58 protein-coding genes (2 of these 58 cut by a window edge) are annotated in these 55,879 nt (G+C 58.1%); 23 read left to right on the forward strand and 35 right to left on the reverse strand.

All coding sequences use genetic code 11. From position 1 onward, the window contains the following. Window positions 1–354: the end of a LysR family transcriptional regulator gene (locus tag GS632_RS11410; protein WP_171721856.1), read on the forward strand. Its footprint begins 600 nt before the window's first position; only the last 354 of its 954 coding nucleotides appear in the window; its start codon lies beyond the left edge, outside the window; it ends in the stop codon at window positions 352–354. Here the strand turns inward: GS632_RS11410 and GS632_RS11415 are convergent. Beyond that, window positions 351–794 (reverse strand): low molecular weight protein-tyrosine-phosphatase, encoded by a 444-nt coding sequence (locus tag GS632_RS11415; RefSeq protein ID WP_171177747.1) that lies wholly within the window; start codon window positions 792–794, stop codon window positions 351–353. The two genes, GS632_RS11410 and GS632_RS11415, sit on opposite strands and share 4 nt — an antisense overlap. Before the next feature lie 27 nt (window positions 795–821). Here GS632_RS11415 and GS632_RS11420 point away from each other — a divergent pair, with 27 nt between their 5' ends. Next, on the forward strand, window positions 822–1,520 hold the full coding sequence (locus tag GS632_RS11420; protein WP_171238184.1) for an NAD-dependent deacylase: 699 nt from the start codon (window positions 822–824) through the stop codon (window positions 1,518–1,520). Between the two features lie 60 nt (window positions 1,521–1,580). Further along, complete coding sequence (locus tag GS632_RS11425) at window positions 1,581–2,189, forward strand: HdeD family acid-resistance protein (RefSeq protein WP_171235247.1); 609 nt, start codon at window positions 1,581–1,583, stop codon at window positions 2,187–2,189. Window positions 2,190–2,280: 91 nt separating this feature from the next. Here GS632_RS11425 and GS632_RS11430 read toward each other — a convergent pair whose 3' ends face one another. From GS632_RS11430 to meaB, 5 genes are all read right to left on the reverse strand, one after another. Then, a complete protein-coding gene (locus GS632_RS11430; RefSeq protein WP_171238183.1) occupies window positions 2,281–2,772 on the reverse strand; it encodes a copper chaperone PCu(A)C in 492 nt (163 codons plus the stop codon). Window positions 2,773–2,815: 43 nt separating this feature from the next. After that, on the reverse strand, window positions 2,816–3,166 hold the full coding sequence (locus GS632_RS11435) for a hypothetical protein (protein WP_171238182.1): 351 nt from the start codon (window positions 3,164–3,166) through the stop codon (window positions 2,816–2,818). A 68-nt stretch (window positions 3,167–3,234) separates the two neighbouring features. Then, window positions 3,235–3,384 (reverse strand): hypothetical protein, encoded by a 150-nt coding sequence (locus GS632_RS11440; protein ID WP_171235250.1) that lies wholly within the window; start codon window positions 3,382–3,384, stop codon window positions 3,235–3,237. Between the two features lie 190 nt (window positions 3,385–3,574). Continuing rightward, the gene (gene rpmB / locus GS632_RS11445; protein ID WP_171094054.1) at window positions 3,575–3,862 is read right to left on the reverse strand and encodes a 50S ribosomal protein L28; all 288 of its coding nucleotides are present in this window, start codon (window positions 3,860–3,862) and stop codon (window positions 3,575–3,577) included. A 185-nt stretch (window positions 3,863–4,047) separates the two neighbouring features. Continuing rightward, window positions 4,048–5,019: a methylmalonyl Co-A mutase-associated GTPase MeaB gene (meaB, locus tag GS632_RS11450; RefSeq protein WP_171238181.1), complete on the reverse strand. Its 972-nt coding sequence runs from the start codon at window positions 5,017–5,019 to the stop codon at window positions 4,048–4,050. A gap of 173 nt (window positions 5,020–5,192) precedes the next feature. On the opposite strand from meaB, the gene hrpB reads away from it, so the two are divergent. The 3 genes from hrpB to GS632_RS11465 all read left to right on the forward strand — a co-directional run bounded on the left by hrpB (window position 5,193) and on the right by GS632_RS11465 (window position 9,824). Beyond that, window positions 5,193–7,646, forward strand: a complete 2,454-nt coding sequence (hrpB, locus tag GS632_RS11455; RefSeq protein ID WP_171721873.1) for an ATP-dependent helicase HrpB — start codon at window positions 5,193–5,195, stop codon at window positions 7,644–7,646. 151 nt (window positions 7,647–7,797) lie between these two features. Then, the gene (locus GS632_RS11460) at window positions 7,798–8,256 is read left to right on the forward strand and encodes an NUDIX hydrolase (RefSeq protein WP_171238270.1); all 459 of its coding nucleotides are present in this window, start codon (window positions 7,798–7,800) and stop codon (window positions 8,254–8,256) included. 89 nt (window positions 8,257–8,345) lie between these two features. Then, window positions 8,346–9,824 carry an inorganic phosphate transporter gene (locus GS632_RS11465; protein ID WP_171721855.1) on the forward strand — a complete coding sequence of 493 codons (1,479 nt, stop codon included), beginning with the start codon at window positions 8,346–8,348 and terminating at the stop codon, window positions 9,822–9,824. 6 nt (window positions 9,825–9,830) lie between these two features. Here the strand turns inward: GS632_RS11465 and GS632_RS11470 are convergent, their stop codons facing one another. The 3 genes from GS632_RS11470 to GS632_RS11480 all read right to left on the reverse strand — a co-directional run bounded on the left by GS632_RS11470 (window position 9,831) and on the right by GS632_RS11480 (window position 12,800). After that, window positions 9,831–10,805 (reverse strand): 2-dehydropantoate 2-reductase, encoded by a 975-nt coding sequence (locus GS632_RS11470; RefSeq protein ID WP_171238179.1) that lies wholly within the window; start codon window positions 10,803–10,805, stop codon window positions 9,831–9,833. Window positions 10,806–10,882: 77 nt separating this feature from the next. Continuing rightward, window positions 10,883–11,845, reverse strand: a complete 963-nt coding sequence (locus GS632_RS11475) for a pirin family protein (RefSeq protein WP_171177764.1) — start codon at window positions 11,843–11,845, stop codon at window positions 10,883–10,885. A 121-nt stretch (window positions 11,846–11,966) separates the two neighbouring features. After that, a complete protein-coding gene (locus GS632_RS11480) occupies window positions 11,967–12,800 on the reverse strand; it encodes a phytanoyl-CoA dioxygenase family protein (RefSeq protein WP_171721854.1) in 834 nt (277 codons plus the stop codon). Window positions 12,801–13,010: 210 nt separating this feature from the next. On the opposite strand from GS632_RS11480, the gene GS632_RS11485 reads away from it, so the two are divergent. Next, entirely contained in the window at window positions 13,011–13,499 is a 489-nt protein-coding gene (locus tag GS632_RS11485; protein WP_171721853.1) for a twin-arginine translocation pathway signal, read from the forward strand. Between the two features lie 18 nt (window positions 13,500–13,517). Continuing rightward, a complete protein-coding gene (locus GS632_RS11490; RefSeq protein WP_253284456.1) occupies window positions 13,518–14,102 on the forward strand; it encodes a ferric reductase-like transmembrane domain-containing protein in 585 nt (194 codons plus the stop codon). Here GS632_RS11490 and argF read toward each other — a convergent pair. Together argF and GS632_RS11500 are read right to left on the reverse strand one after the other, a co-directional pair. Continuing rightward, complete coding sequence (argF, locus tag GS632_RS11495; protein ID WP_171177780.1) at window positions 14,099–15,025, reverse strand: ornithine carbamoyltransferase; 927 nt, start codon at window positions 15,023–15,025, stop codon at window positions 14,099–14,101. The two genes, GS632_RS11490 and argF, sit on opposite strands and share 4 nt — an antisense overlap. A gap of 76 nt (window positions 15,026–15,101) precedes the next feature. Continuing rightward, entirely contained in the window at window positions 15,102–16,289 is a 1,188-nt protein-coding gene (locus tag GS632_RS11500; RefSeq protein ID WP_171721851.1) for an aspartate aminotransferase family protein, read from the reverse strand. Between the two features lie 300 nt (window positions 16,290–16,589). Between GS632_RS11500 and GS632_RS11505 the strand changes: the two genes are divergently transcribed. Next, complete coding sequence (locus GS632_RS11505) at window positions 16,590–17,471, forward strand: DMT family transporter (RefSeq protein WP_171721850.1); 882 nt, start codon at window positions 16,590–16,592, stop codon at window positions 17,469–17,471. Window positions 17,472–17,506: 35 nt separating this feature from the next. Here GS632_RS11505 and GS632_RS11510 read toward each other — a convergent pair whose 3' ends face one another. Beyond that, window positions 17,507–18,310 carry an ABC transporter permease gene (locus GS632_RS11510; RefSeq protein WP_171238175.1) on the reverse strand — a complete coding sequence of 268 codons (804 nt, stop codon included), beginning with the start codon at window positions 18,308–18,310 and terminating at the stop codon, window positions 17,507–17,509. Between the two features lie 126 nt (window positions 18,311–18,436). Between GS632_RS11510 and GS632_RS11515 the strand changes: the two genes are divergently transcribed. Both GS632_RS11515 and GS632_RS11520 read left to right on the forward strand, forming a co-directional pair. Continuing rightward, window positions 18,437–19,012 carry a GcrA family cell cycle regulator gene (locus GS632_RS11515; RefSeq protein WP_171238174.1) on the forward strand — a complete coding sequence of 192 codons (576 nt, stop codon included), beginning with the start codon at window positions 18,437–18,439 and terminating at the stop codon, window positions 19,010–19,012. A 5-nt stretch (window positions 19,013–19,017) separates the two neighbouring features. Next, a complete protein-coding gene (locus tag GS632_RS11520; RefSeq protein ID WP_216601759.1) occupies window positions 19,018–19,662 on the forward strand; it encodes an NUDIX hydrolase in 645 nt (214 codons plus the stop codon). Between the two features lie 3 nt (window positions 19,663–19,665). On the opposite strand, the gene GS632_RS11525 is transcribed toward GS632_RS11520, so the two are convergent. Both GS632_RS11525 and GS632_RS11530 read right to left on the reverse strand, forming a co-directional pair. After that, complete coding sequence (locus GS632_RS11525) at window positions 19,666–20,742, reverse strand: DUF2235 domain-containing protein (RefSeq protein WP_171238173.1); 1,077 nt, start codon at window positions 20,740–20,742, stop codon at window positions 19,666–19,668. Next, window positions 20,720–23,011 carry a xanthine dehydrogenase family protein molybdopterin-binding subunit gene (locus GS632_RS11530; RefSeq protein ID WP_171238172.1) on the reverse strand — a complete coding sequence of 764 codons (2,292 nt, stop codon included), beginning with the start codon at window positions 23,009–23,011 and terminating at the stop codon, window positions 20,720–20,722. Before GS632_RS11530 ends, GS632_RS11525 begins: the two co-directional genes overlap by 23 nt. Before the next feature lie 112 nt (window positions 23,012–23,123). Here GS632_RS11530 and GS632_RS11535 point away from each other — a divergent pair, with 112 nt between their 5' ends. The 4 genes from GS632_RS11535 (at window position 23,124) to GS632_RS11550 (ending at window position 28,765) form a co-directional block, all read left to right on the forward strand. Next, window positions 23,124–23,852: a dienelactone hydrolase family protein gene (locus tag GS632_RS11535; RefSeq protein ID WP_171177795.1), complete on the forward strand. Its 729-nt coding sequence runs from the start codon at window positions 23,124–23,126 to the stop codon at window positions 23,850–23,852. Window positions 23,853–23,931: 79 nt separating this feature from the next. Then, entirely contained in the window at window positions 23,932–27,087 is a 3,156-nt protein-coding gene (locus GS632_RS11540; protein WP_171238171.1) for a valine--tRNA ligase, read from the forward strand. 142 nt (window positions 27,088–27,229) lie between these two features. Then, entirely contained in the window at window positions 27,230–28,393 is a 1,164-nt protein-coding gene (locus GS632_RS11545) for a benzoate/H(+) symporter BenE family transporter (protein WP_171238170.1), read from the forward strand. 39 nt (window positions 28,394–28,432) lie between these two features. Further along, complete coding sequence (locus GS632_RS11550) at window positions 28,433–28,765, forward strand: DUF1992 domain-containing protein (RefSeq protein ID WP_171238169.1); 333 nt, start codon at window positions 28,433–28,435, stop codon at window positions 28,763–28,765. Here GS632_RS11550 and GS632_RS11555 read toward each other — a convergent pair whose 3' ends face one another. Both GS632_RS11555 and GS632_RS11560 read right to left on the reverse strand, forming a co-directional pair. Next, window positions 28,766–29,548, reverse strand: coding sequence for a crotonase/enoyl-CoA hydratase family protein (locus tag GS632_RS11555; RefSeq protein ID WP_171238168.1), 783 nt, complete (start codon window positions 29,546–29,548; stop codon window positions 28,766–28,768). It lies immediately after the preceding gene. A 66-nt stretch (window positions 29,549–29,614) separates the two neighbouring features. Further along, window positions 29,615–30,685, reverse strand: a complete 1,071-nt coding sequence (locus tag GS632_RS11560) for an SMP-30/gluconolactonase/LRE family protein (protein WP_171238167.1) — start codon at window positions 30,683–30,685, stop codon at window positions 29,615–29,617. Between the two features lie 84 nt (window positions 30,686–30,769). Between GS632_RS11560 and GS632_RS11565 the strand changes: the two genes are divergently transcribed. Next, window positions 30,770–31,885 carry a pyridoxal phosphate-dependent aminotransferase gene (locus tag GS632_RS11565; RefSeq protein ID WP_171721849.1) on the forward strand — a complete coding sequence of 372 codons (1,116 nt, stop codon included), beginning with the start codon at window positions 30,770–30,772 and terminating at the stop codon, window positions 31,883–31,885. A 12-nt stretch (window positions 31,886–31,897) separates the two neighbouring features. Here the strand turns inward: GS632_RS11565 and GS632_RS11570 are convergent, their stop codons facing one another. The 6 genes from GS632_RS11570 to GS632_RS11595 form a co-directional block, all read right to left on the reverse strand. Beyond that, window positions 31,898–33,088, reverse strand: coding sequence for an alanine--glyoxylate aminotransferase family protein (locus GS632_RS11570; protein ID WP_171238165.1), 1,191 nt, complete (start codon window positions 33,086–33,088; stop codon window positions 31,898–31,900). Between the two features lie 51 nt (window positions 33,089–33,139). Then, window positions 33,140–33,772 (reverse strand): bifunctional 4-hydroxy-2-oxoglutarate aldolase/2-dehydro-3-deoxy-phosphogluconate aldolase, encoded by a 633-nt coding sequence (locus GS632_RS11575; protein WP_171177827.1) that lies wholly within the window; start codon window positions 33,770–33,772, stop codon window positions 33,140–33,142. Between the two features lie 3 nt (window positions 33,773–33,775). Beyond that, the gene (edd, locus tag GS632_RS11580; protein ID WP_216601761.1) at window positions 33,776–35,581 is read right to left on the reverse strand and encodes a phosphogluconate dehydratase; all 1,806 of its coding nucleotides are present in this window, start codon (window positions 35,579–35,581) and stop codon (window positions 33,776–33,778) included. A 2-nt stretch (window positions 35,582–35,583) separates the two neighbouring features. Continuing rightward, window positions 35,584–37,029, reverse strand: coding sequence for a glucose-6-phosphate dehydrogenase (zwf, locus tag GS632_RS11585; protein WP_171177829.1), 1,446 nt, complete (start codon window positions 37,027–37,029; stop codon window positions 35,584–35,586). Between the two features lie 149 nt (window positions 37,030–37,178). Continuing rightward, window positions 37,179–39,422, reverse strand: coding sequence for a phosphoenolpyruvate--protein phosphotransferase (ptsP, locus tag GS632_RS11590; RefSeq protein ID WP_171721848.1), 2,244 nt, complete (start codon window positions 39,420–39,422; stop codon window positions 37,179–37,181). A 46-nt stretch (window positions 39,423–39,468) separates the two neighbouring features. Then, window positions 39,469–40,707 carry an aspartate kinase gene (locus tag GS632_RS11595; RefSeq protein ID WP_171177834.1) on the reverse strand — a complete coding sequence of 413 codons (1,239 nt, stop codon included), beginning with the start codon at window positions 40,705–40,707 and terminating at the stop codon, window positions 39,469–39,471. Window positions 40,708–40,872: 165 nt separating this feature from the next. Here GS632_RS11595 and GS632_RS11600 point away from each other — a divergent pair, with 165 nt between their 5' ends. After that, a complete protein-coding gene (locus tag GS632_RS11600) occupies window positions 40,873–41,229 on the forward strand; it encodes a hypothetical protein (protein WP_171177836.1) in 357 nt (118 codons plus the stop codon). Here GS632_RS11600 and GS632_RS11605 read toward each other — a convergent pair. From GS632_RS11605 to GS632_RS11625, 5 genes are all read right to left on the reverse strand, one after another. Beyond that, on the reverse strand, window positions 41,223–41,861 hold the full coding sequence (locus tag GS632_RS11605; RefSeq protein ID WP_171238161.1) for an SDR family oxidoreductase: 639 nt from the start codon (window positions 41,859–41,861) through the stop codon (window positions 41,223–41,225). The genes GS632_RS11600 and GS632_RS11605 overlap by 7 nt on opposite strands. Before the next feature lie 3 nt (window positions 41,862–41,864). After that, complete coding sequence (locus GS632_RS11610) at window positions 41,865–42,320, reverse strand: DUF1178 family protein (RefSeq protein WP_171177840.1); 456 nt, start codon at window positions 42,318–42,320, stop codon at window positions 41,865–41,867. A gap of 72 nt (window positions 42,321–42,392) precedes the next feature. After that, window positions 42,393–42,854: an NUDIX hydrolase gene (locus GS632_RS11615; RefSeq protein ID WP_171238160.1), complete on the reverse strand. Its 462-nt coding sequence runs from the start codon at window positions 42,852–42,854 to the stop codon at window positions 42,393–42,395. Window positions 42,855–42,990: 136 nt separating this feature from the next. Further along, on the reverse strand, window positions 42,991–43,734 hold the full coding sequence (locus GS632_RS11620) for an EcsC family protein (protein ID WP_171238159.1): 744 nt from the start codon (window positions 43,732–43,734) through the stop codon (window positions 42,991–42,993). 52 nt (window positions 43,735–43,786) lie between these two features. Then, window positions 43,787–44,281 (reverse strand): GNAT family N-acetyltransferase, encoded by a 495-nt coding sequence (locus tag GS632_RS11625; protein WP_171177846.1) that lies wholly within the window; start codon window positions 44,279–44,281, stop codon window positions 43,787–43,789. Between the two features lie 71 nt (window positions 44,282–44,352). Between GS632_RS11625 and GS632_RS11630 the strand changes: the two genes are divergently transcribed. Continuing rightward, a complete protein-coding gene (locus GS632_RS11630) occupies window positions 44,353–44,958 on the forward strand; it encodes a flavin reductase family protein (RefSeq protein ID WP_171238158.1) in 606 nt (201 codons plus the stop codon). Window positions 44,959–45,094: 136 nt separating this feature from the next. Here GS632_RS11630 and GS632_RS11635 read toward each other — a convergent pair whose 3' ends face one another. Then, on the reverse strand, window positions 45,095–46,729 hold the full coding sequence (locus tag GS632_RS11635; RefSeq protein WP_171238157.1) for a SulP family inorganic anion transporter: 1,635 nt from the start codon (window positions 46,727–46,729) through the stop codon (window positions 45,095–45,097). A 91-nt stretch (window positions 46,730–46,820) separates the two neighbouring features. On the opposite strand from GS632_RS11635, the gene GS632_RS11640 reads away from it, so the two are divergent. Continuing rightward, entirely contained in the window at window positions 46,821–47,456 is a 636-nt protein-coding gene (locus GS632_RS11640; protein WP_253284457.1) for a hypothetical protein, read from the forward strand. A gap of 66 nt (window positions 47,457–47,522) precedes the next feature. Next, a complete protein-coding gene (locus GS632_RS11645; protein ID WP_171235282.1) occupies window positions 47,523–48,395 on the forward strand; it encodes an S-methyl-5'-thioadenosine phosphorylase in 873 nt (290 codons plus the stop codon). 2 nt (window positions 48,396–48,397) lie between these two features. Here GS632_RS11645 and GS632_RS11650 read toward each other — a convergent pair whose 3' ends face one another. The 3 genes from GS632_RS11650 to GS632_RS22265 all read right to left on the reverse strand — a co-directional run bounded on the left by GS632_RS11650 (window position 48,398) and on the right by GS632_RS22265 (window position 50,487). Continuing rightward, a complete protein-coding gene (locus GS632_RS11650; protein ID WP_253284458.1) occupies window positions 48,398–49,210 on the reverse strand; it encodes an alpha/beta hydrolase in 813 nt (270 codons plus the stop codon). A gap of 473 nt (window positions 49,211–49,683) precedes the next feature. Further along, window positions 49,684–50,349 (reverse strand): hypothetical protein, encoded by a 666-nt coding sequence (locus GS632_RS11655; protein ID WP_171177857.1) that lies wholly within the window; start codon window positions 50,347–50,349, stop codon window positions 49,684–49,686. Between the two features lie 15 nt (window positions 50,350–50,364). Beyond that, window positions 50,365–50,487: a hypothetical protein gene (locus GS632_RS22265; protein ID WP_256368547.1), complete on the reverse strand. Its 123-nt coding sequence runs from the start codon at window positions 50,485–50,487 to the stop codon at window positions 50,365–50,367. Window positions 50,488–50,707: 220 nt separating this feature from the next. Here GS632_RS22265 and GS632_RS11660 point away from each other — a divergent pair, with 220 nt between their 5' ends. Then, the gene (locus GS632_RS11660) at window positions 50,708–51,337 is read left to right on the forward strand and encodes a LysE family translocator (RefSeq protein WP_171238155.1); all 630 of its coding nucleotides are present in this window, start codon (window positions 50,708–50,710) and stop codon (window positions 51,335–51,337) included. A 7-nt stretch (window positions 51,338–51,344) separates the two neighbouring features. Here the strand turns inward: GS632_RS11660 and GS632_RS11665 are convergent, their stop codons facing one another. After that, complete coding sequence (locus tag GS632_RS11665; RefSeq protein WP_171177861.1) at window positions 51,345–51,518, reverse strand: hypothetical protein; 174 nt, start codon at window positions 51,516–51,518, stop codon at window positions 51,345–51,347. Between the two features lie 326 nt (window positions 51,519–51,844). On the opposite strand from GS632_RS11665, the gene GS632_RS11670 reads away from it, so the two are divergent. Continuing rightward, window positions 51,845–52,384: an adenine phosphoribosyltransferase gene (locus tag GS632_RS11670; RefSeq protein WP_171177863.1), complete on the forward strand. Its 540-nt coding sequence runs from the start codon at window positions 51,845–51,847 to the stop codon at window positions 52,382–52,384. Between the two features lie 170 nt (window positions 52,385–52,554). Further along, window positions 52,555–53,037, forward strand: a complete 483-nt coding sequence (locus tag GS632_RS11675; protein ID WP_171177866.1) for a fasciclin domain-containing protein — start codon at window positions 52,555–52,557, stop codon at window positions 53,035–53,037. Between the two features lie 37 nt (window positions 53,038–53,074). Here the strand turns inward: GS632_RS11675 and GS632_RS11680 are convergent, their stop codons facing one another. The 3 genes from GS632_RS11680 to GS632_RS11690 all read right to left on the reverse strand — a co-directional run. Beyond that, window positions 53,075–54,490: an FAD-binding oxidoreductase gene (locus tag GS632_RS11680; RefSeq protein ID WP_171238154.1), complete on the reverse strand. Its 1,416-nt coding sequence runs from the start codon at window positions 54,488–54,490 to the stop codon at window positions 53,075–53,077. A 38-nt stretch (window positions 54,491–54,528) separates the two neighbouring features. Next, window positions 54,529–55,347, reverse strand: coding sequence for an MBL fold metallo-hydrolase (locus tag GS632_RS11685; RefSeq protein ID WP_171238153.1), 819 nt, complete (start codon window positions 55,345–55,347; stop codon window positions 54,529–54,531). Window positions 55,348–55,449: 102 nt separating this feature from the next. Next, window positions 55,450–55,879, reverse strand: partial view of a GNAT family N-acetyltransferase gene (locus GS632_RS11690; RefSeq protein WP_171177874.1) — the 3' portion only. It continues 155 nt past the right edge of the window; the window shows 430 of its 585 coding nt (coding positions 156–585); its start codon lies off the right edge, out of view; the stop codon is at window positions 55,450–55,452.

Below are 55,879 nucleotides of genomic sequence, written 5' to 3' on the forward strand. Positions count from 1 at the left end.
AGCCGCCAGATCGAAGCGCATATGGCGCGCGACGGGAAAGAGTTCGAGGAACGGTTCGAGATCGGCTCACACATGGCTTTGATGGCCATGGTCGCGCGGGGTTTGGGTTGGGCAATCACGACGCCGCTGGGCTTCATGCGCGCGGCACGCTTCCATGACGGGTTGGAGGCGCACCCTGCCCCGTTTGGAGATTTCTCTCGCACGATCTCGCTTTTGGCCCGCACCGATTGGTCGGATCAGGTCCCGCAGGAGGTCGCAGGTATGACACGTCGGCTGATGCAAAACCAGATCATCGAACCGGCCCTTAACAAACTGCCCTGGCTGAACGGTCAGTTGAAGGTGATCGGCGGCTAGCGCTCCAGATGAGCGGCCAAGCCGGCTACTGCTGTTTCGATCAGATCCAGCGCACCATCGAAATCCCGCGTATAATAGGGGTCAGGCACATGATCAGACTGGGTTTCATGGGCAAAGTCGGTCAGCAGGCGCACAGGCGTGGCGTTGCCCGTAGGACGCAGATCCTCAATATCCGCGATGTTGTTGGCATCCATGCCAATGATCAGATCGAACCGATCAAAGTCGGCGGCTGTAAACTGTCGGGCACGCAGGTCGCTAAGGTCAAATCCTCTGGCTTTTGCGGCGGCCTGCATGGGGCCGTAAGGCGGGTTGCCTGCGTGCCAACCCATGGTTCCGGCACTGTCGGTTGCGTGATGCGGCGCGCGATCGCGAAAGACGCCTTCGGCCGCAGGGGACCGGCAGATGTTGCCCAAACAGACAAAGAGGATACGGTGTGACATATGCAAGCTGTACCGTGTGGAGAGGACATGGAAAAGATTGTCATTCTGACCGGAGCCGGAATTTCCGCTGAAAGTGGGCTAGGTACCTTTCGCGATGAGGGCGGATTGTGGGCCAAGCACCGGATCGAGGATGTGGCCACGCCCGAAGGCTTTGCCCGCAATCCGGCCTTGGTTCAGGGATTTTACAATGCCCGTCGCGTTCAGGCGGCTGGCGTGAAACCCAATGCCGCCCACAAAGCACTGGCCCGGCTACAATGCGACTGGCCCGGTGAAGTGGTGATTGTCACTCAGAACGTCGACAGCCTGCACGAAGCCGGTGGTGCACGGAATGTCATTCACATGCACGGCACCTTGGCCGGCGCGTTGTGTTCGAACTGTGGGCACCGCTGGACTGCCCCGCCCGAGATGGCGGTCGCAGAACCCTGCCCCTCCTGCAACCGGCCAACAGCCCGTCCTGATGTAGTCTGGTTCGGAGAAATGCCTTACCACATGAATGAGATTTACGACCATCTGGCCAGCGCGTCGCTCTTTGCAGCCATTGGCACATCGAGTCAGGTCTATCCAGCAGCGACCTTTGTGCACGAGGCACAAGCGGCAGGCGCGCAAACTGTCGAGATTAATCTGGAGCCAACGCTTGGGGCCTCGGGGTTTGACACATATATCCTTGGCAAGGCGTCAGAAACGGTGCCTCACTGGGTAGAGCAATTGCTGGCACGACCCTCATAAGATGCAGACAACACTATATTTTTTGCTTAGATTGCGCCCGAAACGATTGGAGGATCAGCCATGGCCGACCAAGAACCCAAAACCGGCGAAATCCTGGAGGATGGCAGCATGGCCCAGCGCGACTTGCTGGGCGAGCAGCTATCCAATCTCTGGTGGACCTTTTTACTGCGTGGAGCATTGGCGGGGATTGTTGGCATAGCTGCGCTGTTCTGGCCCTCTGGCAGCATCGCCGTGCTGTTGCAACTGGTCGGAGTACTGTTGATCCTGGATGGCGGCCTGACTCTTTTTGGGGTTGGACGCCGTGGTGTTTTAGGAGGTGCCGCGATCGGCGCGCTAGTGATCGGTCTGATCCTGCTGATCTGGCCGGAAGGCACGGTCAAGCTTGCCTTTTTCCTGTTGGGTGCATGGGCGCTTATCATCGGGATCGGTTCACTGGCCGCCGCTCAGCAGATGCACCAGCGAGACCCGCAACGCGGATCAATGCGGGTTTCGGGCTTTGTTGCCTTGGTTGTCGGGCTGGTTCTGATGATCTGGCCAGCGGTGGCATTGGTGGCGCTTGGGTGGGGTATCGCATTTTCGGCGCTTGCAATTGCTGCTGTCATGTTCTGGCTGGCCTCCCGGTTCCGAAAAGCGGGTGATCGGGTCGGACTAAAAACCGTGAATAAATAAAAGCCACCCCCCTGAACAAACGCACTCAGGCCGGGCAATGCCCGGCCTGATGCATGGAAAAGGTGCAACGTGGCGCAAAGACAGGCGCGCTTTAATCCGTGCTCTCTCCGTGAGATCCGTGACCGCCATGACCACCTTTGTCTTGACGTTCCAGATCAACGGGTATCTCGATCTCGACCTCACCGGCATTCTCGAAAATCAGAGTGACGGGCACCATTGCGTCTTGCTCGAACGGCACTGTCAGGCCCATGAACATCACATGAGCCCCGCCGCGTTTCAGCATGTAGGTTTCGCCAGCGGGAATGACAAAGCCTTCTTCCACATGCACCATCTTGGCCACGCCGTTATCGCCGACCTCGTGTGTATGCAGCTCAACACGGGCCGCGGCGTCCGAAGTTGCGCCGATCAGACGGTCATCTGCGACGCCCTGATTCTCGATCATCATGAAAGCGGCACCAGCCTTGGCCGTTTTGCCCGAAGAGCGGGCATAAGCGTCATCCACCTTGATGGTGCCATCGGCCAGAGCGGGAACGGCCAGCGTGACTGCAGCCAAGGTTGCAAGCAGTTTGGATTTGAGGGACATCGCGCCTCTCCTTGTTGTTCAAAACTTTAGAAAAGATGGGTTTTTAAACAATAGAAGGCGGCGCGCGGGCCGGAGCGCGCGGCACCGGCAATGCGATCTGGTTGCCCACATCTCGCAATGGCGCGGGTTGCGCAAGTTCCGGCGCTGCGGGCAATGTGGGATGGGTCGCGGCAATTGCCCCCATGAGGGACAGCGCGTAATCCGGGCAATAGTGCGGTGGCGCAGTAGGTTGCCCACTTTCATCCATGTAGACAGCGACCGGGCCATTTCCGGTGCACAATACCATCTGGCCAACAGCACTATTCATGCCGCGCGACATGGCAAGACCCTGCCCGGTCAGCACCAGAAGCAGGGATAAAACAAACGGCAGAATACTGGCGGTCTTAGGTCTCATCCTGACCTTGGTATAGGTCAGCGTGCAAAGGCGCTTCAAGCGCTAAAGGGTCGCGCTTGAAGCGGTTTTCAGTAGTCCACCCCAGGTCGTTTCACTTCGCTTGCAGTAAAGCTGGTGTGCGACCGGTTCACTTTGCGCTGCATCTGCGCACAGGCTGCAATTGCCTTGCGGAGCACAGCGGCCAGAAACAGAAAAATGTAGAAACTTTTTAACGACATATTCGGGCCCCCGCCTGATGAATGACCTAACGTTAAGTCAGATTCGAATCTCTGTATGTGAAGAAATTCACCAATCGAAAAAATTATTTCGAATTCGGGAACAATGCGAATTGCCGCCATATAGCCACAGAACAAAAAAGCCCCGCACCAAAAGGGTACGGGGCCTTGAATTACGTAAGAGAATAAAGGCTTAGGCCGAGGCTTGCGCCTTGGCGATTTCCTTTTTCACTTTCAGAGCGTTTGCCGACAGCTCTTCGTCCTTGGCTTTAGCCAGGAACGCGTCCAGACCACCGCGGTGGTCGACCGAGCGCAGCGCAGCTGCCGAGATGCGCAGTTTAACACCGCGACCCAGGGTCTCGGACTGCAGGGTGACGTCGTTCAGGTTCGGCAGGAAACGACGTTTGGTTTTGTTGTTGGCGTGGCTGACATTGTTGCCAGTCATCGGGCCTTTTCCGGTCAGTTCGCAACGGCGCGACATGGTTTCTTCCTTTGTTTCTGGAGGCCGGGCTTCAGACCCTTGGCCAAATCACAAGGGGCGCAACCCGAAGTCGCGCCCGAAAACTGGTTGGATGCGTGTAGTGGGAATCGCCGGGAGGGTCAAGACAGGCCGCGCGAAATCTTTTATTTTGCACAGCCCGTAGGCTCCCCGACCAAACCCGACCATCAGGTCAGCGCACCGAGCAGTTCCTCTGCCGCTTTTGCCGGGTTCAAATGCCCTGCTGAGACTTCGGCGTTCAGACGCTCCATCTCGGCCTTGGCCTGCGGTGTGTCGAGGCGCGCAAGAAGAGCATGACGCACCTCTTGGTCGAACCAATACCGTGCTTGCGCCGCGCGATTGGCTTCCCAAATGCCATTGTCCCGACGCCATTGGGTCAAGGATTGCATTTCGTCCCACGCCTGCTCCAGCCCATGTTCTTCAACCGCTGATACGGTCATGGCCTTGGGAAAACCCTCGGGATCTTGCGGACGTTTACGCAGCAGTCGCAACGCTCCTGCATAGTCCGCGCAGGTGCGTGTGGCGGTGGCCTTCAGGTCGCCATCAGCCTTATTGATCAGGATGATGTCGGCCATCTCCATTATGCCGCGTTTCACACCCTGCAATTCGTCTCCGCCCGCAGGGGCCAACAACAGCAGGAACAGATCCGACAGCTCGGAAACAACCGTCTCCGACTGCCCCACACCAACCGTTTCGATGAGCACCACATCATAACCCGCCGCCTCGCACAGGGCGATGGCCTCACGGGTGCGACGGGCTACGCCGCCAAGGTGGCTTTGGCTGGGAGAAGGCCGGATAAAGGCATTTTTTTCCCGACTCAGGCGTTCCATCCGGGTTTTGTCGCCCAGAATCGAACCACCCGAACGTGCCGAGCTCGGATCGACCGCCAAAACAGCCACACGCATTCCTTGCCCAGTCAGCATCATGCCGAAGCTTTCAATAAAGGTGGACTTGCCAACCCCGGGTGTCCCCGACAAACCGATCCGCAACGCCTGACGTCCCGATCCCGCAAGCTGAGTTAAAAGCTCGCTGGCTTGCGCCCGATGATCAGCACGATTGCTTTCGACAAGAGTGATGGCACGCGCCAGCGCACGACGCTCGCCGTTCAATATCCTGTCACTTAAACTGTCTGTCTGCATGCTTGTTCCGTTCCCAGAGGCAGGAATAGTTGCCGTGGTCGGGGGGTATTTGTCCAGACCGAAGAGCACGGGAATTGCGCGCAACACAAATCCTGCGGCATTTCGTTCATGGCCTGCTGCTTGTGCAAGTGCGGGAACTGGACGCCGCCAGCACGATGGCGGATAAGGTGCGCATGACCAATCGCCTGCCCATAGATGACGCCGTTCCCGCCTTGCGGAATGCCTTGCGTGCCCGTGGACGCGCTGTGCTGCAGGCACCGCCAGGCGCAGGCAAGACCACGCGGGTGCCGTTGGCGATGCTCGAGGCCGATCTGTGCGACGGCAAGATCGTGATGCTGGAACCCCGAAGGCTGGCAGCGCGGGCAGCGGCAGAGCGGATGGCGGAGACTTTGGGAGAGCGCGCGGGGCAGACCGTGGGCTACCGTGTACGCGGCGATGCGAAAGTGTCCAAGGACACGCGGATCGAGGTCGTCACCGAAGGCATCCTGACCCGAATGCTGCAATCAGACCCTGACCTGCCCGGTATCAGCGCGGTGATTTTCGACGAATTCCACGAACGCTCTTTGAACGCTGATCTGGGGCTTGCGCTGTGCCTCGAGGTGGCAGGTGCGCTGCGGGATGACCTAATCCTGCTGGCCATGTCTGCCACCTTGGATGCCGAGCCCGTTGGCCAATTGATGGACGCCCCGCTGATCACGTCCGAGGGGCGCAGCTTTCCTGTCAAGACCCGCTGGCTGGATCGCCCCTTGGGGCTACAAGCACGTCGTTTGGATGCGCTGGTAGAACTGGTGGTACAGGCCGAACGTGAAACGCGCGCCACAGGAGGTGGTCTTTTGGTGTTCCTGCCCGGTGAAGGCGAAATCCGGCGGGCCGAGGCCGCCTTGAAAGCCAGACTATCTGAAGCCTGTGCCGTGTATCCATTGTTCGGGGCAATGCCCTTTGCCGCCCAGCGCGCAGCGATTGCCCCCGCTAAAAGCGGGCGCAAAGTGGTGCTGGCGACGTCGATTGCCGAAACCTCTTTGACCACCCCAGATATCCGCGTGGTCGTGGATATGGGGCAAGCGCGGCGGGCACGGTTTGATCCGGGCTCGGGCATGTCGAGGTTGGTCACAGAACGCGTGACGCGGGCCGAAGCGACGCAACGCGCGGGTCGCGCGGGCCGTGTGGCCGAAGGCGTGTGTTATAGGCTGTGGTCAAAAGGTGAAGAAGGCGCGCTGGCCGCCTACCCGCCCGCCGAGATCGAGGCAGCTGACTTGACCGGACTGGCGTTGGAACTGGCGTTGTGGGGCGCGGACGCCAATGATCTGGCCTTTTTGACACCGCCGCCCGACGGAACACTGGCCGAGGCACGGGCATTGCTGACGATGCTTGGCGCACTGGACGATAAGGGGCGGATCACTGATCACGGGCGAGCCTTGGCCGCGTTACCTCTGCACCCCCGGCTGGGTCACATGTTGGAAAGCGCAGGTTCGCAAGCTGCGCCATTGGCGGCACTTATGGCTGAACGTGACCCCTTGCGCGGCGCCCCGGTCGATATCGCGCTACGGCAAGAGGCGTTGCGCGACGTGCGGGCGTTTCAGCGTAACCGCGTATGGCAGGTGAATATGGGCGCCATAGACCGTATCCAGGCCGAAACCAAAAGACTGCGGGCGCAGGCCAAGAACGTGTCCGAGCGCCTGAGCCCTGCGGCCATGGTCGCCCTGGCCTACCCTGATCGCGTCGGACAGCGGCGCATAGGAGAAGCACCGCGCTATTTGCTGTCGGGCGGCAAGGGCGTTGTTCTGGACAATGGTGACACGCTGGCGGGCGCGCCTTACTTGGTTGTGAACGATACGGATGGCAACCCGCGCGAAGCAAAGGTACGCATGGCCACGCAGATCTCGGAACAAGAGATCCGGGATTTGTTTTCCGATCAAATCGCCTGGGTTGACAGTTGCACGTGGTCGAAACGCGAACGCCGGGTTGTGTCACGACGACAGGAACGGTTCGGTGCGATCACCTTGGATGATCGTATCTGGAAGGAAGTCCCGGATGAAGATGTCGCGCGGGCCATGCTGGACGGGGTCCGCGACCTAGGGCTGCGACTGGACGGGGCCGCCGGTCGACTGGCAGCCCGGGTCGAACTGGTGCGCGCAGACGGGACCGACCTGCCCGATTTCTCGGTCGAAGGCCTGATGGCCGACTTGGAGGATTGGCTGCTGCCGATGCTCTCAGGCGTCAAAAGCGCGGAAGATTGGAAGCGCTTCGACCTGTTACCCGCCCTGCGCGCCCGTTTGGATTGGGCACAGACGCAAGAACTGGACCGCCGTGCACCGGGATCGTTTGAAACACCGCTAGGACGCAAGGTGCCGATTGACTACAGTGCAGCGGTGCCAGAAATCTCGGTCCGGTTGCAGGAATTGTTCGGCGTTTCGATTCACCCGGTTGTCGGGGGCGCGCCGCTGAAAATTACCCTTCTGTCACCTGCGCAACGTCCGATCCAGATCACCCGCGATCTACCCGGATTCTGGGCTGGCTCTTACGCGGACGTGCGCAAGGATATGCGAGCCCAGTATCCAAAACACCCGTGGCCGGAAGACCCAACACAAGCCGACCCAACGTTGAGGGCAAAGCGCAGACGCGGCTAAGGCAAGACCGGCCGGGGCTGAAACAGTGTTCAGCCACTCGAACCGAAAACCGCTCACGAATACTGAAAATCTGAAGACTTAATTGAAATTCAACATTTCCACTGTTACGTCCCTTCAGTTCCGATGACAGGATATGGTTGATACGCTGCGGATGGGTTCAAAACTGCGAAATATCTGGGAAGAGGTTGGTCGGCCTTTGTTCCTGCGCCCCAGACGGGTGCAGTTCGCGGCTTTGTGCACCCGAAAACACAAAGGGCAAAATGAGGTACTGTTGATCACCAGTCGGGATACCGGGCGCTGGATCATTCCAAAGGGCTGGCCGATTGACGGTCTGGACGGGGCCGAAACGGCGCTGCAGGAGGCCTGGGAAGAGGCCGGAGTGCGAGCGGACAAGGTGGACAAGAAACCCATCGGTCACTTTACTTACGACAAAATCCTCAAGGACGGGTCGACGCAACCGGTGCTGACCAATGTATACCGGATTATGGTGCGCAAACTGGTCGAAGACTTCCCCGAAGCCCATCAGCGGACACGAAAGTGGTTTTCACCGGCCGAAGCCGCCACGCAGGTGCAGGAACCTGAACTACAGTCGCTGCTGCGTCAAATGTAACAACTTCGCAACAAATTGATGACATGCGGCTTGTCCTTGCAGCATCGAAACGTTAGCTGCGGGCCGTCTTTGAAAAACTGATCAAGCCCATGTCTGACACAAACCCCAAGCCGCGCTGGCAGGCGCTGGACAGCGACCTGCATCGCATTTCTCGCGTTGAAAACGCCAACATACACGTGTCCCGTCCTTTGTTGGCACCGGGAATCGCGTTGGCGTTCATGGTCGTTGCAGGACTGACAGCGGCCGTTCTGTTTGGTCAGGCCGATGGCAGCTACATCGTGGTCGCCGCTGCCGCTTTTGGGGCCTATATGGCGATCAACATTGGCGCAAATGATGTGGCCAACAACATGGGTCCAGCCGTTGGTGCAAACGCACTGACCATGGGCGGGGCCATCTTGATCGCGGCCATCGCCGAAAGCGCAGGTGCGTTGCTGGCAGGTGGTGATGTGGTTTCGACCATTTCCAAGGGGATCATTGATCCTGCGTCTGTTCAGAACAGCAGCGTTTTCATCTGGGCGATGATGGCAGCACTGATTTCGTCTGCCATGTGGGTCAATCTGGCAACTTGGGTCGGCGCGCCTGTGTCGACTACGCACTCGGTTGTCGGAGGCGTCATGGGGGCCGGGATTGCAGCAGCGGGGCTAAGTGCAGTCAATTGGGGCACGATGAGCGCAATTGCGGCCAGTTGGGTGATCTCGCCTGTACTGGGTGGTTTGATTTCCGCCGGTTTTCTGGCGCTGATCCAGACCAAGATTCAAAATCAGGATGATAAGATCGCGGCGGCCCGCAAATGGGTGCCCATCCTTGTGGCAGTGATGGCAGGGGCCTTTGCCACTTATCTTACCGTAAAGGGGCTTAAACGCATCGTTAAAATCGAACTTGAGATGGCGCTGTTAATCGGGTTGGGCGCAGGTCTGCTGTCTTGGTCCGCCACCGTCCCATGGGTGCGACGCAAGTCCGAAGGGCTTGAAAACCGAACGCGGTCACTGAAAGCTCTGTTTGGCTTGCCGCTGGTCATCTCGGCCACGTTCCTGAGTTTCGCCCATGGCGCAAATGACGTGGCCAATGCGGTTGGCCCTCTGGCCGCGATTGTGCACGCGGCAGAATTCGGGGATTTCGCGTCGAAGGTCTCAATTCCGCTTTGGGTAATGATTATCGGCGCGTTTGGGATTTCCTTTGGTCTGTTCTTATTTGGCCCCAAACTGATCCGGATGGTCGGTAGCCAGATCACCAAGCTGAACCCTATGCGGGCTTTCTGTGTCGCCCTTTCGGCGGCGATCACCGTGATCGTGGCCAGTTGGCTGGGGCTGCCTGTCAGCTCGACCCATATCGCAGTTGGCGCAGTTTTTGGTGTGGGCTTTTTCCGCGAGTGGGACTCCGAACGGCGACGTAAACGCGCCAACCTGCTGCGTGCAACAGGGCATAATCTGGCACCCGAAGAGTACCGCCGTCGTAAACTGGTGCGGCGCTCGCATTTTATGACCATCATAGCGGCCTGGGTCATCACCGTACCTGCTGCCGCGACCATGTCAGCCATAATCTTTTGGATGCTAACTGCTTTCGCCTAAGGGGTCTTACAACCTGATCTGATCCGGGGTCAGCGGGTGATCAGGCGCGTGTTTGATCAGGTCGGACACTTGTATGCAGATGGGCGTCGGCACCCCGGTTTCATGGCCCAACCGTATTATGTGGCCTTGCAAACTGTCGATTTCCGTTTGTCGTTCAGCCATCAGATCATAGGCCATAGACGTCCGGGCACTGGGATCAATCGTCAGCATCCGGGCGGCGACGCGGGTAAACAGCGGAGTCGGCAGCCGCAGGATATGCGGGGTCATCCAAACCGGAAGCGGCGTGGTCGATGCCACTGGGTGCCCCGCCGCCTTGAGAACCAAAAGCGCCTCGGCCATCTGATCCGCAACAAGTAAACGCCAGTCGCGGCTTTTCAGTTGATCCACGATCGTCAAACCCGACAGCGCATTCAGCGCGTTGTTCAGATTGATCAACAGTTTGCCCCATTGCACGGCCTCGATCTGATCACTCGCCAAAACAGGCAGATCCGGGCTGCTGAGACGCTCGGCCAGATCTCCGGGCCCATTTTCGATGACGACTTCGCCCGAGGTGGCCCGGTGATAGGTAGTAGGTCCACTAGGCACCACGTTAAAGGGCACCATTCCGGCACGGACATCTCGCCCCTGCAAGGCAGCACGCAAGGTCGCAGCGTTTTCGATCCCGTTCTGCCAGGACAGAATCGGCGCGTCCGACGATGCCTCAGCAGCGATCTGTTCGGCCATATCCGCAGTGGCACCCGATTTGACAGTGACGATGACCAATTCTGCATGAGCCAAACAAGTTGGATCTTGGCTGAGGTCTGGGGAATTGGCTGGTGCTGTGTAATTAAGCCCATCGAAATCCGTAACCGTCAGCCCGTGTTGGCGGATCGGGTCAAGCACACGGGCGCGGCCCAGCAGGGTGACGGAATGGCCCGCTCGAGCCAGTAATGCTCCGCAATAACAACCAATGCTGCCCGCACCTGCAATTACGAGTTTCATAATGCCCCCTCAGAAATACCTGAAAGGATCACCGCAAACGACCTGTTACACAACCCCGCCGCTTTTCGGGGCACTTGTCAACGTGCCAACCGAGGTTTGGTCCGTTCAAGCTCTTCAGAAATAGGGATAAACTCCTGATCGTCACCCGGTGGCAAATGGAACGCACCATTGGCCCAATCGGCGCTTTTCCACTCACGCGTTGCGGTTTCGATCTTTTCTTTCGAAGAGGAAACGAAGTTCCACCAGATATACCGGTCCTCGTTCAGCGTCGCGCCGCCCAGCAGCATCAGCCGCGCACCCAAGGGGCCCGCTTTGACCGACAGCTTGTCGCCGGGGCGGAAAACCATCATACGGCCTTCGTCAAACGTGTCGCCTGCGATCTCGACCGAGCCTTGAGTGACATAAACGCCGCGATCCTCTTGATCATCGGGCAGCGGGAACGAGGCACCGGGTTCAAGCTGCACGTCCAGATAGAAGGTTTCGGACAACATAGTCACCGGACTGGTTTCGCCATAGGCCGAGCCCAGAATCAACCGGGCGCTAGCACCCGCGTCCTGAAGATGCGGCAGCGCGGCCTGTTTATGATGTTCGAAATCAGGGGCCATATCCTCATGCGCTTCGGGCAAGGCGATCCACGTCTGGATTCCAAAAAGACTATGCTTTTTACCACGCGTTTCGTCGCTTGTGCGTTCGGAATGTGTAACACCTCGCCCCGCGACCATCCAATTGACCTCACCCGGATAGATCATCTGATGGGTTCCAAGGCTGTCGCGGTGCTCGAACTCGCCCTGATACAGATAGGTCACTGTGCCCAGTCCGATATGCGGATGGGGGCGCACGTCGATACCGCCTTCGGTGATGAATTCGGCCGGACCCATCTGATCGAAAAAGATGAACGGGCCAACCAATTGTCGTTTCACTGAAGGCAATGCGCGGCGCACTTCGAACCCGCCCAGATCGCGGGCACGCGGGATGATCAGCGTGTCCAGCGCCGGGTTTTCCGAGACGCAATCAGGATTATGGGTCGGATTCCAACTCATTTCAGCACTCCCTTGGTTGCAGATGGCAAAGCCATCCATCGTTCGCTCAAACAAGAGATAGACGCTTATTCCGCCCAATAAAGTGCGCAAACGCACAGATTGGGTGCATTGCCCCCCCCGCTTAGCGAGGCCATAAGCGGGGGAAAAAGGGGCCGTCGATCTTATCGCCTTCGCCATAACCCGCGGCTTCGAACTGCGCGCGCTCATCTTTGGCCCAGTCGCCGCGGTATCGGATGACTCCATCTGGTGCAGTCATGCGAAGGGTGAAACGGCGGACCGTTTCCGACGGGGTCGTCGCGGATAGCCCGCCATGTAACGTTCGCATATCGAAAAAGATGCAGTCCCCAAGCTCCAGATCCCATTGCAACAGGTCATACGCTTCGGGGTCCGCGTTTACATCAGGTGGCGGGTGATAGGTTTGCCCGGCAACTTCAGTCGGTTCATAACTCGGATGCCCATCAGCAAAGCGCACCCGCATGAAAAGCTTGTTCCAGAGGTGTGATCCCTTGACGAAGGCGATACCGTTTTCCTTCGTCACCTGCTCCAGCGGCAGCCACAGCACGCACATTGTGCCCTCAAAATCGAAGTAGGACAGATCCTGATGAAAAGGTGGGCGCGAGGTTGATCCCGCTTCGCGCAAGAACCAGTTGTCCATGACAAGATTGACAGACGGAGCCCCAAGCAGTTCAGCAGCAAGTGGTGCACAGGGAGAGTGATGAACGAATTCGGTAAATTGGGGAATTTTGTTCCAGGCCCAGTAATCCTCGAAATAGCCGGGAGCGCTTGGGTCCTTGGTATGGCGTGTGAAATTGTCGGTCGGATTTTCAAGGTCGGCGTCGATGCCTTCGCGCAATAACGACAACCAGTCGTGCGAAAACTTTGACCGAAGGGCAACAGCACCGTTGCGCCGGAAGGCAGCTATGTCCTCGGCTGAGACTTTATCCACTTGTGTCATGGCACGACCTTTCGTTTCAGACACGATGAATACAAACATCGCAACTTGTAAAACGAAACGTCAAAGAGATTCGGTGCCGCTGCCCCTGTCCGTCTCACAGAACCGTGAGAGTAGGATTTTATGATCCGGTGCGCCTCGGAATCCATCGGAACCATGCTATCTTGAGTATCGTTGTCGGACCGAAAAGGGTCGCGGATTGGAGGTTTCTCAATGGCTGACGCTTTGCTCTCCCGTCGTTCACTGATTACCCAAGCTGCCGCTGTTGTGGCAACTGCGGCCTCGGGGCTTTTGTTACCAGCACGTGCGAGCGGGCTTGCACCAACGCCATCGATGCGGGGCGGATCGAACAATTACCGTCCCGGAGCACCTATCGTGAACCAGATCGGTGGCGGTGGGTTCTGGATGACCGGCACAGTGCGGCGTGCAGGCGATGGAGCCCCCCTGCCCGGCCAACGCATTCAGATCTGGGCGCACACGACCGAGGGGCACGAGCGCGATCCGCACAGCCATGGCGCGACGTTGACGGATGCGAAGGGTGAGTTTCGGCTGGAGATGCCGCAGATCGTGCCCGCCTTCGGTCAACCTCACGGGCATTTGGCCTATGACAGCGGGGAGTTCGAGACCGTTTTCCTGCGCCCCGTGATGTCGAGTGCAGATGACTTGACACTAGCCGCGCATTTTGTATTGCAGCCGCTTTAAGAAGTGTTGAGGCGCAGTTTGATCTGGGTGCTGTTAAGTGCCGCGCTTGCTATCCCGATCATCGCAGCGGCCTATAGCCCTTATCTGGCGTGGCGTGATCCGATCTACATTCTCGCCGGATTTGCGGGCATTATCGGAATGTGCCTTTTGCTGCTGCAACCGCTGCTGGCCGGGCGCTGGTTGCCTGGACTTTCCCATGTGTCCAGCCGCCATTGGCACAGGCGGTGTGGTCTGGCACTGATCGTGGCCATATTGATCCATGTGGGAGGTCTATGGATCACCAGCCCGCCAGACGTAGTCGACGCCTTGCTTTTTGTTTCAGCCACCCCGTTTTCGAATTGGGGTGTCATCGCGATGTGGTCAGCTTTTGCAGCGGCTCTGTTGGGTGTCATGCGCCAACGTTTGAACCTGCGGTTTCGCCTTTGGCGGCTTAGCCATACCGGTCTAGCAATGGTGACGATTATCGGCAGTGTTGTTCACGCGATGCTGATCGAGGGAACGATGGAAACCATGACCAAGACCACGTTATGCGTTCTGGTTCTATTGGCGAGCGCACGGACGCTCGCCAAGCTAAAGGTTTGGGATATCCGCCGACGAGCCTAAACGCCCAGGCACCAACGCATGACAGCTTTTTGCGCGTGCAGGCGGTTTTCGGCCTCGTCAAAAATGACCGAGTTCGGACCATCCATCACCTCGGACGTTGCCTCTTCCTCACGGTGCGCGGGCAGGCAGTGCATAAACAACGCATCTGGTTTGGCGTGTGACATAAGTTCCGTGTTGACCTGATAGGGGCGCAGCAGATTGTGGCGGCGTTCTTTGGCCGATTGGGAATCATGCATGGAAACCCAGGTGTCCGCGACCACCAGGTCCGCTCCTTCAACGGCTTTGAACGGGTCGCGTTCCACCACGATTTGCGAGCCTTTCTGGCGCGCAAAGCCCATAAACTCTTCCTCGGGATCAAATTGCGCCGGACCTGTGAATGTCAGATCGAACCCGAACTGGCCCGCCGCGTGCAGGAACGACGCGCAGACGTTATTCCCATCTCCGGTCCAGACCACTTTTTTTCCTGCGATGGGGCCGCGATGTTCTTCGAACGTCAGCACGTCGGCCATGATCTGGCAGGGATGGGTCCGGTCGGTCAGGCCGTTGATCACCGGTACATCCGAATATTCCGCCATCTCAGTCAGGATGGTTTCATCAAAGGTCCGGATCATGATCATGTCGACATAGCGGGACAGGACGCGCGCGGTATCGGCAATTGTCTCGCCATGCCCCAGCTGCATGTCTTTACCCGAAAGTACCATGGTCTGTCCGCCCATCTGGCGCACACCCACGTCAAAGGACACGCGCGTCCGGGTTGAAGGCTTTTCAAAGATCAGCGCAACCATACGATCTTTGAGCGGTTGTGCCTCATCAAGTGCTGCCTTGGGGCGACCCAGGCGGGCCCGCTTCATTGCGCCCGCCTGATCAATCATGGCCCGCAGGTCGTTGGCGTCGGTTTTATGGATATCGAGAAAGTGGTTCATGTCGTTTCGCTTTTGGCTGAGCGGTGCGTGGGGGCCAGCCCCCACACCCCCGCCGTATTTGGAACAAGAAGAAAGGTCAGGCGCTGGTGAGTTGTGAGTTGACCTGTGTTGCCGCCTTGTCCAGGCGGATCAGGGCTTGGGCGATGTCGTCCTCGGACAGCGTCAGCGGCGGCAGCAAGCGGATGACGTTGTCGGCGGCGGGGACCGTAATGACCTCGTTTTCATAGCCCGCATTGACCATATCGATATTGGACGTCTTGCATTTGAGACCCAGCATGAGACCTGAGCCACGCACCTCTTCGAAAACGTCGGGGTGATCTGCGACCAGACCTTCGAGTTTCTGCCGCAACAGACCCGCCTTGCGATTGACTCCTTCCAGAAAAGCGGGTGTTGTGACCTGGTCAATCACTGCGCAGCCGACAGCGCAACCCAAAGGGTTGCCGCCATAGGTCGAGCCATGGGTGCCAGCGGTCATTCCGCTGGCAGCGTCTTCGGTGGCCAGTACAGCGCCCAGAGGGAAACCACCGCCAATGCCCTTGGCAACCATCATGATATCCGGAGTAATGCCCGCCCATTCATGGGCGAAGAGTTTGCCGGTGCGGCCAACGCCACATTGCACTTCGTCAAGGATCAGAAGCAGGCCATTTTTGTCACAGATCTGGCGCAGCGCCTTTAACTCAGCATCAGGCACGGGGCGGATGCCGCCTTCCCCCTGTACCGGCTCGATCATGACCGCGGCGGTGCGCTCGGTAATCGCGTTGGTAACGCCATCAAGGTCCCCAAAGGTCAGGTGTACAAATCCCGGCAAAAGCGGACCGAAGCCTTTGGTCATTTTTTCCGATCCGGCCGCGGCAATACCTGCCGACGAACGTCCATGAAATGAGCCGTCGAAGGTGATGATTTCAACCCGCTCGGGCTGACCTTTGTCATAGAAGTATTTGCGGGCCATTTTCACAGCCAGCTCGCAAGATTCCGTACCGGAGTTGGTGAAGAAAACCGTGTCGGCAAAGGTGTGTTCCACCAACTTGTCCGCCAGCGCCTGCTGCTGTGGGATGTTATAAAGGTTCGAGACATGCCACAGAGCATGAGCCTGTTCGGTCAGAGCGGCCACCAGCGCAGGATGGGCGTGGCCCAGCGCGTTGACTGCGATCCCGGCGCCCAAGTCCAGAAAACGTCGGCCATCCGCCTCGGTCAGCCAGGCGCCTTCGCCCTTCACAAATGTCAGGGGCGCGCGATTATAGGTCGGCAGAACGGACGGGATCATCGGATCATCCTTTTCGAATTGCTTGAGCCCTGTGAGTGATACACCAGAGCCTTGGTCGTCAACATATTTGGTGGGATTTGCGCGGATTTTGAACACGCAATAGATCAAAAGGGCCGGTTACGCGGTCAGGCGTCGGCGTCGGAGTCGCAGGATATGTGCGGTTTTGATCATGCTGGTCGTATAGCGGCGTAAGCTCGATCTGGGAACCCTTTAAATGAATCGTCGATAATTATCTCCACGCGGTGCTCGAAACAGGATTTCCTTCTTGTCTTTCGCGCCTATCTGCCGCACCGCTGAGACATGACGCCTGCACGCCAAAACCCCGCCCTTGCAGCCCTGTTGATCTTTGCCGCCAGCGCTCTGTTGGCTGGCACAACACTGCTGGCAAAGTCGCTTGGGACGGATGCGTTGGGCCCGCCGCTGCACCCTATGCAGATCAGCCATGGACGTTTTTTGTTTGCTTTTCTGGTGATCATCAGTGCGGTCGCGATATTGCGTCCACAGCTCAAACGCCCGCATTGGGGATTGCATATCGGGCGCTCCAGCTTTGGATGGTTGGGAATTACGCTTATGTTCGCATCGGTCGCGTATATCCCGATTGCAGATGCCACCGCGATTTCCTTCTTGAATCCGGTCTTCGCCATGGTTTTGGCGATCCCGCTTCTGAAAGAGGGGGTCGGTCCCTGGCGTTGGCTGGCCGCAGCGGTCGCCCTTGTAGGTGCATTGATTCTGTTACGCCCGACCCCTGCCAGCTTTCAACCTGCTGCCTTGTTAGCCTTGACCGCGGCCGCCGTGATCGGAATGGAGCTGATTTTCATCAAAAAGCTGTCTGGCCGCGAAATTCCAATCCAGATTTTGCTGGTGAACAACGCGATGGGATTGGTAATTGCCTCTGTCGCGGTGATTGCGGTGTGGCAGGCGCCAACATCGGAACAATGGGCAGCATTGGCTGGAATCGGTGCTTTGATGGCCTGTGCGCAAGCCTGTTTCGTCAACGGCATGGCCCGGGCGGATGCCTCTTTTGTGGCGCCGATCAGCTATGCCACGCTGGTTTTTGCAGCGTTCTATGACTTTTTGGTATTCGATGTGATCCCGGACCGGATCAGCCTGATCGGGTCTTTAACCATTCTGACCGGAGGGTTGATTCTAGTTTGGCGCGAAGCGGTTAGGCGCCCAAAATGACCGGTAAAAGACAGTTTGCACGGGGGGGGGGCTGTTCAAGCCTTCAATCTGTACCCTGTGCGAAGCATGTGCCAGGTGATCACTCCGATCAAAAGGGTTGCAAAGGAACAAACCACCATACCCAACCAGGGTGAGCTGTCTGAGACCCCGATCATGCCATAACGCAACCCGTCGATCAGATAGAAGACGGGGTTCAAGTGGGTCAGACGGTTCAGCACAGGTGGCAGCGCCTGAACCGAGTAGAATGTCCCTGAGAGGAAGGCCAGCGGTGTAACGATGAAGTTTGTAATGGCCGCCATCTGGTCGAATTTGTTTGCAAAAATCCCAGCAAACAAACCAAGCGCGCCCATGAAAGCCCCGCCCAAAACGACGAAGATCATCGCGATAATGATGTTTTGTGGCACGATGCCAAGAACCAGTGCCAGCGCAACAGCGACGACGCATGCAATCAGGATGCCTCGGGCAATTCCCCCCGCCAGATAGCCAAGCAAGATCTCAAGCGGCGACAGAGGTGGCATCAGGGTATCCACGATATTGCCCTGCACCTTGGAAATGACCATCGAAGACGAGGTGTTTGCAAAGGCATTCTGGATCACGGTCATCATCATGATCCCCGGTGCCAGAAAGACCAGAAACGGCACGCCCATGACATCCGGTCGGCTGGGGCCGATAGCAATATTAAAAATCAGCAGAAACAACCCGGCCGTCACAAGCGGTGCCAGAATGGTCTGGGTCCAAACCGCCAGAAAGCGCAACGTTTCACGCTGCGCCAGCGTGTAAAGGCCCATCCAGTTGACGGCTCCAAAGCGGCGCGCGGTCTGATCTGCGGAATTCTGCATGATTTGCCCCAAACCTGATTCGAAGACAGCTTGTAACTCGGGCTGCAGTGTTTAGAATAGGGGGCTGAGACGATTTCCCAAGGCGGCCCGAATCCGGGGCCGCTTTCCGCTTTTGAAAGGCTAACGATGTCCTGGACAGACGAGCGCGTAGAACTGCTGAAGAAGATGTGGGGCGAAGGCCAGTCGGCCAGCCAGATTGCCAAGGAACTGGGCGGCGTGACCCGCAACGCGGTGATCGGCAAAGTGCATCGCCTGGGCCTGTCCAACAGGACAGCGGGCGCGTCCCCTGCCAAATCCGAGCCTAAGGAAAAACCGGCCCCCGCACCCAAGGCCGAGGCCAAGCCTAAACCTGCACCAAAGACTGAACCGGCGCGCCCGGCCCCTGCCCCTGCCGCCGAGGCGAAACCTGCCGTACCGGCACGTCGTCAGATCATCCCGGCCGGTCAACCACTGCCTCCTCAGCCGTCGGCCAATGAGATCAGCCCCGAGGCGCTGGCCAAGGTCAACGAGATCGAGAAGAAGGCCAAGAAGCTGAGTTTGATGGAACTGACCGAGAAGACCTGCAAATGGCCTGTGGGCGACCCCGCGACCGAGGATTTCTGGTTCTGTGGTCTGCCAGTTGAAGCAGGCAAACCCTATTGCGAAGCGCATGTGGGCGTGGCCTTCCAACCCATGAGCGCGCGCCGCGACCGACGCCGGTGACACAGATGCGCCAGGATCCGACAGCAATGGAGGATACCTGGCTAGCCCGTGCAAAGCGCCTGCTGGCCCTGTCTGAAACCGGCCAGCATTTCACCAAAGACCCTTTTGACCGGGAACGTTACGACGAGATCGCCGCCATGGCCCGCGCCATGCTGGCTGATCTCGGTCAGGTGCCGATTTCGCGGATAGAAGGGCTGATCACAGACCATGCGGGCGGCTATGCAACCCCTAGTATCGACATTCGCGGCGCGGTGATCCGGGATGACCACATCCTTCTGGTGCGCGAACGTAGTGACGGTCGGTGGTCGATGCCCGGCGGCTTTGCCGATATCGGCAGCTCTCCGGCGGAAAACATCGAGCGTGAGGTCTGGGAAGAAGCAGGGCTTCGGGTTCAGGCACGACACCTGTACGCCTTGCGCCATAAGGCGCGACACCCTTACCCGGCAGATGCGCGTGATTTCTATAAGCTGTTCTTTTTATGCGATGAGGTAGGACAGGACGACCCTAAGACGGGAAGCGAAACCAGCGCGGTCGGGTTTTTCCCAATGTCTCAGCTGCCTGACTTATCCCTAGCGCGAAACATCGAACGAGACATTGCAGAAGCATTTGAAACGCTATCCAACTCGTCTGCAACAGTGCTTTTTGACTAATCCCTACTGCGCAGGATGTGACGGCAGGTTCGGCATCGCCACCCAACTGGGCAGTTCGTCTGGTGAAACCGAGACGTGCAGACGCTCGGATTGGTCGCGGCCTACTTTGCGGTGTTTGCGCAGAAGGAAAATCTTGCCCCAACCGCGCCACGTGCCCACCGAACGCGCATGTGGATCAATGGGGAAGCGATCGCGCCAGCCCTCAGGCAGCGGCAGCCCGTGCATCTCGGCCTTGTCCAGCATCCAGATCAAAGAGATGTTGCTGAGCGGTCGCGCCTCTTCGTACCCGTTCAACTGCCCGCCGACATCGCCATGAGTTCCGCGGAACCAGACCTGTTCTACGTGACCCTTGAACTCAGGCGTGCATTTCCAAAACACCGGGTCGAAAACCTCGCGTGTCTCGTCCAACGCCATCGCGTGATAGCCGTGGCGGGTGGAAGGGCCCAGTTGATGGTTGTGAAAGGCGTGGCGCTCTTCGGCCCAGCGCCACAACAGCGGCAGCCGCAAACCCAACGCCTTGACGGTGTCCCAGACCCCAATCATCTCGATCTCAACCCCGTCGTGGCAGAACTTGCGGCGAAAATCTCGCGCGGCGGTGCCACTGGGATTGCATTCATAGTGGCGATAGGCTTGCTGGATGTTGCGCTCGGTCGCGTGTTCAGCCTTGAGCAAACCGATCATGTCGATCACTCCGGCCAGACTGCGCACGCCATAAGCTCCACGCGAATAGCCGATGAAATAGATACGGTCCCCAGGTTTGTAGCGTGAGGCAAGATAGCCATAGGAACGGCGGATCTGGCGGTTGATACCCCGCCCCATCATCACATCCAGCGAGGACTTCCAGCTTTCCCACTGCACGCCCGCCTCATAAAAAACCGAAACCTTGCTGCCCATTTCGCAACACAGCCGCAAGGTTTGCCCCGCATGGGTCTCGAACCCCGGTTCGAGCGTCGACATAGTGCCGTCAAGGATGATGACATGGCTGAGCGGTTCGCGGTGAAGAACCTCGGCAGAATGTTCGGACCGCAGGGGCCGTCCGAGCCATCCCAGAACCTTTCTACTCAGCCGCGACAGATTCATGCGTCAGCAATTCCCATACTCTTTGAGGTGTGAAAGGCATATCCGCCCGCCGCACCCCGTGATCCCAGAGCGCGTCCTGAACCGCGTTTGCCACCGCGGCCAGCGCGCCCACTGTACCAGCCTCGCCGCACCCTTTCATGCCCATCGGGTTCGAGGTTGACGGAACCGGCACCGAGGTAAACTTAATCATGGGTATGTCAGTCGCACGGGGCAAGGCGTAATCCATAAACGAAGCCGTGAGCAGCTGCCCGTGTGCATCGTGCACAACACGCTCGCTCAGCGCCTGTCCGATGCCCTGAACCACCCCGCCATGAACCTGCCCTTCCGCCAGCATCGGATTGATAAGATTACCAAAATCATCAACGACCGTATAGCGATCAACCCACGTTTCCCCGGTGTAAGAATCGATCACGACTTCGGCAACATGCGCGCCATTGGGATAGCTTCGGGCATCCAGGTTGGCGCGGGCTTCATGCTGTAGCAAATCCATACGCCCGTCGATGCGCGCCATCTCGGCCGCCTCGGTCAGGGTTGGCGTCAGGTTGGACCCCGGCGCGCGGAATGTCTCGTGGTCAAAACTCACATCGTTTTCCTCGACCCCCATCTTATCGGCAAGATAAGGCGTGAATGCGGCGATCATCTTGTCGATGGTCGCCAGGGTCGCCGTGCTTTGCACTGTGACCGAACGCGAGCCACCCGTGCCGCCGCCATGGCCAAGCCTGTCTGTATCGCCCTGAATGACAGAGATCTTGTCCATGGGAATGCCGGTCTGATCGGACAAGAAATGGGCATAAACCGTCTCATGCCCCTGCCCGTTCGACTGCGTGCCCACGTAAAGGTTCACTCTGCCATCCTCGCAAAACTCGACCTTTGAGTTCTCGGAAGGATCACCCAAAATACTTTCGATATAGTAACAAAGGCCCTGCCCCCTGATCAGGCCGCGCTCGGCATCCGCCGTTTTGCGGGCCTCAAAGCCGATGGTCTGGCTGGCTGCGCGGCTGAGGATCATGTCGAAATCGCCGACATCATAGGTTTCGCCAGTGGCCGAGGTGTAAGGAAAATCGTTGGGGCGGATAAAGTTCTTGCGCCGCAGCTCCCACGGATCAACCCCCAACTCACGCGCTGCACGGTCCATAACGCGTTCCAACACATAGATCGCCTCGGGGCGGCCCGCACCGCGATACGCATCGACCTGCGTTGTATTGGTATAGAACCCCTCGACCCGCAGATAGGTGGTTTGCACGTCATAGACGCCCATCAGCACCTTGCTGAACAGGCTTGTCTGAATCGCCTGACCAAAATGGCTGTTGTAAGCACCAAGATTGACCTTGCTGTGAACACGGTAAGCCGTGATCTTGTGATCAGCGTCAAAGGCCAGTTCGGCCAACGAGTGCAGGTCGCGGCCATGGTGATCGGACAGCATCGCCTCGGACCGGTCCGACATCCAGTGCACTGGCTGGCCCAACTTCATCGCAGCGACAGCGACGCAGAAATATTCAGGATATGGCATCACTTTCATGCCGAATCCGCCGCCCACATCCGGCGTGGTGACCCGGATATCCTCAGCATCAAGCTTCAGCTTTTGAACCAGTTGCGCCTTCATCGCCCAGACGCCCTGCCCGCCGTAAGAAAAATGCAGACGACCATCGGACCAATCGGCCTGACATCCGCGTGGTTCCAACGAGCTGATGATGACCCGGTTGTCCTCCACGTTCAGCGACACGGTATGAGCCGCGTCCTGAAAAGCGGCCTCGGTGGCGGCTTCGTCACCCAGCCCCCAATCAAAGGCCCGGTTGTCGGGGGCTTCTGGGTGCAGAATCTCACCGCCTGCCTTCACGTCCAGCTTGGCAGGGCGCTCTTCCGTGTCCATCCAGATCAACTCAACCGCGTCCTGCGCCTGTGCCAGCGTGTCCGCGATAACAACCACCACCGGCTCGCCGACAAAGCGCACGCGGTCCTTGGCCAGCATGTGCCGCTCCGGAGCCGCAGCCTTCGATCCATTGCGGTTTTGTAAAACGGCGGCGTTTAGCACCGTGTCGATGCCCGAAGCTGCCAGATCATCCAACGTCATCACCAGTCGCACACCTTCGGCAGAGCGCGCATCCTCAAGATCTAAACTTGTAATTTCCCCATGGGCCACCGGGCTGCGGAAGAAGGCAGCAAACAGCGCATTTTCAGGCACGGCATCAGCCATGTAACGCCCCTGCCCAGTCAGGAACCGCTGATCTTCGGTCCGTTTGACGGGCTGGCTCCTGCCGAATTTTTCCATGGACGGTCCTCCTTATGGATCTTGCGGCCGAGCCTAGCCCGTGCCCCGACGATGTCCAGCGGGGCTCACGGAAATTCGTTTGTGCCTGCCAGATGTTGGAGTAGGTTTGGTCATGACCTGGACCCACGACACCGTTTTTCCTTTTTCCGCTCCGCTAACTGGCGGTCAGAGCGTGACACATGACGTCTATGTCGGCGGAGAGGGGCCACCGATCCTGATCCTTCAGGAGTTGCCCGGAATCGGACCAGAGACTTTGGCGCTGGCAGCAAAGCTGAACGCATCCGGTTTTCGTGTCTACCTGCCACATCTGTTCGGCACCTACGGCAAGGTCGAGATGGCCAAAAACACCGCCCGTCTATTTTGCGTTCGGAAAGAGTTCAACATCTTCGCCAGAGGCAAACAAAGCCCCATCGCAGGGTGGATGCGTGCCCTAACTCATGAGATCAAACAGCGCGAAGGTAGCGCCGGTGTAGGTGTCATCGGTATGTGCCTGACAGGCAGTTTTGCCCTGACTTTGATGGCCGAAGACGCCGTTGTTGGTGGGGTCGCCAGTCAACCTGCTTTGCCAATATTTGGTGGTAAGCATCTTCACATGAGCACGCAGGATATCGGCGCAGCGTCGGCAGGCATGGCCGCGAAGGGGCCCGGGCTGGCGATGCGGTATTCCAAAGACAAACTGGCACCTAAGAAACTGATGCACGCGTTGGAGCGGGCTTTCGGCGATCTGTTGGAGACAGTGGAATATCCTGGCAGGGATCACTCGCTGCTGACGCTGGATTTCCACGAACCTGCCTATCAGCGCGTGGACGCCTACTTCAAAGCCCGCTTTGGCATGAGCTAAGCGCGCAAGGCCTTTCCCTTCCTGCCTCCATTCGCTATTGCAGGCGCTGACCCGAATTTGTTGACGCAGGACGCACCCCATGGCGATGGAAAAGACATTCAACGCGGCCGAGGCCGAGGCCCGCATCTATGAAGCCTGGGAACAGGCCGGAGCCTTCAAGGCAGGCGCGAACAAATCGCGCGACGAAAGCTTTACCATCATGATCCCGCCGCCCAACGTCACGGGTGCGTTGCATGTGGGTCATGCGTTCAACAACACGTTGCAGGACATCCTGATCCGCTGGCACCGAATGCGCGGGTTCGACACGCTGTGGCAACCCGGTCAGGATCACGCGGGCATCGCCACGCAGATGCAGGTCGAGAAGATGCTGGCCAACACGCAGCAGCCCGGTCGGCGCGAGTTGGGCCGTGAGAAGTTCCTGGAAAAAGTCTGGGAATGGAAAGGCGAGTATGGCGGTACAATCATCGAACAGCTGAAGCGTCTGGGGTCATCGTGTGACTGGTCGCGGAACGCCTTCACCATGGCCGGTGCTGCAGGTGATCCACGCACCGGGCATGAGAACTCGGCCAACTTCCACGACGCCGTGATCAAGGTTTTCGTCGATATGTACGAAAAGGGCCTGATCTATCGTGGCAAGCGTCTGGTCAACTGGGACCCGCATTTCGAGACCGCGATCTCGGACCTTGAGGTCGAGAATATTGAGGTCGCCGGTCATATGTGGCACTTCAAATACCCCTTGGCCGGTGGCGAGACATATGAGTATCTGGAAAAAGATGAAGATGGGAATGTGATCTTCCGCGAGGAGCGGGATTATATTTCCATTGCCACGACCCGCCCCGAAACCATGCTGGGCGACGGCGCAGTGGCGGTCCATCCGTCGGATGAGCGTTACGCGCCAATCATCGGGAAACTTTGCGAAATCCCGGTTGGTCCGAAAGAGCATCGCCGCCAGATCCCGATCATCACTGATGACTACCCCGATCCCGATTTCGGCTCGGGCGCGGTAAAGATCACCGGTGCGCATGACTTCAACGACAACATGGTGGCCAGGCGCGGCGGCATTCCGATGTACCGCCTGATGGACACCAAAGGCGCGATGCGAGCCGATGGCGCGCCTTACGCCGACGAAGCCGACAAGGCGCAGGAATACGCGCGCGGCAAAGCATTCACCGAGAACGAAATCGACACGATCAACCTGATTCCCGATCACCTGCGCGGGCTTGATAGGTTCGAAGCGCGGGCGAAGGTGGTGGAAGAAATCTCCGCTGACGGCCTGGCCGTGATGACTCGCGCGGATGACCCGCGTCTGGGCACCAAGCTGGGCGAGGATGACGACCCGGCTGCGTTGGTCCCGCTGGTCGAGAGCAAACCGATCATGCAGCCCTTTGGCGACCGCTCGAAAGTCGTCATTGAGCCGATGTTCACCGACCAGTGGTTCGTCGACGCCGCCAAGGTCGTCGGCCCCGCGCTGGATGCGGTCAAGGACGGCACGGTCAAAATCATTCCTGAATCGGGCGAGAAGACCTATTACCACTGGCTGGAAAACATCGAGCCCTGGTGCATCTCACGCCAACTGTGGTGGGGGCATCAGATTCCGGTTTGGTATGGCCTTGATCTCTCGGCTGAGAACTTCGAGGACGACGAAAACGACGGTGATCTTGATTTGGTCGAACTGGGCCGTTTGCTGAACGAAGGCGGCATGCTGCACCGCGGCAACGTCATGGAATGCGCAGCGAACCTGAAAGCCGTTACCGAGAAGTTCCTGGATGATAATGCCAACATTCCAAGTCCATTGAGCCACGCGACGGTTATCGAAGTCGCTGACAAGCAGGAAGCCATCCATCAATTTGCGGAAAGCCTGGCTCAATATGCAGTCGAACAGGATCCAACCAAGCTGGTCTACCCGGTTTGGCGCGACCCCGACGTCCTCGACACATGGTTCTCCTCCGGCCTCTGGCCCATCGGCACGCTGGGCTGGCCCGAACAGACCGAGGAACTGGAGCGCTACTTCCCCACGGACGTTCTGATCACCGGCTTCGACATCCTGTTCTTCTGGGTCGCCCGGATGATGATGATGCAACTGGCCGTGGTCGATCAGATCCCGTTCCACACCGTCTACCTGCATCAGCTCGTCCGCGACGAGAAGGGCAAGAAGATGTCGAAGACCACCGGCAACGTCATCGACCCGCTGGAGATCGTGGACGAATTCGGCGCCGACGCGCTGCGCTTTACCAACGCCTCGATGGCCGCGATTGGCGGCGTGTTGAAACTGTCGCGCGAGCGCATCACCGGCTATCGGAATTTCGGCACCAAACTGTGGAATGCCGTCCGCTTTGCCGAGATGAACGAGGTCTTCACCGACGCCGTTCCTCAACTAGACGTGGCCGATCTGAAGCCTAAAGCCGCCGTGAATCGCTGGATCATCGGTGAAACCGCCCGCGTGCGCGAAGAGGTTGACGCGGCGCTGGAAAGCTATCGTTTCAACGATGCGGCCAACGGGCTTTACGCCTTTGTCTGGGGCAAAGTCTGCGATTGGTATGTGGAGCTGTCAAAACCCCTGCTACAAGGCGACGACGCCGAGGCACAGGCCGAAACCCGCGCCACCATGCGATGGGTTCTGGATCAGTGCATGGTCCTGCTGCACCCGATCATGCCCTTCATCACCGAAGAGCTGTGGGGCCTGACCGGCGCGCGAACCAAGATGGTTGTCCACGCTGAGTGGCCGAATTATTCCACCGCTGATCTGGTGGATGCCGATGCAGATCGTGAGATGAACTGGGTGATCTCGGTGATCGAAAACACCCGTTCGGCCCGTGCGCAGATGCGAGTACCGGCTGGCCTCTACGTCCCGATGCTGGTGACCGAAATCGACGCCAACGGCCAAGCCGCGTGGGACCGAAACGAGGCTCTTATCAAACGCCTGGCGCGGATCGACAGCCTGACCAAGGCCGACGAACTGCCCAAGGGCACCATCTCTATCGCCGCCCCCGGGGCCTCCTTCGGACTGCCGCTGGCCGACATCATCGACATCGGTGCAGAAAAAGAACGGTTGGAAAAAGCCAAAACCAAACTGGCCAAGGAACTCGGCGGTCTGCGCGGACGTCTGAACAACCCTAAATTCGTGGCCTCGGCCCCGGAAGAGGTTGTCGAAGAAGCCAAAGCCAATCTTGCCGCCCGTGAAGAGGAAGAGGCGAAACTGAACGAAGCGCTCGCCCGCCTGGCAGAAATCGCCTGATCTTCTTCTCGTTCCAAATACGGAATTCCCAGCCTCACCGCCCTAACCGGCGGTGAGGTTTTTGTTTGCGTTCAAAGCTTTCCCCTTGTTCGCAACACCAAGCAGTTGCTAGCAATTCAGCACCAATACTCCCGAGGCCCCGATGGCAAAGCCCCTTCCCCCAGTGCAAACCATTTCAACCGGGCTGGTCGTTTCAGTGGTCGGGTTCTTCAGTTCCTTCCCCATTATTCTGCAAGGGCTTGAAACCATGGGAGCTTCGGAAGCCGAGGCTGCCTCGGGCTTGATGAGTGCAGCGATTGCGATGGGGTTGGCTGCGATCTTTCTCAGCCTACGCTATCGGCAGCCGATCAGCGTCGCCTGGTCTACTCCGGGTGCTGCCCTTTTGGCAGTGTCCGCCACCCCGGCAGAAGGCTTTTCGGGCGCAATCGGGGCCTTCCTCTGCGCCGGCGCACTGACGGTATTGGCCGGTCTCTGGAAACCGCTGGGACGTTTGGCCGCCGCAATCCCGACGACGCTGGCCCAAGCTATGCTGGGGGGTGTGCTGCTGCCGTTGTGCATCGTCCCATTTAAGGCGGCAGTCGAACTGCCCTGGCAAGCCCTTCCCGTTATCCTGACATGGTTCATCGCGGGGCGTTTCAACAAACTGTTCGCAGTACCCGCCGCAGTGGTTGCCGCAGCACTGGTTGTCGTCTTCAGCGCCGAAGGCACCTCCGTGCGGCCCGAAAGCTTTCTTGCGCCCCCCGTTTGGACGATGCCCACTTTCTCGCTCGCGTCGGCCATCGGCATTGGTCTGCCCCTTTTTGTCGTCACGATGGCCACGCAGAACATCCCCGGCATCGCGGTCATGCGCGGTTTTGGCTACACGTCTGAACCGGGTAAGCTGTTCTCGTCAGTGGGTGGCGCAAGTCTGTTGTCCGCCCCATTCGGGGCACCCGCGACCTGCCTTGCTGCCATCACGGCCGCCATGTGCTCCAACGAAGACAGCCACCCGGATCGGGCCTTGCGCTATTGGTCAGCGATCATGGCGGGGCTGTTCTATTGCCTGTTTGGTGTCTTCGCCGTGGCCATCACTGGTTTCGCTGCTCATGCCGACCCACTGCTGATGGGGACGCTGACCGGTGTCGCTTTGATCGGAGTGATGGCCAACGCCACCTTCGCCGCGCTTGAAGTTCCAGCCGAGCGCGAAGCGGCAATCCTGACCTTTGCCATAACAGCTTCGGGCATTACTGCGTTTGGTCTGGGCGCGGCTGTTTGGGGGCTGCTGGCGGGCGGGGTCGCCTACCTGATCTCGCAACGCATCAGATAGATGGTTTGTCTGGTATCACAGATCGCTTAAAGTAAACCCATGTTTGGAGCATTGGCAAAACTGGTCGAACGCCAGATCAAAAAGGCTCAGGCTGAGGGCCAATTGCAGGGGCTGGAGGGTGAAGGCCAACCACTGCCTGACAGGTCGCCTGAAGCGATGAGTGATCCGGCCATCGCCGCAGTTCACAGGATCATGGCGCAAGCCGGTGTGTTACCGGAAGAGTTCGACATAAAAAAGCAGCTCGACGCAGCGCGGCAGACCTATGCCAACCTGACTGACCCGGCCAAGCGAAAAGCCGCGATGGCCCACATTGCCGATTTGGAGATGCGCTACAACATGGCCCGCGACGCACGCCGGGCCTTTATGCGCTGATTACTTGAACTCGGGCTTGCGGCCCTGCATCTGCGCCATCACAACCTCCATCTGGTGGGGCTTGCCGATCAGTCCGACCTGTTCGGCGGATTCTGCCATCAGAACGTCGGCACGCGCCTGCGACTCGGCAACTTCGATAAGGCGTTTGGCGGCGCGGATAGCCGAAGGGCTTTGACCGGCGATATTCTCGGCAAGGGCCAAAGCTTCGGTCAGCGGATCATCAGAAAGCTGCGTCACCAACCCCCAATCCGCCGCCTGCTGCGCGCCGATGGGACGCGCGGTGTAGGTCAGCAGTCGCAGCACATCCGAACGAACCAGGCGCGGCAACAGAACCATACCGCCCATGTCGGGAATGATCCCCCATTTCATCTCCATCACGGCCAGTTTGGCCTCTGGATGCGCAATTCGAATATCCGCGCCCAGCGCGATCTGCAGGCCACCACCGAAAGCCACGCCCTGAATGGCGCAAATTACAGGCACCGGGACGCGTCGCCAGATCAGTGCCAGCTCCTGCATCTCGTTGGCGTCCTCGTGGCTTCGGGTCATCAGCCATTCAGTTGGGTCCATGTGCGCCATCTTGGCAAAGCTCGCCATGTCGAGCCCTGCGCAAAAGCTCTTGCCTTCACCTGATAGCACCACGGCGCGGGCGTCCGAGGCCGCGACTTCTTGCCCTGCGGACAGAAGCGCCTTGATCATCGCATCATCCAACGCATTCATCTTGTCGCCCCGGGTTAGGGTGACATGGGCAACATGATCTTGGTAGGTGACGGATACGCGTGACATGGGGAACCTCCCGTAATATTCGTGTTGCAACCATGCCCGGGCCGACGGCCAAATACCACTGCGACGTCAGGGCAAATCGCTGACGGGCATCCGCGCAAACCACGGGGAATCGAGCGTCATGACGTAGAACTGATCCGCCACGATCTTACCCCCGGTCGTGATTCCCAAACGACCCTGCGGATCCTGCAACGTGCGCAAAATACGACCTTCACCATCGAACTGCACCATCATGCCACGATGGATCGGTGCAGGGCGGACGGCTGGACCCAGCCGCCAGATGATCTTACGCAAAAACGGATACGGCATCAGTGCCTCTGACGGTACACGTGGGCTGGCGAAGGCCATCCAATAGGTGCCATCGCCTTGCGCCTCGATGTTGTCTGGATAGCCGGGTAGGTTATCCATCAAGACGTTCTGCTGCCCGGCCTTCGGACCGGTCAGCCACAGTTTGTGCACCCGTGCCCGACCCGTTTCGGCGATCAGCAAAAAGTCTTCTTCCGGGGACAGGGCGACACCGTTGGTGTAGACGAACCCTTCGGCGATCTTCTGGGTGGTACCATCGGGCGTGCGACGGGCGACATAGCCTGTTTCGGACTGCTCCCAAATGGTCAGAACCGAGGTTGGTTTTGTCCCACCCATGGTTTCGGGATCAAAACGGTCAGAAGAGTTCGAGAAATAGATCGTGCCATCCTGTGCCACATCCAACTGGTTGGCATAGATCACTGGCGCACCTTTGATGTCACCTACCACCGTTTCCAAGGTACCCGGCCCAGTCCAGCGCATCACGCCGCGAAAGCTGTCAGCAACATAAAGCGCGCCGTCAGGCCCGGCCTTGAGACCCAAAGGGCGCCCGCCCAGACGGTCGACCTCTACAGGTTCTTCTTCTTCGATGCGGTAGAGGGTACCCGCCCGACTGGTGGTATAAACCGATCCATCGGGCATCACCGCGATGTCTTCGGGGCCGACCTCATCCCTCGGCAGGCGGACTAGCTGTGCGGAATCCAGCGCCGCATTTTCAGCGAAATCTCCTGTAAACCCAGCATCTTCCGGCATTTCAACTGCGACGGGCGTTACCGGAACGGGCCAGAACAAAAGATAGGCGAGGCCCAACAGAATGACAGCTATGAGAATGCGCATCTGCGCTCCTTTATTCAAAGTCTTTGCTAGCGCGCCGGATGGCACATGCTTGCTCAATCTTCGGGCTTAGGGTTATCTGCGCACATGACCGGACCTCGATACACCCCGCTTGCCCAATCCCTGCCCGCCACCGTGCCCTTTGTCGGCCCTGAAACGCAAGAGCGGCAACGCGGTGCGCCGTTTGGTGCGCGTCTGGGTGCAAATGAAAGTGTGTTTGGCCCCTCGCCACAGGCTATCGACGCGATGGCGCAAGCTGCGTCTGAAATCTGGATGTATGGCGACCCCGAAAACCATGACCTGCGCGACGCCCTGGCAAAGCACCATGGCGTGATGCCAGAAAATATCGTGGTGGGCGAAGGGATTGACGGGCTTCTGGGTTATCTAATCCGACTGCTGGTCGGTACCAAAGATACGGTGGTGACATCGGACGGGGCTTACCCGACCTTCAACTATCATGTGGCCGGATTCGGAGGTGTTCTTCACAAAGTGCCCTACTCCGGCGATCACGAAGACCCGACAGCGCTGTTTGCCAAGGCGGCTGAAGTCGGGGCCAAGTTGGTTTATCTGGCAAACCCGGACAACCCGATGGGCAGCTGGCATTTGGGTGCCGATATCGTAAATGCGATGAAGGACTTGCCGGAAAACTGTTTGCTGGTACTGGATGAGGCTTATGTGGAATGCGCACCCGAGGGGACGGCGGCACCAGTCGACGCAAATGATCCCCGCGTCATCCGGATGCGGACATTCTCAAAAGTTTATGGCATGGCAGGTGCGCGCGTTGGATATGCCATAGGCGCGCCGGACCTGATTTCGGCCTTCAACAAAGTGCGCAATCATTTCGGCATGAACCGCGCAGCGCAGGCAGGTGCTTTGGCCGCACTCCAGGATGCAGACTGGCTGTCGCATGTCCAGAACCGGATCGCGGACGCGCGAGAGCGTATCGGCGCGATTGCACGCGACAATGGATTGCAGCCACTGCCGTCGGCCACCAATTTTGTTGCGATCGACTGCGGGCACAATGGGGATTTCGCCAAAGCGGTGTTGGATTCACTGGTCGAACAGGGAATTTTCGTACGCATGCCGTTTGCCGCGCCTCAAAACAGATGCATTCGAGTAAGTTGTGGAGAGGCGGCGGATTTGGACGCATTTGCAGCGGCTTTGCCCAAGGCTCTGGCGGCAGCTCGGGCGCAAACCGCCTGACCGCTGCCCTGATCAGGCAGCGAGCACAGCCGCGGCGGCCTCGAGCGCCCCAGTGCCACGGGGGATGTCCAGCGCGGCCAAAGCTGTTTCAACACCGCCCAGCATTGCCATGATCATCTGCCCGTTGACATGCCCCATGTGACCTAAGCGGAAATATCCGTCATAGTCCGCCATCCCCAGGCCGATGCCCAGCGTCAAACCCAACTGGTTCTCCGTAAAGGCGCGCAGCGGGGTGCCCCGGCCATCACTAAGGCGCAGGGACGTGACCGCGCGGCTGCGATGGGCACGATCTGTCACGTTAAGATGCAATGCACCGCCTTCTGACCAAGTTTCGCACGCTTTCCAGATTGCTTTGGCCAAGTGCTCGTGGCGCGCCCAAACCTGCTCGATCCCTTCTGCATGGATCAGATCCAGCGCGGCACGCAGGCCATAGAGGTGGTGCGTGGGTGCTGTACCATTGAAATACTGATAGAACAGGTCCGGGTTCGCGCGCGGCTGCCAATCCCAATATTGCGATACGCGCGGCATTGTAGCCCGTTTCGCCTGTGCTTTGTCGTTAAAGAACGCAAATCCCATACCTGCCGGGGTCATCAGCCCCTTTTGACAGGCACTGACCGTCACATCGACACCCCATTCATCCATCTCGAACCGGTCACAACCCAGAGACGCGATGCAATCGGCCATCAGCAACGCCGGATGACCAAGATCGTCCAGAAGTTTGCGAAGCCCGGGAATGTCGTTGCGGATCGAACTGGATGTATCCACATGGACCGCCAGCACGGCCTTGATCTGGTGGTCTTGGTCGGCGCGCAGCGCATCAGCGATTTTGTCTAAATCCCACGCCGAAGCCGTTCCAAAGTCGATCAATTCAACCTTTGCCCCGATCCCTTCAGCCATTTCGGCCCAGCCGTGGGTAAAGCGGCCCGACGCCGGAGCCAGCACCGTTTCACCCGGTGCAATCACGTTGGAAAGCACAGCTTCCCACGTGCCATGGCCGTTGGCGATGTAAATCGCCACATTATGCCGGGTTCGTGCAACACGCTTAAGGTCGTTGGTCAGCGCGGGCATCATTTCTATCAACTCACCGTCATAGATATTCGGTGAAGGACGGTGCATGGCTTGTAATACGGCATCGGGCATGACCGACGGGCCAGGAATAGCCAGATACTCGCGCCCTTGCGCAAGCGAAACTTTGTTTGTCATGAGGTCAACCTGTTTGAATTGACGCCCAACCTAGCAAGGGTTCTGGCGGCGTCAATCCATCAGCTTGGATGCTTCGCTTGCCAGCGCCTCGATCCCAGCCCAATCGCCCGCTTCGACAAGATGTTTCGGTGCGACCCAGCTGCCACCGGCACAAATCACATTGGACAACGACAGGTAATCGCGCGCGTTAGACGGAGAGACACCACCCGTCGGGCAAAAGCTGATCTGCGGCAGAGGCGCGCCAATCGCCTTGAGCGCGGGTGCGCCGCCCGACGCCTCGGCCGGAAAGAATTTCAGCATGTCATAACCCTTTTCCAGCAAGGCCATCGCTTCGCTTGCTGTGGCAGCGCCTGGTAGCAGCGGCAGGCCTTCGGCCTCACAGGCCGCGATTAGTGTTTCGGTTGCACCCGGAGAGACCCCGAATTGCGCACCTGCGTCCTTGGCGGCGCGGACGTCTTCGGGCGTGACCAGCGTGCCTGCGCCCACGACGCCCCCCGGCACCTCAGCCATTGCCCGGATCGCGTCGAGTGCAGCCGGAGTGCGCAGAGTGACTTCCAGCGCGGGCAGACCACCTGCAACCAGAGCTTCAGCCAGAGGGCGCGCCTGTGCGGCATCATCGACGACGAGCACCGGAACGATGGGCGCCAGCGCGCAGATTTCGCGGGTGCGTTGGGTTTTAGACATGTCTTAAGCTCCGAATATGCTGGCACCTGTGTCGGCAGACCCGACGTTCTGCCGGAACGCACCGAAGAGGTCGCGACCGACACCGTGATGGTTGGATGAAAGATCGGCGGTGGCCGGTGCCCGGTCCAAAACGCCGGGAGTGAGGATTTTCAACGCGCCCTTGACCGCATCAACGCGCAGCATGTCACCGTCTTGCAGATAGGCGATGGCTCCACCGTCCAAAGCCTCAGGGCAGACATGGATTGCCGCGGGCACCTTGCCGGACGCGCCGGACATGCGACCGTCGGTGACCAGAGCCACCTTCTGCCCCCGACCTTGCAGAATTGAAAGGATAGGCGTCAGAGAATGCAGCTCGGGCATCCCGTTCGCCTTGGGGCCTTGGAAACGCACGACAACGATGACGTCATCCGTGAACTCTCCGGCCTTGAAGGCCGCTTTGACGTCATCCTGATCATGGAACACACGTACAGGTGCTTCGACCACCTGATGTTCGGGGGCAACGGCTGAAACTTTCATGACACCGGTGCCCAGGTTGCCCGTCAGGCGCGACAGACCTCCGGTTGGTTGGAACGGATCATTGGCCGGGCGTAAAATCTTTTCGTTCAGGCTGCGGTCAGTCCCATCCTGCCAGACGAGGTCTCCATCGAGCAGCTTGGGTTCTTTGGTGTAGTTCTGGAGGCCCTGCCCCGCGACGGTCAGCGTATCGGGGTGCAACAACCCCTCGTCCAGCAATGTGCCGATTGTATACCCCAGCCCCCCAGCAGCGTGATAGTGGTTCACATCCGCCAGACCGTTGGGATAGACCCGCGCAACCAAAGGCACGACGGCAGAGATGTCGGAAAAATCTTCCCAATCCAACACGATACCACCTGCCCGCGCCATAGCGATCAGGTGGATCAGCAGGTTGGTCGATCCCCCTGTGGCCATCAGACCCACGATGCCGTTCACAAAGGCACGTTCGTCAAGAATCTGGCAGACCGGTGTGTAGTGGTTGCCCAGCGCGCTGAGCGACAGGGCGCGGCGTGCGCCTTCCTCGGTCAGGGCATCACGCAAGGGCGTATTTGGATTGACAAAGCTAGAGCCCGGCAGATGCAAGCCCATGAACTCCATCAGCATCTGGTTGGTGTTGGCCGTTCCGTAGAAAGTGCAGGTGCCGGGGCCGTGATATGCGGCCATTTCGGCAGCCATCAGGTCTTCGCGGCCGACCTCTCCGGCGGCAAATTGTTGGCGGACCTTGGCTTTTTCGTCATTCGGCAAGCCACTGGTCATCGGACCTGCCGGCAGGAAGACGGCAGGCAGATGGCCAAAGGCCTGTGCGCCGATGACCAGCCCGGGGACGATCTTATCGCAAACGCCAAGGAACACCGCCGCGTCATAGGTGTTGTGGCTCAGCGCTACGCCAGTCGCCAATGCGATCACGTCGCGCGAAAACAGCGACAGTTCCATCCCGGCCTCACCTTGCGTGACGCCATCGCACATCGCCGGAACTCCACCTGCGACCTGCGCGGTGCCTCCGGCTGCGCGGATCGCCTGACGGATCAGTTCGGGATAACGCTCAAACGGCTGATGCGCCGACAACATGTCGTTATAGGCGGTGACAATTCCCAGATTGCCTGCCGTGCCAGTTGCCATCGATTGCTGGTCTTCCCCCGAACCCGCATAAGCGTGGGCCTGCCCGCTGCAAGACAGATGCGCACGGGCCGGGCCCTTGGATTTGGCCTGTTCCATTCGGTCCAGATGCGGACCGCGCAGATCGGCGCTGCGGTCGATGATCCGTTTTGTGACGTCGGCAATAACTGAATTTACCATGATTACCCTCCGATCTGACGCCACCGGCGTCCATCGCGATGCATCAGCATCAGTGCTTCTTCGGGACCTGAACTGCCCTGATCGTAGCGGGACGGGCGGTCTCCGCGCTGTTCCCAGCCCTGAATGATGGGATCGACCCAGGCCCAGGCGGCCTCGGCCTCATCACCGCGCATGAACAATGTTTGATCGCCTCGGATGACATCCATGATCAGACGCTCATAGGCATCTGGGGCTTGCGCCTCGGCCCCAAGCGCATCGGCAAAGCTCATGTCCAGCGCCACGTCCGACAGGCGGAACCCGCCCGGCCCCGGATCCTTGATCGTGGTGCGCAGGGTAATGCCTTCGTCGGGTTGCAGACGGATCACCAGCACGTTGCCGTGCAGAGGGCCGACATTGGGGAAAATGGTATGTGGCGGATCGCGGAAGAACACCGCGATCTCGGATTCGCGCGCGCGCAGACGTTTGCCGGTGCGCAGATAGAAAGGCACACCCGCCCAACGCCAGTTACCGATATGAACCTTGAGGGCAATGAAGCTTTCGGTTCGGCTGGCGGGGTTGCCGACATGATCGACATATCCGCCCTCACCCTTGTCCGCCCGGTATTGGCCGCGCGCGATATCCTTGGGTTCGATCGGTTCCAGCGCTTCGATCACCTTGACCTTTTCATCACGTACGGCGTTGGGCGCATATTTCGAAGGCGGCTCCATCGCCGTCAGACAAAGCAATTGAACCAGATGGTTCTGGATCATGTCCCGCATTGCACCGGATTGATCGTAATAGGCCCCGCGCCCTTCAACACCCACGGTCTCGGCCACGGTGATTTGTACGTGATCGATATGGGTGGAATTCCAAAGCGGCTCGAACAGCGAATTCGCAAAACGAAGCGCCATCAGGTTCTGCACGGTTTCCTTACCCAGATAATGGTCGATCCGATAAATCTGATGCTCTTCAAAACAGGCGCGCAAACCTTCGTTAAGTGCCTTGGCCGAGGCGAGATCATGACCAAACGGCTTTTCAACGACGATGCGGCTGTCAGGCGTGGCCAAGCCGGTGTCATGCAAACGCTGCGCGATCCCAGCGAACAGGCTTGGACCCACTGACAGATAAAAAGCCCGGACAACCTCGTCGCGCAGCAACTTTTTGAGACCGGACCACCCAGCTTCACCCAAAGCATCCACGGGCACGTATTCGACATGTGCCAGAAACTGGTCCAGCGTCTCAGGAGAAAAGTCTGGTGCAAATTGCTGCATCGACTTGCGGACCTGATCACGGAACCCATCGCTGTCGATTTCTGATCGTGCCGTACCGATGATCCGCGCGCCTTCGGGCATCTGTCCAATCGCGAAACGATGGCACAGGCCCGGCAGTATCTTGCGTTGCGCCAGATCGCCGGTTGCCCCGAACAGAACCAGGTCGAATGGTTCTACCGGAATTACACGTGAAACCATCATGGGCTCCTTCTGAGTGTGTCGATACCAACCCAGCATGGTACAAAACTGCACAATACCGCGACTGTTATCGCTAACATTGCCCGCGTATTAGAAAGACCCCACGCAAAAATCAAGCAGAGTTTCCGAAAACCCGCGCGTTTTGCGCGTTATCCTTGATTGCGCAGCCATTCCATCACAGCCGGGCGTACGCTTTGCTCACCTCGATGCCGGGCATCGGCGATGATTTTACGTACCTCTGACAGATCACAGCGCAGCAACAGGCTTTTGACCGGGCCAATCGAAGCAGGGCGCATCGACAATGTCCGAATGCCCATCGCCGCCAAGCACAGCGCTTCGACGGGGCGCCCGGCATCTTCACCGCAGAAACTGAGCGGAGTGTCCGAGATATCGCAGCGCTCAACAATCCGCTCCATCAAACTCAGGAAGCTGACATTTAGCGTGTCGTAACGGCGCCGGACCAGTTCATTTTCACGGTCGGCAGCAAAGAAGAACTGCTTTAGGTCGTTGCCGCCGATCGAGATAAAGTCCACCTCGTCAAAGAACTTCTGGGGGGCAAAGGCCAGCGACGGGGTTTCCAGCATCGCGCCAACCTCAAGCGTTTCAGGCAGGATATGACCCAGCCGTTTTTCGCGATCGATGGTTTTGTTCACCTCCCACCGGGCTTCGCGGAACTCGTCCGCCTGCGCGACAAATGGAAACATGATCGTCAGCGGTCGTCCATTCGCAGCCCGCAGAAGCGCTTGCAACTGCATCCGCATGACCCCGCGTTTATCCAGCCCCACCCGAATAGCGCGCCAGCCCAGCGCAGGGTTCGGTTCAGCAACATGCTTCATATAGGGCAGAACCTTGTCTGACCCGATATCCAGGGTGCGGAACACAACCCGCTTGTCCCCTGCCGCATCCAGAACGCGCTGATACTGGGTGACAAGTTCCGACCGTTTCGGCATCTGGTTTCGGATCAGGAATTGCAGCTCGGTGCGGAACAGGCCCACGCCTTCGGCACCTGATGTGCCCAACGACGGCAGATCAGCCATCAGACCCGCATTCATCACCAGATTGATGCGCGCACCATCCCGTGTGACACAGGGAGTTTCTCGGATCGACGCATAGCGTTCCTGCGCCTTGGCCTGCATGGCGATCTTGTCGCGAAAGGCGCTGACCACGGTATCTTCAGGACGCAAATGCACCACGCCCTCATCACCATCGACCAGTATATGATCACCGTTCAACGCTTCGGTCGTAATCCGACCCACATGCACCACAAGCGGGATCGCCAGCGCCCGCGCCACGATGGTGGCGTGGCTGCCAACCGAGCCCTCTTCGAGCACAATCCCCTTCAGCGCGCGCCCATATTCCAGCAGATCACCCGGGCCGATATTGCGCGCGATCAGAATCGGATCCGGCGGCAGATCGGAACTGTCGGTCTTGCCCTGACCGGTCAGGATCCGCAGCAGGCGATTGCTGAGATCGTCCAGGTCCGCCAGCCGTTCGCGCAGATACGGGTCCGTGACCTGCCCCATGCGCGCGCGCGCCTGCGATTGTTCCTTTTCGACCGCAGCTTCGGCGCTGAGGCCAAGGGCAATGTCCTCTTCCATCCGCCGCATCCAGCCTTTGGAATTGGCAAACATGCGATAGGCTTCAAGCACTTTAAGCTGCTCGGTGTCACCGTCCCGAGAAATCTCGAGCATCTTGTCGACCCCGACGCGCAACTCATCTACCGCCCCGATCAGACGCTCGCGTTCTTTGTGTGGGTCTTCTGCTATTGGGTTCGTGACGACCACGCGGGGCTCATGAAGCCAGACATGTCCTTCAGCGGATCCTTCCTGCGCGGGACCACCACGCAGTAGAACCGATTGCTGGTGAAGCGGTGACAGTGCCGCACCCTCGCCCACAAAAGCACCAAGCTCGGCCATTTCGGCCAAAACCATAGCAACCACTTCCAAGGCATAGACTTCGTCAGCGGAAAATTCGCGCGCTTCACGCGACTGAACCACCAAAACACCCAGCTTTTCCCCAAGGCGCTGTACCGGGACCCCAAGAAACGACGAATATCGTTCCTCGCCGGTTTCCGGCATATAACGGAACCCTTTTTCGGATGGCGCATCCGCTGTATTGACCACCTTACTGAATTTGGCAACGCGCCCCACCAGGCCCTCGCCCATACGCATCCGCGTCTTGTGGACCGATTCAGGAGAAAGACCTTCGGTTGCACAAAGCTCCAGCGTCTCATCATCGCGGAACAGGTAGATCGAGCAAACTTCGGCCCTGATGCTGTCGGCAATCAGGTGAGTGATCCGGTCAAGACGTTCCTGACCAGCGGCTTCGCTCGCCATCTCTTCGCGCAACCGCCGCAGCAGCTTGCGGGATTCTGTTTCGGTGCCGTCCGCCATGGCCCACCCAGTTTAGTGTGTCAGGCGAAACCCTTGGCTGAAAAGCTCAGGCCGCCTTGTCCAGTTCAAAGGCATCATGCAGCGCCTGAACAGCAAGTTCCATGTATTTCCTGTCGACCAGAACGGAAATTTTGATCTCAGAGGTTGTAATGACCTTGATGTTGATCCCCTCATCCGAGAGCACCTTGAACATTTTGGCCGCAACACCCGACTGCGAGCGCATACCGATTCCCACAACCGAAACCTTGCAGACGTCATTGTCCGCCACCAGCTCGGCATAGTTCAACTCGCCAGCTTCCTTAATTGCCATCAGCGCTTTTTCTGCGCGGGCCACCTGGTCGGTCGGGCATGAGAACGTCATGTCCGTGCGCCCCTCGTCCGAGATGTTCTGAACGATCATGTCGACGTTCACACCCTCATCACTGAGCGCGGTAAAGATGATCGAGGCGATACCGGGGCGGTCGGCCACCGATACGACGGTCATCTTGGCTTCGTCACGGGAATAGGCCACACCGGCCACAACATTGGATTCCATGATATCCTCCTCGTCGCAGACCAAAGTACCGGCCTCGTCGGATTGTTCTTCGAAACTTGAAAGAACGCGCAGTTTCACCTTATAGCGCATCGCCAGCTCGACCGAGCGGGTTTGCAGCACTTTCGCACCCAGCGAGGCGAGTTCGAGCATCTCTTCGAACGATATGCGGTCCAGCTTGCGCGCCTTTTCGCAGATGCGCGGATCGGTGGTGTAGACCCCATCCACATCTGTGTAGATGTCACAACGCTCCGCACCGAACGCTGCTGCAAAAGCCACGGCCGTGGTGTCCGAGCCGCCACGACCCAACGTGGTGATACGGCCCTCGGGGCTGAGACCCTGGAAACCCGCGACAACCGCTACTTTCATACCTTCGCCGAATTTCTGGTTCAGGTTTTCGGTCGGGATTTCCTCGATCCGGGCCTGGCTGTGGGCGCTGGTGGTCAGCAGCGGCACCTGCCAGCCCTGCCAGCTGCGCGCAGGGATGTCCATTTCCTGCAAAGTCAGAGCCATGAGCCCAGCAGTGACGTTTTCACCCGAAGACACAACGGCATCGTATTCACGCGCGTCAAACAGCGGCGATGTCTCATTCACCCAGCCCACAAGCTCGTTGGTTTTTCCCGACATGGCCGAGACGATGACGATCACGTCATAACCCTTGGCAACTTCGACGCCGATGCGCTTGGCGGCACGGCGGATACGGTCCAGATTGGCGACAGATGTGCCGCCGAATTTCATTACGAGTAAGGGCATGGGGGCAAAAGTCTCCGCGCCTTGGATTGTAGGTTCCGTGCCTCATATGCGAGGGGCACACCAAGAGCAAGGGCGCAAAAGGCACCAGCCTGCGGCGCAGGGCCGCTTTACATTGTGCAGACGCGATGTCAGCCTACGGGCAACAACCATATCAAGAGGTTCTTCATGTTTCGCCTAGCCCTTGCCGTCGCCCTAATTTCGTCGCCAGCCTTGGCTCAGGTCGCAAGTGTCGCTGGAACCGACGGTCAAAACGCACTGGGCACGGTACCTTGCGCCGCAAACGCCGGTGATCCTCTGCAAAGCTGCCATGCAGAGTTGCGCCGCCACGACGACGGCAACATCACACTTGCAGTCGGCCTAGGCGGCGGGCAGGTGCGTAACATCTATTTCAAAGATGGTGTGCCTGAATCCAGCAGCTCGACCTCAAAAATGTCCTATGAAACGCGCGGCGATCTGTTGGTGATCTATATTGATCCTGGCGAAGTCTACGAAATCCCCAAGGCTGCGCTGAGCTCTCAGTAAGCGTGTGGCTGCCCATCATAGGTTTCGAAGCACCCTGTGGTGGCCAGTGACAAATCATCGAACCGCTCGATCAGGCCCGATACGGCCTGTTCCACGTCGATTTCTGCTGCGTCTCCGCCCATGTCCGTCTGGACCCAACCTGGATGATAGATTCCAACGGCGATACCGTCGTCTTTGAGGTCGGTCGCCAGATTGCGCCCCAAATTCAACACCGCCGCCTTGGACGCGCGATAGATATAGCTGCCACCCGGTGCGCGGGTATGCGAGGCCATTTGCGATGATAGGATGGCCACCTTTCCGCGCGACGCTTGTAGATTGGGCAACAAAGCCTGAACCGTCAGGAATACCCCAGTAACGTTGGTTGCAAAGCTCTGCGCCCACATGTCGGCCGGGTAGTCGTTGATCGTGTGACCTTTGTCCAAATATACGCCCGCGTTACAGATCAGAATATCAACGGGTTGGTTCCTCAATTGCTCTGCGAATGCAGCGTGTTGCGCGGGATCGGTTACATCAAGGCGCAGCTGTGCGCTGCCATCGCGAGAGGTTCCTGTAACGGTGTCGCCCCTGTCACTATAGCGCGTGGACAACGCCAGGCCGATTCCGCGATTGGCACCGGTAATCACGATGTGCATGTTTCAGTTTGTCTTTCTGCTGGGTACAAAGGGCAATGGCGCCACAGGCACGCCGTCTTCTATCAGCGACTTTGCCTCATCTGGCTTGGCCTCGCCATAGATTGCACGGTCCGGAGCCTCACCCAGATGAATTTTGCGGGCTTCACTGGCAAAGTCCTTGCCCACGTAGTCCGAGTTCTCTTCGACATGGCGCCGCATCTCGGACAAAACCTTCTCAATCTCGGGCGAAGGTGTGGCCACGTCGATCTTTTCATCCGCAGCAGGCGGCACTTGAAGCTTGGGTTTCGCGTTTCGAGCCGGACGGACACGCGGTGTCATGATCGCCTTTTCGACGTGCACGCACCCGCATACCGCGCAGGTAACCATCCCTGCCGCAGCCAATTTGTCGTAGGCTTCGGCGGATTGGAACCAACTGTCGAACGTGTGGCCTTCACTGCATTTCAACGCGTATTGAATCATGTTCAGTCCAAAAAATCGATTGGCGAATAGATACCGACCCGAATGACAATATCAAGCCTCTCTGGCCCGATCTTAATGTGTGTAAGGCTTAAAGTCTCGTAACAGTTCGGCAAGGCCCGGAGAATGAACCTTCAAAGCCGCCTTTTTGAGCGGATACCACTTGCGTTTTCGCATCCCCTGTTCCGGGAAATCCTGCGAAACGGACCGCACAAGAACCGGGAATACATCCACTAGAATCGGTACAGGCGGGCGATTCAGCCGGTGCTTGTGGTGCAGAAACTGCCCCACCTGCTCCCCAAAACTCTGACCGGCTACACCTGCTTCTTCCCACGCTTCCTGCAGTGCCGTGTCAGCCCGTGACAAGCCGGGGATAAGCCAGCCTTTGGGAATAATCCAACGTTGCGCCCTGCGTGTCGTGATTAGCAAGACCTCGGGGCGATTCCCCTTGATCCGGTAACACAGCGCTGCAGCTTGCTGCAAAACGGGTTGTTCCGCAGATTTGAGATGTTCAACACGCAGCAGCCGTGGCTTCATCGCTTGATGGCCCCTTCAGCCAGTACCATGTCCCTTCGCACATGAGATCCGAGTACACTCATTTTGTGGAAGGCTGCCACAAGTATACCACATGATGTGGATTTCGCCAAGCCAGGTGCGTCTGCTGAAGTGTGATCTACATACGGGCCGCGAGTTGCCGCACCAGATCATCATGCGGAATATCGGCATCGATTGCCAGCCGCCGCAAACCGAAATGCACGCGCGCGATCTGCTGATAATAACGCGTGTAAACATAATTCGTCCCGCCGCCCGCCAAAGCCCCAAGTACAGGAACCGACTGAGCCGCCAGCTTTTGCCCCAGAACAATCGAAAAGCGCGGCGCAACAGCAGCGATCAGGCGCTGTATAGCCGGTCCTGTCAGGGTCAGGCGCACCGAAAAAAAGCCAAGATCCGCCCCATCGTCATGCGACAAAGGACCAGAAGCGGCTAAAACCCGCACGCAATCGAATTTCACATTCTCCGCAGCGGGATCGAACCCTTCGCGGGCTGCAGCCCCTTGAATGGCGCGCAGCAGCAAGGCGGTTGTTGCGGGCAGTTCCATCAAAGCTGTCGAGACACCACCCATCCCGCCAGCCGCACCCATGGCCGTGGTCACGGCTGTGTTCACCCAGGGCTGCTGATCAGGGACAGCGCGCCGCGAACCCTGTGCAGCGTGCATCGCGAGCCACAAAGCCTGCTCGGTTGCTCCGGTCAAGCCATGCCGCACCGGTTCCGGCAACTGCTCAAGCAAAGACTCGGCTGATCCGCCTAGCTTGTTCAAGAGTTTCACACCAGCACCACCGGCAGATCGGTAGTGATCCGCCAGACGATCCAGTTCGGCCTCGGCATCCACGTTTTCGACAAGAACCACGTTCTGCATCTACGCCCTCCTGCCTATCAACATCGGCGTTGCGCGGCGCCGATTCAATAGGTCAGCGGCTCCAACGGGTCACTGCACCCTGCACCCCGGACCATACGCCGGGTCTCAATTCCAATCCCAAAACCCTGTCAGGGTTGGTGGGTGGCGGCATCTCGACCCCACTCAAACGCGCGAATCCGAAACGTTTGTAGTAAGGTTCATCGCCCACCAGCATGACCCGCTGCCACCCGCGCGTGCGCCCTGCGTCAACACCTGCGTGGATCAGATACCCGCCCAGCCCCTCGCCCTGATGAGTAGGGTGTACGGCAACCGGCCCTAGCAGTAAGGCATCGTGGTCGCCGACATGAACGGGCCAGAACCGGATTGCACCGGCCAAAATACCCTGACCATCCCGCGCGACCAAAGACAGCCCCGCAACCGGCGGTACATCATCGCGCAACCGATAAGACGACAAAGCCTCACGACCCGGCGCAAAGCACAGGTCATAAAGGGCCTCAACCTCCCACCAATCGTCTGGCTCTTCCGGCCTGATCCCGAATTGCTGCACCCTGCCCTCTTTTCCTTGCTGGAAATCGCCCTAGCACTTCGCTACGCCTTGGGCAAACGCTTGGAGATCAGATGTTCTATCGCCCCAAAGACGGCCACGGCCTGCCGCACAACCCGTTCAACGCCATTATCACACCGCGTCCAATCGGCTGGATTTCAACCCGGGATGCAAATGGGATCAACAATCTGGCACCTTATTCCTTTTTCAATGGCGTCGCCTACACGCCACCGCAAGTGATGTTTGCCACAACCGGCACCAAGCACGATCAGAACGGAGGCAAGGACAGCATCGCCAATATCGAAGCGACCGGCGTTTTCTGTGTCAACGTGGTGGCCCATGCGCATCGGGACGCGATGAACGCCAGTTCGGCCGGACTGCCGAAAGACGTTGATGAGTTTGAACATGCCGGGTTGTCACCCATCGAATGCGAAACCATTCCGTGTTCCCGGATTGCAGGGGCTCCTGCTGCACTGGAATGCAAGCTCACCCAGATCGTCACTCTACTCGGTGAAGCCAATCGAGTTGTATTTGGCGAAGTAATTGGCGTGCACCTGCACGACGATCACATCCGGGACGGCAAGTTTGATGTGACGTCGTTTCAACCATTGGCACGCCTTGGGTACCGGGATTACTCGGTCGTGTCCGAGTTGTTCTCACTCAATCGCCCAGACGATTGACGTGATCCGGGGGCGCTGCCCCCGCCGCCCGTTCCGGGCGACTCCCCCGAGGTATTTGACGCCAGATAAAAAATAAATCCCCTGCTTCATCTGGCCAAAAATACCTCGGAGCGCGAGGCAGAGCCTCGCAAAAGGCCTAGTGTCCACCCAAAATGCCGGTACGGACAGAGTAGTCGACCGCCAGCTCGTAATCCGGATCATCATCACTGTCGATCATCAGGTGGCCAGCTTTGTTCAGCAGCTTGTGACAATCGCGGCTCAGATGACGCAGCATGACCCGTTTACCTGCCGCCTCGTATTTCGAAGCGATGTTTTCGATGGCCTGCAGGGCTGACTGATCCACAACACGGCTTTCGGCGAAATCAACAATCACGGTTTCCGGGTCGTTCGGGACGTCGAACAGTTCGATGAAACCATCAGAAGATCCAAAGAACAGCGGCCCCTGGATTTCATAGACTTTCGCGCCTTTTTCAGTTTCCGAGTCCCGGGTAACGGCGTGAATACGTTTGGCGTTATTCCAGGCATAGGCCAGGGCCGAAACGATGACACCGACCACAACGGCAACTGCAAGGTCCTCCATCACCGTCACTACTGTCACCAGAACAATCACGAAGGCGTCCATCAGCGGCACCTTGCGCATGATCTTGAACGAGTTCCACGCAAAGGTGCCGATCACCACCATGAACATCACACCGACCAGAGCGGCAAGTGGGATTTGCTCGATCAGGGGCGATGCGAACAGGATGAAGATCAACAGGAAAACCGCAGCTGCGATACCTGCAATACGGGTGCGTCCACCGGATTTCACATTGATCATCGACTGACCGATCATTGCGCAACCGCCCATGCCACCGAAGAACCCTGTCACGATATTGGACGCGCCCTGAGCGATACATTCTTGCGAGGCTCCGCCGCGCTTGCCCGTGATCTCGCCCACCAGGTTCAAGGTCAGCAGGGACTCAATCAGGCCAATGGCCGCGAGAATGACGGCATAGGGCAGGATGATCTCAAACGTTTCCCAGTTCAAAGGCACCATCGGGATGTGGAACGCAGGCAGACCGCCCTCAATCGAGGCCAGATCGCCAACGCGCGGTACATCCAGACCCAGACCTATTACCAGTGCAGCGACCACCAGAATACCGGCCAGCGGTGCCGGAATGATGCGTGTGACACGCGGCATCACCCAGATCACAGCCATCGTCAGCGCCACAAGACCCAGCATGGTATATAGCTGCATCCCCGACAGCCATTCACCACCGCTCATACCATGTCCGGTGTTTTCCATAGTGCCCGGCACTTTGAATTGACCCATCTGAGCCAAAAAGATCACGATGGCCAAGCCGTTCACAAAGCCCAGCATCACCGGATGCGGCACCAAACGGATAAAACGCCCCCAATGCATTGCCCCGGCAATGACTTGGAGAATCCCCATAAGAACTACGGTCGCAAACAGATATTCGACCCCGTGCTCGGCCACCAGCGCGACCATGACAACCGCCAGTGCGCCGGTCGCGCCCGAGATCATACCGGGCCGTCCGCCGATCAGTGCCGTGATCAGGCCCACCAGGAACGCCGCATACAGACCAACCAGAGGGTGCACGCCCGCCACAAAGGCAAAAGCCACAGCCTCGGGCACCAGCGCAAGGGCCACGGTCAGGCCGGACAAGAGTTCGATCCGCAGGCGAGAGAAGGTCAGCCCCTCATCAGGCACCCAGCGCAGATCGGGCATGGCGACGCGGTTGGCAAAACTTGCCAGCAAGGCTCGGGGCATTGGTCAGTCCTATAGGGTTTTATGTTCGCGCGAAGGCGACGTTGTAGCGGACACGAGGGTTTTAAGCTACTGCACCAAGTGGGATGCAGCCATGTGCTTGACGCATACCTCACCCTCGCAGCAACGTGATTTGCGGGACTGTGGCCCAGCAACCAAATCTGAGATCATGCGCTGGATCATACTCTTTCTCTTCTCTGCCCTTCCCGCCCTTGCGCAGGACTTGCAAGGCAACGACACGGCCGGAAACTGGCGCGTGACGCATCATGAGATTTTCGGGATCTGGAATTCAATCTGCGACGAGCGCAAAGAAAATAGTGCGTTGAAACAGCGGTGCTACATCCGGCGGGCAGAAGTTTTCTCATTTCGGCCGAAGTTTGCGGCTCAGTTCGTGTTCATTACGCCAGAACCTGAAGGCTTCAGAATTGAATTCGGAATGGAGCCCGGCACCATTTTCAACCCGTCAGGGTTTCGCATCGACAAAGATAACGAAACGATATGGCGCACGCGGCGTCCGGGATGCCTGACGGGGCTTGGCTGTACCTTTGCAGACCAACGCGCACAAGACCTGCTGGATGCTATGCAAACCGGGGATGCGTATCGCTTTGTTTTCCGCGACAGGCACGGACAATCGCAGAATCTGACGTGGCCACTGGACATGTTCGACGCAGCTTGGGCTGACTTCACCGCGCAGTCTCAACAACGTAACCTGTTGCCAAAACAGGACTAGGCCTCTTGTCAAACTGTGCGCAAGCCCGCACAAATCCAATAGCATTGCAAGACGTGGAGCAGGACAGTGACCCAAACCAAGATTGCCGTCATTGGCGGATCAGGCATCTATGAAATTGATGGGCTGGAAAACGCCGAATGGGTCGCGGTTGAGACCCCATGGGGAACGCCGTCAGACCAAATCCTGACCGGATCGCTGGGCGGTGTCGAAATGGCTTTTCTGCCGCGTCATGGCCGCGGCCACGTGCATTCGCCGACCGATGTGCCCTATCGCGCCAATATCGACGCGTTGAAGCGGCTGGGCGTGACGGACGTGATCTCGGTTTCAGCCTGCGGATCGTTCCGCGAGCACATGGCACCCGGCGACTTCGTGATTGTCGATCAGTTCATCGACCGGACTTTTGCACGTGAGAAAAGCTTTTTCGGCTCGGGGTGCGTCGCCCATGTAAGCGTGGCCCATCCCACCTGCCCGCGCCTGTCGGATGCCTGCGAAACCGCCGGCAAGGCCGCTGGCATCACCATCCATCGCGGCGGCACTTATTTGGCGATGGAAGGACCGCAGTTCTCGAGCCTTGCTGAATCGAAAATGTATCGTGAGCAATGGGGCTGCGACGTGATCGGCATGACCAATATGCCCGAAGCCAAACTCGCCCGCGAGGCCGAGCTTTGCTATGCCTCGATCGCGATGGTCACGGATTATGACAGCTGGCATCCCGACCACGGAGAGGTGGACGTTGCGACCATCATTGCCACTCTGACAGGCAATGCCGACAAGGGTCGCGCTCTGGTCAAGGGTCTGCCCGCGTTGCTGGGGGCTGAACGTGAACCTTGCCCGCATGGCTGTGATAGTGCCTTGGAATACGCAATCCTGACTGCCCCTGAAAAACGCGACCCGGCGCTTTTGGCCAAGCTGGACGCGGTCGCCGGGCGAATTCTCTGAAATCAGTACTGTGGCAGGCGGTCTTGAACGGTCTGCCACACGCCGTATGACCACAACTCGTTGTGGGTTCCGCCGGGAATCAAGAAAAACTCAACCCTCTCGCCGCCCATCTTGGCAAGGCGCGCGCCGTGATGCACTGGAACGGTTTGATCACCTGTGCCGTGGAAGATCAACGTCGGCACCTCGATTGTCCCGATGATGTCGCGGGTGGCAAACTGGTCGTGCATCAGGGCCGATACCGGCAGCCACGGATAGCGTTCCGCCGCCACATCTACGGTTGCAGTGAAGGGCGCTTCCAGCACCAACATCGTGGCTTCGGGTCGTTGTGCCGCCACTTGCGCCGCGACCGCCGTACCGAGGCTTTGGCCGTGCAAAACAACCGCCTCTCCGGCGTCGTAAAGTTGGTCAAACAGCTCCAATCCGTCCGAAACCAAGGTCGCTTGGGAAGGTGTGCCTGTGCTGCCGGGGTATCCGCGATAACTGGGTGCCAGCAGCCCATACCCGCTGTTCAGTATCTCACGCAACCTGTCCGCGCGGTCACCCAAATTACCGCTTTGGCCGTGAAAGAACAAAACGGTCGGTGCACCTTGAGTGGCCGCGGGCGCCGCCCAGACGGTCAGTTCTGTCCCATCCTCCATGGACTTCGTCATGACATCGATATCGACCAATCCGACAGAGGCAGGCTCGGGAAGTACTCCCGAAGGTTTGAACAGCAGCGCGCGCTGGTTCAGATACATGTACCCGACCACAGCGGCGTAGAGCGTTGTGATCAGAACAATGGATACAATGCCCGCGATTTTCCATCGGCTGGTCATCAGACCCGTCCTGGGAACCTTACCGGGAGTTGCGTATTCGCTATGTTCCATCACAGCCTCATTTAGACTTGTTCGCACCATAGACTGGTAGAGGGCGTTTGCAATTCAAGGAAGATGGAGGAGACTTAATCTTGGCTTTAAGGCGAACCTAGCTGGCGTTGAATCGGAAGCTTCCTCCGCAGAACGCATCAATTAGCCGGGAACGAATACGCCCGGCGTCAAAAGAATGGGATTGCTTACTGGACAGGGATGCATTCTGTCCTCGGACAACTGGATTGAGCCTCGAAATGGTCAATGGCCTACTCGCCAACTGGGATCTAGCACGCGTCTGGCCTGCATGGCAGCGATCAGGCAACGGAATAGCGATACTATCCAAGCCGGATCAGCGCCAACTGGCGTTGGTAGCCAAGCTAGATGAAATCACAGGGCGGTCTTTTAGTCCCAGTTTGAGGCAATCAAGGGAATGCTTGCGACTAATGGATACGCACGATACCCCATTCGTCCTTGGACCGCGTCAACCAACCGGGATTGAGTACTGATTTGACCGGCACCGGCGCTTGGCATTCTGGTTCGCATCCGCTGAAGATTATCGACGTTTGCGACAATTGCACCATTTCCATGTCGTCAAGGGCCTCCTGATCGAAGAACAGTGTTTCGACCAAGAATACCGAAAAGTTCGGATCCCTGGCTAATTCCTCGACCTTTGAACGGCAGGACTCATCGAATGATGTACCGTTCTTTGCCTTCCAGAATTGTTTCTGGAATTGCCATTTGGCGTCAGCACCAGAGATCTGCATAGCTTCACCAATCTTGTCGCCGACATATTCCGTGATGGAATCCCATGCGCCGTTCCAACCTAGGGCAATCAGACTTGAACTGTGGATCGAAACCGGATGCGGCCCAACTTGGTTGCCACCGACAACAAGTTCACAAATCATCTGTGGTTCGAATTCTTCCGAAATGTGGTTATACGCAAATGCACCACCCAGCACCGGACCGTTCAACTGACCTTCGGATACGCTGAACTTCTGATACCGCAAATCCGATTCGTTGGCGTTGAACAGGAGTGCTTTACCAGCACCAAACGCAGCTAAACCAACAACGACGACGGCGGCGTACCGCAAATTGAATTTAGGCATGTCATATCCTCTGAACTAGTTCTGAGGATTGGGGCAGCACAGGTCTCCGCCGCAATTAAAGTAGCCGTCCGGGCACGCAGAGGCGACAGTCGGGATCAGCAATATGCCCAACAGAAAAACGGAAACGATAAGTTTCATGACGAACCTCCTATTTTAAAATCGAAACAAAAAATGCGGCGCAACCATAACACAAATTGAATGTTTTGTCGCGAAACTAATAAAACCCGAGTAAGTATTTGAGTATTTTTGTGTTTCACAGCCAAGCGCGAAAGGCATGCTGCTGATACGTCGTGCATATGCGACTTGATTCCTGAAGCTGATTCTCTCAATCTCAGACCGTCAAATCAGGACTTCTGCGATGCAATTTGATCTTTGGCTGGCCTTTGTTGCCGCCTCCACCGCTTTACTGCTTATCCCCGGCCCGACCGTTTTGCTGGTGCTTAGCTATGCCCTGTCCAAGGGGCGCAGCGTCGCGGTTGCTTCGGCGACCGGGGTCGCTGTGGGTGATCTGGTGGCCATGACAGCCTCATTGCTGGGGTTGGGCGCATTGGTGCTGGCCTCGGCGACCTTGTTTTCGGTACTCAAATGGGTTGGGGCCGCCTATCTGGTGTGGCTCGGGATCAAACTGTTGCGCAGTGCACCTGCCGGAGGGTTAGGCACAATTGATACCGCGCGCGACGTGACTGCGCGCAATGTGTTTGGGCACGCTGCGGCCGTGACCGCGCTAAACCCGAAATCCATTGCCTTCTTCATCGCTTTTGTTCCGCAGTTTCTGCGCCCGACCGAACCGCTGGGTCCGCAATTCGCCATCCTGATCGTGACATTCGTGGGGCTGGCCTGGCTGAACGCATTAGCTTACGCGCTGTTGGCCGATCGACTGCGGCGCCTGATTGGCCGCGCGAGCGTCATAACAGCAATGACACGGTTTGGCGGGCTGACCTTGGTAGGGATGGGAGTCGCCACGGCAGTTCTTCGCCGCCCGGCCTGAGGTCATTCTAATCCTCAGCGTGTTCTTTCATAAAGCCACGGATAAACCGGCGAATTTCTCGCGCGGCTGAGGTATCCAGCTCTTTACACAGTTCGACAAAAGCGTCCCGTTCGTCTTTATCCAGACGCAGGACCAACTGACTGTTTTTCTTGTTTGATCCCTTGCCGTCTTTCTTTGCCACGCGCGTTGCCCCCCAACAGACCTTGCAATTTTCGGCGATGCATTGTATATACATAGCATAGTGATTGTCGTTATCGGGCACTTAACAACAATAAAAGGAATATGGCAATGAACCTTCATACTGCTCAGGCATTTCTATTGCGAGATCAACGCAATTGGCGCAAACCGCACCTGTCCTGGTTACCCGCTGCGCTCTATCGTTACAAAAGCTTGCCTCGGGCAATCATGACCCCTCGCTCATGAAAGTTGCGCCGGATTAGAACCTTGCGCGGGGCTGTTTGATGGGCCAAACACCTTGGTGTGTTTTGACGCTAAAAGGGTTGGCCCATGTCCAGAAACAAATCTGTCAAAGATTACATCCGAACCATTGTCGATTTTCCCCACGAAGGGATCATGTTTCGCGATGTGACAACCTTGTTTGCCGACCCCCGCGGGTTTCGGATGGCGATTGACCAGATGTTGCACCCCTATGCCGGTGAGCGGATAGACAAGGTGGTGGGGCTGGAAGCGCGGGGCTTTATTCTGGGCGGTGCGATTGCGCATCAGCTAAGCGTTGGCTTTGTGCCGATCCGCAAAAAAGGTAAGCTGCCCGGCACCACAATCAGCCAGGACTACAAATTGGAGTATGGTGAAGCGATTGTTGAGATCCACGACGACGCCATCCAACCCGGCGAAAAGATTCTGGTTGTCGATGATCTGCTGGCCACAGGCGGCACAGCGGCGGCGGGCATCAAGCTGATCGAACGGCTTGGGGGCGAGATCGTCTCATGCGCGTTCATCATCGACTTGCCCGATCTCGGAGGTCGTAAAGTTCTGGAAGAGATGGGAATGGACGTGCACATACTGTGCGAATTTGAGGGGCTCTGACACAGAAATCTTCACAAAAGCGTGATTGGACTATGAAAGCCACGCTGGCTTAGCGCGGCTTTCGGTTCCTTCAACCCACAATTCGGCGCAAAACAAGTGATCTTGCTGTGAGGATGCCGCGTACCTCGGTTGATGCTGTTTCGAGCATTCTTACCAAGGGAGACCCTCATATGTTCCGCAAATTCGCCGCCGCTGGTGTCGCCACGATCCTGTTCAGCACTACCGCTTTGGCCGACGGCCATGGCAAAGACATTGTTGATACCGCTGTCGCCGCTGGCAGCTTTGAAACTCTCGTAGCCGCCGTGCAAGCGGCCGAACTAGTTGACACGCTGAAAGGCGAAGGGCCATTCACCGTATTTGCCCCAACAGACGACGCGTTTGCCGCTTTGCCAGAAGGCACAGTCGCAGACCTGCTCAAGCCGGAAAACAAGGACCAGCTTGTTGCTATCCTGACTTACCACGTCGTACCGGGCAAAGTGATGTCCGGTGATCTGACAGATGATATGACTGCCGCAACCGTTCAGGGCGGTGATATCACAATCGATCTGGACTCGGGTGTGATGGTGAATGATGCCAACGTTGTTCAGGCTGACATCGAAACCAAGAACGGTGTGATCCACGTGATCGACAAAGTGATCCTGCCTGCGTCGTAACACCGTTTAAAGACACGGCCCGTATCATGGGCCGTGTTCACCCTTTCAGGACCGCGCCCGGGTTCATGATCCCCTGTGGGTCCAAAGCTGCCTTGATGGCCCTCATGGCACCCAGCTTTACCGGGTCGCCATAGCGTTCAAGATCGTCCGTTTTCAAACGCCCCACCCCATGTTCAGCACTGACCGAGCCGTCAAAAGCGTCAACCAGATCATGTACAGCCTGCTTGATCGCGCCCCTTTCCGTGTCAAACTCTGATCGGCTTTGCCCTTTGGGCGGGAACACGTTGTAATGCAGATTGCCATCGCCAAGGTGTCCGAAACAATTGATCCGAAACGGTCCGAGGCCAGCAATCACCTGCCCACCTTTGCGAATAAAGTCTGGAATCCTGGAAATCGGTATCGAGATGTCATGGCTCGAAACAGATCCGATCAGGCGGTTGGCCTCGGGAATGCGTTCGCGAACCGCCCACAGATCAGCGCGCTGCGCTTCACTTTGCGCAATCACCCCATCTTGAACCAGACCGCGCTCTTCAGCGCGGATGTAAATCTCCTCCAACGCGGCTGACGATGATTGCCCCTTTGAAAGTCCCAACTCAATCAACACGCTCCACTCTGGCGGTGTGTTGAAAGGTTGGCGAACTTCCGGAAGGACATCGGTCAGGAAATCGAGCCCTTGCCGATGGATCAGCTCAAACGTGCTGACAGTCTCGCCCACCTGATCTCGGGCCAACGCCAGCAGGTCGATGGCCGCCTCGGGTGAAGTCACCTGATACATCGCTGTGCCCAGCGCAGCGGGTTTTGGAAACAGCTTAAGGGACGCTGCCGTGATGATCCCCAGCGAGCCTTCGGCCCCGATCAAAAGGTCCCGCAGATCGTAGCCCGTGTTGTCCTTTCGCAACCGGCTCAGCCCATGCCATATCTCGCCATTGGGCAAAACCGCCTCAAGCCCCAGACACAGGTCACGTGCGTTGCCATAGCGCAAGACATTAACGCCCCCGGCATTGGTCGAAAGGTTGCCCCCGATCCGACACGACCCCTGCGCCGCCAATGACAACGGAAACAGCCGATCCGCATTCTCGGCCGCTGTCTGAACGTCTTGCAAAATGGCCCCGGCTTCGGCGATCAGGATGTTCTCGGTCGGGAAAACAGACCGAATGGCTGTCATTCGCTCCAAAGAGACCAACAAAGGGAGTGGGCCATCTGACATCACCTGCCCGCCTACCAATCCTGTGCCACCGCCATAGGGTACAACCGGCACCCGCTCCTCCGAAGCCAACCGCACCAGTGCGGAAACCTCTTCGGTGCTGTCGGGAACAGCCAACACCCCGATCTGGCCGGAAAACCGCCCGCGCGGTTCTTCCAAATACCGATCTTCAACGGGGCGCAGGACATCGTCGCGTATTGTCGATTGGATCAGCGCGGCAAATCGGGCATCGGCGGGGTTCAAATTCATACGTTTTCAATGCCCAAGCGACGCGGCTGCGGCAAGCCCTATTCCAAATCAATCAGATATTGCGGCTCCAGAACAATCACCGTAGGTCGGTCGGGAAGATCGCGAAGCGAGACAGTGATTTCCGAAATACCGTTGCGTTCAACCGGAAAAGTATCCCGAATATCAACAAGGAACCGGTCAAGCGAGAATCCAGAAAACCAGTGCATCGGAATGATGACAGAACTTTTCAGTCGCTTCAGAACCGAGATCATGTCTGGCAAGGGCATTGTCGTCCCGCCATCAACCGCAGCCATTACAACATCCAGCCGCCCCAACGCGGCGAACTGCTCGTCTGACGGCACATGATGCAAATGCCCCAGATGACCGATACATAGCCCTTCAACCTCGAACACGAAGATCGAATTGCCCCGTTCTTCGACACCGCCATAAGCCGAACGAATATCGGTCGAGACATTCCGCACCAGCATCTCACCCAGATCAAGATGATGCTCAATGCCCTGACCAAACTCACCCCATCCCGGCAGAACATGTGGGATCGCCGGATCGGGATGGGCCGTCCAATGCGTGCTGTGGGCATGGTTCATCGTCACCACATCAGGGATCAAATCCGCACTGCCGATAAAACCGGTGAAATCGGTGACTGCATTCAACCCGCCCCGCGTCTGGATCAGAAACGACGCGTGCGCGATATAGCTGATCCGCACAGAAAATTCCGGCACCGGATCTTGCCACGCAGCTTTGTGAAGGTACTCAATCCCCGGCGCGGCATCAGCAATGGCGATGCAATGGCTTGGCCGCCGCTCTTGCGCTGCAGCTCCACCAGAAATCACCATCAATGCCGCAACCAACCAGCGCATAACTTAACTTTAGCGCAGAACACGCCCAAGTCATGCCCCTTGTTCATCTGGCGCCAAATACCTCGGGGGAGGCGCGGCCTGCCGCGACGGGGGCAGAGCCCCCTAACCCGCGTCGGTCTTTCCGCGCCTGTCGGACCGCAGGCTTGCATACAAAACATGCGTTCGCCATCGTCCGTTGATCTGCAGATAGGACTGCGCCACACCTTCGTATTTGAAGCCAGAGCTTTCCAGCAACCCGCGCGATGCCCGGTTTTCAGGCAAACAAGCGGCTTCGATCCGGCTCAGGTCCAGCCGAGTAAAGGCGTGATGGACCATGGCACCAATTGCCTCGCGCATGTAACCTTGGCGGGCAAAAGCTTGACCGGTCCAGTATCCTAAGGTTCCGGCCTGCGCGGGACCACGCCGAATGTTGTCCAGCGTGATGGCCCCAACCAGCGCGTCGTCTTCGCGACGAAAAAGGAACAGAGGTATCGCAGTCCCACTGGCGACCGAGCGCTGCGCCCAATAGACCCGATTGGTAAAAGACTTGCGG

Source organism: Ruegeria sp. HKCCD7296, assembly GCF_013110775.1.
Lineage (GTDB): Bacteria > Pseudomonadota > Alphaproteobacteria > Rhodobacterales > Rhodobacteraceae > Ruegeria.

Bases quoted from the DNA above. Each gene is read 5' to 3' on its own strand.
- GS632_RS22265 (WP_256368547.1), bottom strand. From the start codon at position 50,487: ATGAAACTTATCGTTTCCGTTTTTCTGTTGGGCATATTGCTGATCCCG.
- GS632_RS11425 (WP_171235247.1), top strand. From the start codon at position 1,581: ATGGCCGACCAAGAACCCAAAACCGGCGAAATCCTGGAGGATGGCAGC.
- GS632_RS11670 (WP_171177863.1), top strand. From the start codon at position 51,845: ATGTCCAGAAACAAATCTGTCAAAGATTACATCCGAACCATTGTCGAT.
- GS632_RS11545 (WP_171238170.1), top strand. From the start codon at position 27,230: ATGGCAAAGCCCCTTCCCCCAGTGCAAACCATTTCAACCGGGCTGGTC.
- GS632_RS11575 (WP_171177827.1), bottom strand. From the start codon at position 33,772: ATGTCTAAAACCCAACGCACCCGCGAAATCTGCGCGCTGGCGCCCATC.
- GS632_RS11650 (WP_253284458.1), bottom strand. From the start codon at position 49,210: ATGACCAGCCGATGGAAAATCGCGGGCATTGTATCCATTGTTCTGATC.
- GS632_RS11685 (WP_171238153.1), bottom strand. From the start codon at position 55,347: ATGCGCTGGTTGGTTGCGGCATTGATGGTGATTTCTGGTGGAGCTGCA.
- GS632_RS11470 (WP_171238179.1), bottom strand. From the start codon at position 10,805: ATGAAACTCGTAATTGCAGGTGCGGGCAGCATTGGTTGTTATTGCGGA.
- GS632_RS11560 (WP_171238167.1), bottom strand. From the start codon at position 30,685: ATGCGCATTCTCATAGCTGTCATTCTGTTGGGCCTCGCCTATCTTTTG.
- GS632_RS11600 (WP_171177836.1), top strand. From the start codon at position 40,873: ATGTTTCGCCTAGCCCTTGCCGTCGCCCTAATTTCGTCGCCAGCCTTG.
- GS632_RS11555 (WP_171238168.1), bottom strand. From the start codon at position 29,548: ATGTCACGCGTATCCGTCACCTACCAAGATCATGTTGCCCATGTCACC.
- GS632_RS11415 (WP_171177747.1), bottom strand. From the start codon at position 794: ATGTCACACCGTATCCTCTTTGTCTGTTTGGGCAACATCTGCCGGTCC.
- GS632_RS11520 (WP_216601759.1), top strand. From the start codon at position 19,018: ATGCGCCAGGATCCGACAGCAATGGAGGATACCTGGCTAGCCCGTGCA.
- GS632_RS11570 (WP_171238165.1), bottom strand. From the start codon at position 33,088: ATGACAAACAAAGTTTCGCTTGCGCAAGGGCGCGAGTATCTGGCTATT.
- edd (WP_216601761.1), bottom strand. From the start codon at position 35,581: ATGGTAAATTCAGTTATTGCCGACGTCACAAAACGGATCATCGACCGC.
- GS632_RS11440 (WP_171235250.1), bottom strand. From the start codon at position 3,384: ATGTCGTTAAAAAGTTTCTACATTTTTCTGTTTCTGGCCGCTGTGCTC.
- GS632_RS11460 (WP_171238270.1), top strand. From the start codon at position 7,798: ATGGGTTCAAAACTGCGAAATATCTGGGAAGAGGTTGGTCGGCCTTTG.
- GS632_RS11550 (WP_171238169.1), top strand. From the start codon at position 28,433: ATGTTTGGAGCATTGGCAAAACTGGTCGAACGCCAGATCAAAAAGGCT.
- hrpB (WP_171721873.1), top strand. From the start codon at position 5,193: ATGACCAATCGCCTGCCCATAGATGACGCCGTTCCCGCCTTGCGGAAT.
- GS632_RS11435 (WP_171238182.1), bottom strand. From the start codon at position 3,166: ATGAGACCTAAGACCGCCAGTATTCTGCCGTTTGTTTTATCCCTGCTT.
- GS632_RS11525 (WP_171238173.1), bottom strand. From the start codon at position 20,742: ATGAATCTGTCGCGGCTGAGTAGAAAGGTTCTGGGATGGCTCGGACGG.
- GS632_RS11500 (WP_171721851.1), bottom strand. From the start codon at position 16,289: ATGATCCCGTCCGTTCTGCCGACCTATAATCGCGCGCCCCTGACATTT.
- GS632_RS11420 (WP_171238184.1), top strand. From the start codon at position 822: ATGGAAAAGATTGTCATTCTGACCGGAGCCGGAATTTCCGCTGAAAGT.
- GS632_RS11620 (WP_171238159.1), bottom strand. From the start codon at position 43,734: ATGCAGAACGTGGTTCTTGTCGAAAACGTGGATGCCGAGGCCGAACTG.
- GS632_RS11635 (WP_171238157.1), bottom strand. From the start codon at position 46,729: ATGCCCCGAGCCTTGCTGGCAAGTTTTGCCAACCGCGTCGCCATGCCC.
- GS632_RS11675 (WP_171177866.1), top strand. From the start codon at position 52,555: ATGTTCCGCAAATTCGCCGCCGCTGGTGTCGCCACGATCCTGTTCAGC.
- GS632_RS11505 (WP_171721850.1), top strand. From the start codon at position 16,590: ATGACGCCTGCACGCCAAAACCCCGCCCTTGCAGCCCTGTTGATCTTT.
- GS632_RS11680 (WP_171238154.1), bottom strand. From the start codon at position 54,490: ATGAATTTGAACCCCGCCGATGCCCGATTTGCCGCGCTGATCCAATCG.
- GS632_RS11565 (WP_171721849.1), top strand. From the start codon at position 30,770: ATGACCGGACCTCGATACACCCCGCTTGCCCAATCCCTGCCCGCCACC.
- GS632_RS11430 (WP_171238183.1), bottom strand. From the start codon at position 2,772: ATGTCCCTCAAATCCAAACTGCTTGCAACCTTGGCTGCAGTCACGCTG.
- GS632_RS11640 (WP_253284457.1), top strand. From the start codon at position 46,821: ATGTGCTTGACGCATACCTCACCCTCGCAGCAACGTGATTTGCGGGAC.
- GS632_RS11615 (WP_171238160.1), bottom strand. From the start codon at position 42,854: ATGAAGCCACGGCTGCTGCGTGTTGAACATCTCAAATCTGCGGAACAA.
- GS632_RS11655 (WP_171177857.1), bottom strand. From the start codon at position 50,349: ATGCCTAAATTCAATTTGCGGTACGCCGCCGTCGTCGTTGTTGGTTTA.
- rpmB (WP_171094054.1), bottom strand. From the start codon at position 3,862: ATGTCGCGCCGTTGCGAACTGACCGGAAAAGGCCCGATGACTGGCAAC.
- GS632_RS11530 (WP_171238172.1), bottom strand. From the start codon at position 23,011: ATGGAAAAATTCGGCAGGAGCCAGCCCGTCAAACGGACCGAAGATCAG.
- GS632_RS11515 (WP_171238174.1), top strand. From the start codon at position 18,437: ATGTCCTGGACAGACGAGCGCGTAGAACTGCTGAAGAAGATGTGGGGC.
- GS632_RS11540 (WP_171238171.1), top strand. From the start codon at position 23,932: ATGGCGATGGAAAAGACATTCAACGCGGCCGAGGCCGAGGCCCGCATC.
- GS632_RS11480 (WP_171721854.1), bottom strand. From the start codon at position 12,800: ATGACACAAGTGGATAAAGTCTCAGCCGAGGACATAGCTGCCTTCCGG.
- GS632_RS11660 (WP_171238155.1), top strand. From the start codon at position 50,708: ATGCAATTTGATCTTTGGCTGGCCTTTGTTGCCGCCTCCACCGCTTTA.
- ptsP (WP_171721848.1), bottom strand. From the start codon at position 39,422: ATGGCGGACGGCACCGAAACAGAATCCCGCAAGCTGCTGCGGCGGTTG.
- GS632_RS11535 (WP_171177795.1), top strand. From the start codon at position 23,124: ATGACCTGGACCCACGACACCGTTTTTCCTTTTTCCGCTCCGCTAACT.
- zwf (WP_171177829.1), bottom strand. From the start codon at position 37,029: ATGGTTTCACGTGTAATTCCGGTAGAACCATTCGACCTGGTTCTGTTC.
- meaB (WP_171238181.1), bottom strand. From the start codon at position 5,019: ATGCAGACAGACAGTTTAAGTGACAGGATATTGAACGGCGAGCGTCGT.
- GS632_RS11610 (WP_171177840.1), bottom strand. From the start codon at position 42,320: ATGATTCAATACGCGTTGAAATGCAGTGAAGGCCACACGTTCGACAGT.
- argF (WP_171177780.1), bottom strand. From the start codon at position 15,025: ATGAACCACTTTCTCGATATCCATAAAACCGACGCCAACGACCTGCGG.
- GS632_RS11595 (WP_171177834.1), bottom strand. From the start codon at position 40,707: ATGCCCTTACTCGTAATGAAATTCGGCGGCACATCTGTCGCCAATCTG.
- GS632_RS11475 (WP_171177764.1), bottom strand. From the start codon at position 11,845: ATGAGTTGGAATCCGACCCATAATCCTGATTGCGTCTCGGAAAACCCG.
- GS632_RS11605 (WP_171238161.1), bottom strand. From the start codon at position 41,861: ATGCACATCGTGATTACCGGTGCCAATCGCGGAATCGGCCTGGCGTTG.
- GS632_RS11485 (WP_171721853.1), top strand. From the start codon at position 13,011: ATGGCTGACGCTTTGCTCTCCCGTCGTTCACTGATTACCCAAGCTGCC.
- GS632_RS11510 (WP_171238175.1), bottom strand. From the start codon at position 18,310: ATGCAGAATTCCGCAGATCAGACCGCGCGCCGCTTTGGAGCCGTCAAC.
- GS632_RS11630 (WP_171238158.1), top strand. From the start codon at position 44,353: ATGTTCTATCGCCCCAAAGACGGCCACGGCCTGCCGCACAACCCGTTC.
- GS632_RS11465 (WP_171721855.1), top strand. From the start codon at position 8,346: ATGTCTGACACAAACCCCAAGCCGCGCTGGCAGGCGCTGGACAGCGAC.